Annotated in this window: 49 protein-coding genes and 1 riboswitch (1 of these 50 running past the window's edge); of the genes, 29 read left to right on the plus strand and 20 right to left on the minus strand. The window is 71.8% G+C overall.

All coding sequences use genetic code 11. The annotated features are described in order from the left end of the window. Positions 1-612 precede the first annotated feature (612 nt). From ACFC79_RS04120 to ACFC79_RS04130, 3 genes are all read right to left on the minus strand, one after another. Positions 613-1566, minus strand: a complete 954-nt coding sequence (locus ACFC79_RS04120; protein ID WP_376234943.1) for a 3-oxoacyl-ACP reductase — start codon at positions 1564-1566, stop codon at positions 613-615. 124 nt (positions 1567-1690) lie between these two features. After that, complete coding sequence (locus ACFC79_RS04125) at positions 1691-2767, minus strand: Zn-dependent alcohol dehydrogenase (RefSeq protein WP_376234945.1); 1077 nt, start codon at positions 2765-2767, stop codon at positions 1691-1693. Positions 2768-2894: 127 nt separating this feature from the next. After that, complete coding sequence (locus ACFC79_RS04130) at positions 2895-3767, minus strand: MaoC/PaaZ C-terminal domain-containing protein (RefSeq protein ID WP_376234947.1); 873 nt, start codon at positions 3765-3767, stop codon at positions 2895-2897. A gap of 560 nt (positions 3768-4327) precedes the next feature. Between ACFC79_RS04130 and ACFC79_RS04135 the strand changes: the two genes are divergently transcribed. The 7 genes from ACFC79_RS04135 (at position 4328) to ACFC79_RS04165 (ending at position 11827) form a co-directional block, all read left to right on the plus strand. Next, complete coding sequence (locus ACFC79_RS04135) at positions 4328-5248, plus strand: ABC transporter ATP-binding protein (protein WP_376235782.1); 921 nt, start codon at positions 4328-4330, stop codon at positions 5246-5248. Beyond that, positions 5248-5970, plus strand: coding sequence for an ABC transporter permease (locus ACFC79_RS04140; protein WP_376234950.1), 723 nt, complete (start codon positions 5248-5250; stop codon positions 5968-5970). Before ACFC79_RS04135 ends, ACFC79_RS04140 begins: the two co-directional genes overlap by 1 nt. Before the next feature lie 11 nt (positions 5971-5981). Further along, positions 5982-7382, plus strand: a complete 1401-nt coding sequence (locus ACFC79_RS04145; protein ID WP_376234952.1) for a sensor histidine kinase — start codon at positions 5982-5984, stop codon at positions 7380-7382. 224 nt (positions 7383-7606) lie between these two features. Further along, entirely contained in the window at positions 7607-8041 is a 435-nt protein-coding gene (locus ACFC79_RS04150) for a hypothetical protein (protein ID WP_376234954.1), read from the plus strand. 20 nt (positions 8042-8061) lie between these two features. Next, positions 8062-10404, plus strand: coding sequence for a hypothetical protein (locus tag ACFC79_RS04155; RefSeq protein ID WP_376234956.1), 2343 nt, complete (start codon positions 8062-8064; stop codon positions 10402-10404). 79 nt (positions 10405-10483) lie between these two features. After that, positions 10484-11107, plus strand: a complete 624-nt coding sequence (locus ACFC79_RS04160) for a hypothetical protein (RefSeq protein WP_376234958.1) — start codon at positions 10484-10486, stop codon at positions 11105-11107. 87 nt (positions 11108-11194) lie between these two features. Continuing rightward, positions 11195-11827: a response regulator gene (locus ACFC79_RS04165; RefSeq protein WP_376235785.1), complete on the plus strand. Its 633-nt coding sequence runs from the start codon at positions 11195-11197 to the stop codon at positions 11825-11827. A 19-nt stretch (positions 11828-11846) separates the two neighbouring features. Here ACFC79_RS04165 and ACFC79_RS04170 read toward each other — a convergent pair whose 3' ends face one another. Further along, positions 11847-13268: an MFS transporter gene (locus tag ACFC79_RS04170; protein WP_376234960.1), complete on the minus strand. Its 1422-nt coding sequence runs from the start codon at positions 13266-13268 to the stop codon at positions 11847-11849. 539 nt (positions 13269-13807) lie between these two features. Between ACFC79_RS04170 and ACFC79_RS04175 the strand changes: the two genes are divergently transcribed. The 3 genes from ACFC79_RS04175 to ACFC79_RS04185 all read left to right on the plus strand — a co-directional run bounded on the left by ACFC79_RS04175 (position 13808) and on the right by ACFC79_RS04185 (position 16149). Next, positions 13808-14434, plus strand: a complete 627-nt coding sequence (locus ACFC79_RS04175; RefSeq protein WP_376234962.1) for a sporulation delaying protein family toxin — start codon at positions 13808-13810, stop codon at positions 14432-14434. Positions 14435-14536: 102 nt separating this feature from the next. Beyond that, positions 14537-15130, plus strand: a complete 594-nt coding sequence (locus ACFC79_RS04180; RefSeq protein ID WP_376234965.1) for an SdpA family antimicrobial peptide system protein — start codon at positions 14537-14539, stop codon at positions 15128-15130. After that, the gene (locus tag ACFC79_RS04185; RefSeq protein ID WP_376234967.1) at positions 15124-16149 is read left to right on the plus strand and encodes a sporulation-delaying protein SdpB family protein; all 1026 of its coding nucleotides are present in this window, start codon (positions 15124-15126) and stop codon (positions 16147-16149) included. Before ACFC79_RS04180 ends, ACFC79_RS04185 begins: the two co-directional genes overlap by 7 nt. A gap of 143 nt (positions 16150-16292) precedes the next feature. Here ACFC79_RS04185 and ACFC79_RS04190 read toward each other — a convergent pair whose 3' ends face one another. Together ACFC79_RS04190 and ACFC79_RS04195 are read right to left on the minus strand one after the other, a co-directional pair. Then, positions 16293-17501: a lipid-transfer protein gene (locus tag ACFC79_RS04190; RefSeq protein WP_376234970.1), complete on the minus strand. Its 1209-nt coding sequence runs from the start codon at positions 17499-17501 to the stop codon at positions 16293-16295. Between the two features lie 93 nt (positions 17502-17594). Then, positions 17595-19772, minus strand: a complete 2178-nt coding sequence (locus ACFC79_RS04195; RefSeq protein ID WP_376234972.1) for an acyl-CoA dehydrogenase — start codon at positions 19770-19772, stop codon at positions 17595-17597. 766 nt (positions 19773-20538) lie between these two features. On the opposite strand from ACFC79_RS04195, the gene ACFC79_RS04200 reads away from it, so the two are divergent. Then, positions 20539-22401: an MFS transporter gene (locus tag ACFC79_RS04200; RefSeq protein ID WP_376234974.1), complete on the plus strand. Its 1863-nt coding sequence runs from the start codon at positions 20539-20541 to the stop codon at positions 22399-22401. Between the two features lie 32 nt (positions 22402-22433). Here ACFC79_RS04200 and pepE read toward each other — a convergent pair whose 3' ends face one another. Both pepE and ACFC79_RS04210 read right to left on the minus strand, forming a co-directional pair. Further along, positions 22434-23162, minus strand: coding sequence for a dipeptidase PepE (gene pepE / locus ACFC79_RS04205; RefSeq protein WP_376234976.1), 729 nt, complete (start codon positions 23160-23162; stop codon positions 22434-22436). Between the two features lie 116 nt (positions 23163-23278). Further along, entirely contained in the window at positions 23279-24115 is an 837-nt protein-coding gene (locus ACFC79_RS04210; protein WP_376234978.1) for an IclR family transcriptional regulator, read from the minus strand. A 168-nt stretch (positions 24116-24283) separates the two neighbouring features. Between ACFC79_RS04210 and ACFC79_RS04215 the strand changes: the two genes are divergently transcribed. From ACFC79_RS04215 to ACFC79_RS04225, 3 genes are read left to right on the plus strand one after another with little or no spacing between them, the layout of a single operon-like run. Beyond that, positions 24284-25237 (plus strand): DUF1177 domain-containing protein, encoded by a 954-nt coding sequence (locus tag ACFC79_RS04215; protein ID WP_376234979.1) that lies wholly within the window; start codon positions 24284-24286, stop codon positions 25235-25237. After that, on the plus strand, positions 25237-26628 hold the full coding sequence (locus ACFC79_RS04220; RefSeq protein ID WP_376234982.1) for a cytosine permease: 1392 nt from the start codon (positions 25237-25239) through the stop codon (positions 26626-26628). Before ACFC79_RS04215 ends, ACFC79_RS04220 begins: the two co-directional genes overlap by 1 nt. After that, a complete protein-coding gene (locus ACFC79_RS04225; protein WP_376234984.1) occupies positions 26625-27953 on the plus strand; it encodes a M20/M25/M40 family metallo-hydrolase in 1329 nt (442 codons plus the stop codon). The genes ACFC79_RS04220 and ACFC79_RS04225 overlap by 4 nt, the downstream gene beginning before the upstream one ends. Positions 27954-28076: 123 nt before the next feature. Here the strand turns inward: ACFC79_RS04225 and ACFC79_RS04230 are convergent, their stop codons facing one another. Further along, complete coding sequence (locus ACFC79_RS04230; protein WP_376234986.1) at positions 28077-29180, minus strand: DUF4037 domain-containing protein; 1104 nt, start codon at positions 29178-29180, stop codon at positions 28077-28079. A 404-nt stretch (positions 29181-29584) separates the two neighbouring features. Between ACFC79_RS04230 and ACFC79_RS04235 the strand changes: the two genes are divergently transcribed. The 4 genes from ACFC79_RS04235 to ACFC79_RS04250 all read left to right on the plus strand — a co-directional run bounded on the left by ACFC79_RS04235 (position 29585) and on the right by ACFC79_RS04250 (position 33422). Next, positions 29585-30172 (plus strand): class I SAM-dependent methyltransferase, encoded by a 588-nt coding sequence (locus ACFC79_RS04235; protein WP_376235787.1) that lies wholly within the window; start codon positions 29585-29587, stop codon positions 30170-30172. 158 nt (positions 30173-30330) lie between these two features. Then, the gene (locus ACFC79_RS04240) at positions 30331-31272 is read left to right on the plus strand and encodes an N-acetylmuramoyl-L-alanine amidase (RefSeq protein ID WP_376234989.1); all 942 of its coding nucleotides are present in this window, start codon (positions 30331-30333) and stop codon (positions 31270-31272) included. Positions 31273-31458: 186 nt separating this feature from the next. Further along, positions 31459-32292 carry a hypothetical protein gene (locus tag ACFC79_RS04245; RefSeq protein WP_376234991.1) on the plus strand — a complete coding sequence of 278 codons (834 nt, stop codon included), beginning with the start codon at positions 31459-31461 and terminating at the stop codon, positions 32290-32292. Between the two features lie 122 nt (positions 32293-32414). Then, entirely contained in the window at positions 32415-33422 is a 1008-nt protein-coding gene (locus ACFC79_RS04250; RefSeq protein ID WP_376234993.1) for an LLM class F420-dependent oxidoreductase, read from the plus strand. A gap of 46 nt (positions 33423-33468) precedes the next feature. Here ACFC79_RS04250 and ACFC79_RS04255 read toward each other — a convergent pair whose 3' ends face one another. The 6 genes from ACFC79_RS04255 to ACFC79_RS04280 form a co-directional block, all read right to left on the minus strand. Beyond that, on the minus strand, positions 33469-34152 hold the full coding sequence (locus ACFC79_RS04255) for a VOC family protein (RefSeq protein WP_376234995.1): 684 nt from the start codon (positions 34150-34152) through the stop codon (positions 33469-33471). 4 nt (positions 34153-34156) lie between these two features. Then, complete coding sequence (locus ACFC79_RS04260; protein ID WP_376234997.1) at positions 34157-35254, minus strand: PHP domain-containing protein; 1098 nt, start codon at positions 35252-35254, stop codon at positions 34157-34159. A 219-nt stretch (positions 35255-35473) separates the two neighbouring features. Beyond that, the gene (locus tag ACFC79_RS04265; RefSeq protein ID WP_376234999.1) at positions 35474-36250 is read right to left on the minus strand and encodes a maleylpyruvate isomerase family mycothiol-dependent enzyme; all 777 of its coding nucleotides are present in this window, start codon (positions 36248-36250) and stop codon (positions 35474-35476) included. 141 nt (positions 36251-36391) lie between these two features. Continuing rightward, positions 36392-37462: a prenyltransferase gene (locus ACFC79_RS04270; RefSeq protein WP_376235002.1), complete on the minus strand. Its 1071-nt coding sequence runs from the start codon at positions 37460-37462 to the stop codon at positions 36392-36394. Next, positions 37459-38274 carry a methyltransferase domain-containing protein gene (locus ACFC79_RS04275; protein WP_376235004.1) on the minus strand — a complete coding sequence of 272 codons (816 nt, stop codon included), beginning with the start codon at positions 38272-38274 and terminating at the stop codon, positions 37459-37461. The genes ACFC79_RS04270 and ACFC79_RS04275 overlap by 4 nt, the downstream gene beginning before the upstream one ends. Positions 38275-38358: 84 nt before the next feature. Further along, the gene (locus ACFC79_RS04280; protein ID WP_376235005.1) at positions 38359-39690 is read right to left on the minus strand and encodes a glycosyltransferase family 4 protein; all 1332 of its coding nucleotides are present in this window, start codon (positions 39688-39690) and stop codon (positions 38359-38361) included. A 240-nt stretch (positions 39691-39930) separates the two neighbouring features. On the opposite strand from ACFC79_RS04280, the gene ACFC79_RS04285 reads away from it, so the two are divergent. The 7 genes from ACFC79_RS04285 (at position 39931) to ACFC79_RS04315 (ending at position 46537) form a co-directional block, all read left to right on the plus strand. Further along, positions 39931-40536, plus strand: coding sequence for a TetR family transcriptional regulator (locus ACFC79_RS04285; RefSeq protein WP_376235007.1), 606 nt, complete (start codon positions 39931-39933; stop codon positions 40534-40536). A 296-nt stretch (positions 40537-40832) separates the two neighbouring features. After that, the gene (locus ACFC79_RS04290; protein ID WP_376235009.1) at positions 40833-42080 is read left to right on the plus strand and encodes a substrate-binding domain-containing protein; all 1248 of its coding nucleotides are present in this window, start codon (positions 40833-40835) and stop codon (positions 42078-42080) included. 3 nt (positions 42081-42083) lie between these two features. After that, positions 42084-42875, plus strand: coding sequence for an ABC transporter ATP-binding protein (locus tag ACFC79_RS04295; protein WP_376235011.1), 792 nt, complete (start codon positions 42084-42086; stop codon positions 42873-42875). Beyond that, positions 42872-43618, plus strand: coding sequence for an ABC transporter ATP-binding protein (locus ACFC79_RS04300; RefSeq protein ID WP_376235014.1), 747 nt, complete (start codon positions 42872-42874; stop codon positions 43616-43618). Before ACFC79_RS04295 ends, ACFC79_RS04300 begins: the two co-directional genes overlap by 4 nt. Then, complete coding sequence (locus ACFC79_RS04305) at positions 43618-44505, plus strand: branched-chain amino acid ABC transporter permease (protein ID WP_376235016.1); 888 nt, start codon at positions 43618-43620, stop codon at positions 44503-44505. Before ACFC79_RS04300 ends, ACFC79_RS04305 begins: the two co-directional genes overlap by 1 nt. Continuing rightward, on the plus strand, positions 44502-45653 hold the full coding sequence (locus ACFC79_RS04310) for a branched-chain amino acid ABC transporter permease (RefSeq protein WP_376235018.1): 1152 nt from the start codon (positions 44502-44504) through the stop codon (positions 45651-45653). Before ACFC79_RS04305 ends, ACFC79_RS04310 begins: the two co-directional genes overlap by 4 nt. Further along, entirely contained in the window at positions 45653-46537 is an 885-nt protein-coding gene (locus ACFC79_RS04315) for an alpha/beta hydrolase (protein WP_376235789.1), read from the plus strand. The genes ACFC79_RS04310 and ACFC79_RS04315 overlap by 1 nt, the downstream gene beginning before the upstream one ends. Positions 46538-46696: 159 nt before the next feature. Here the strand turns inward: ACFC79_RS04315 and ACFC79_RS04320 are convergent, their stop codons facing one another. Next, on the minus strand, positions 46697-48682 hold the full coding sequence (locus ACFC79_RS04320; protein WP_376235021.1) for a helix-turn-helix domain-containing protein: 1986 nt from the start codon (positions 48680-48682) through the stop codon (positions 46697-46699). Positions 48683-48711: 29 nt separating this feature from the next. Then, positions 48712-49557, minus strand: coding sequence for a 3-hydroxybutyrate dehydrogenase (locus ACFC79_RS04325; RefSeq protein ID WP_376235023.1), 846 nt, complete (start codon positions 49555-49557; stop codon positions 48712-48714). A gap of 462 nt (positions 49558-50019) precedes the next feature. Here ACFC79_RS04325 and ACFC79_RS04330 point away from each other — a divergent pair, with 462 nt between their 5' ends. Further along, entirely contained in the window at positions 50020-51537 is a 1518-nt protein-coding gene (locus ACFC79_RS04330; RefSeq protein ID WP_376235026.1) for a PHB depolymerase family esterase, read from the plus strand. A 98-nt stretch (positions 51538-51635) separates the two neighbouring features. Beyond that, on the plus strand, positions 51636-52142 hold the full coding sequence (locus ACFC79_RS04335) for a hypothetical protein (RefSeq protein WP_376235029.1): 507 nt from the start codon (positions 51636-51638) through the stop codon (positions 52140-52142). On the opposite strand, the gene ACFC79_RS04340 is transcribed toward ACFC79_RS04335, so the two are convergent. The 3 genes from ACFC79_RS04340 to ACFC79_RS04350 all read right to left on the minus strand — a co-directional run bounded on the left by ACFC79_RS04340 (position 52090) and on the right by ACFC79_RS04350 (position 55911). Continuing rightward, entirely contained in the window at positions 52090-52323 is a 234-nt protein-coding gene (locus tag ACFC79_RS04340) for a ferredoxin (protein ID WP_376235031.1), read from the minus strand. The genes ACFC79_RS04335 and ACFC79_RS04340 overlap by 53 nt on opposite strands. Beyond that, a complete protein-coding gene (locus tag ACFC79_RS04345; RefSeq protein ID WP_376235034.1) occupies positions 52323-53813 on the minus strand; it encodes an aldehyde dehydrogenase in 1491 nt (496 codons plus the stop codon). Before ACFC79_RS04345 ends, ACFC79_RS04340 begins: the two co-directional genes overlap by 1 nt. 328 nt (positions 53814-54141) lie before the next feature. Then, positions 54142-55911: a protein kinase gene (locus ACFC79_RS04350; protein WP_376235037.1), complete on the minus strand. Its 1770-nt coding sequence runs from the start codon at positions 55909-55911 to the stop codon at positions 54142-54144. Positions 55912-56209: 298 nt separating this feature from the next. Between ACFC79_RS04350 and ACFC79_RS04355 the strand changes: the two genes are divergently transcribed. Next, positions 56210-57250 (plus strand): MBL fold metallo-hydrolase, encoded by a 1041-nt coding sequence (locus tag ACFC79_RS04355; RefSeq protein ID WP_376235039.1) that lies wholly within the window; start codon positions 56210-56212, stop codon positions 57248-57250. Between the two features lie 56 nt (positions 57251-57306). Then, a riboswitch (cobalamin riboswitch) is annotated at positions 57307-57445 on the plus strand. Between the two features lie 108 nt (positions 57446-57553). Further along, positions 57554-57671, plus strand: partial view of a prenyltransferase/squalene oxidase repeat-containing protein gene (locus tag ACFC79_RS04360; RefSeq protein WP_376235041.1) — the 5' portion only. 1154 nt of this gene lie beyond the right edge of the window; the window shows 118 of its 1272 coding nt (coding positions 1-118); it begins with the start codon at positions 57554-57556; its stop codon lies beyond the right edge, outside the window.

Consider the following 57671-nt stretch of genomic DNA (forward strand, 5'->3'; position numbering starts at 1 on the left):
ACCGACGCTCCACGTCGCCTCCCTCCTCCGCCTTGGATTCGAAGCCGCATGACGCCGCTCGCTGATCCACTCCCTATTGCTCCCCAGGTCGTAAGATTTCGGCCCTGGGCCACGCAACCGCGCCGACGGTCGCCGGAGGTGACCGTGTCCTGTTGCGGTGGCGTGATCGGCCCTGGTGACACTCACACGCAAGCGATCACGACGGGGTGACTTCCCACATGTCTGAAGCCCGCACCGACACGACCCGCACGCGCCCGCTGGGGGCGGACGCGGAACGGGCCGAAGCCGGCGGCTCCGGAAAGCACCGAGGGGGTGTGTCGACGGACGACACGGCAGCACAGCCGCACGGCCGCCACCGCCGCCCCTCCGAGGGGGACAGCCGGGCGGCCTGACCGCACGGATACGACAACGAGGGACGGGTGGGCCCCGGGAGCCGATCGGCTTCCGGGGCCCACCCGTTCACCGCCCGGGTCCGATCCCGGCGGCGGTCCCGGCCGGCCCGGTCCGACCCGAGCGTTCAACCGCAACACGACGTTCACCGGCCGGTCCGTTTCACCGGGCTGCCCCGTTCACCACACGGTCGTGGCCGGCCCGCCCGCCGGAGGGTCGCAATCAGCCCCGTTTCAGGCCGAGTATCTCCGTCGCCGCGAAGGTCTCGTTCGGCGGGCGGTCCGCGTAGTACGGGGAGAGCACCTCGTCCAGCTCGTCGAACGAGAACGTCTCCTTCGCCGAGTCGAACTTCGCGGCCACCCTGGGGCGTTCGACGACCGCGACCATTCCGCCGTGCACCACGAGCAGCTGCCCGTTGACCCCGGCGGCCGCCGGGGAGGCGAGGTAGCCGACCAGCGGCGCGACGTGCTCGGGGGCGAGCGGGTCGAGCCTGCCGTCCTCCGGCTTCCGGAAGCCCGCGAAGACGTCCTCGGTCATCCGGGTGCGGGCGCGTGGGCAGATGACGTTGGCGGTGACGCCGTACTTGGCCAGGGCGAGAGCCGTGGACGTGGTGAGACCGACGATGCCGCCCTTGGCCGCCGCGTAGTTCGGCTGGCCCGCCGAACCGGCCAGGAACGCCTCGGAGGCACTGTTGACGATCCGGCCGTGAACCGGGCCGCCGGACTCCTTGGAACGCGCGCGCCAGTGGGCAGCGGCGAAGTGCATGGTGTTGAAGTGGCCCTTGAGGTGGACCCGGATGACGGAGTCCCACTCGTCCTCGGTCATCGAGAAAATCATCCGGTCACGCAGGATGCCCGCGTTGTTGACCAGGATGTCGAGTTTTCCGTAGGTGGTGACGGCGAGTTCCACCAGGGAGCGGGCCTGGTCCTGGTCGGAGACGTCGCCGAGGTGCGCGATCGCCCGGCCGCCCGCCGTACGGATCTCGTCGACGACCCCCTGGGCGGGCGCCATTGACGCCTCGCCGGAGCCGTCGCGGCCGGGCTGCCCGTAGTCGTTGACGACCACGGACGCACCGAGCCTGGCCAGTTCCAGCGCCTCGACGCGTCCGAGGCCGCGGCCCGCGCCCGTGACGATCGCGCACAGGCCGTCCAGGGGAAGTGACTGGGAAGGTGTCATCGGATTCTCGGAGCCTCTCGGGAGGGAACGGGGCGGGTGTCCGACAAGGACGGCGGGCCCGGTCCGCGGCGGGTGGCGGACGGGGACAACGGGTCCGGTCCGCGGCGGGTGGCGGGCCGGGGCATCAGATCTCGACGCAGGTGCGCAGCGACGTGCCGGTGCGCATCTGGTCGAGTGCGTCGTTGATGTCGTCCAGCCGGACCCGGTGGGTGATCATCGATTCGAGGTCGATGCGGCCGGCCCGCCAGAGCGCGATGGCCCGTTCGTAGGAGCGGAGCACGTCGCCGCCGCCGTACATGGAGGGCAGGATGCGCTTCTCGTCGAAGAACAGCTCGAACATGTTGACCTGGAAGTTGTCGTCCATCGCGCCCGCGCCGACGATGCACAGGGTGCCCCCGCGCCGGGTGTTCTCGTACGCCGTGCGGGCCGTGGCGGACTTGCCGACGACCTCGAAGACGTAGTCGAAGCCCTCGCCCGCGGTGATCCGTCGTCCGGCGTCGGCGAACTCCTCGGGCGACACGGCCTCGGTCGCGCCGAACCGGAGCGCCGCCTCGCGCCGGGAGGCGACCGGGTCCACGGCGACGATCTGGGCCGCGCCCTGCACCCGGGCGCCCTGGACGGTCGAGATGCCGACGCCACCGCAGCCGATCACGGCGACCGACGAACCGGCTTCCACCCGGGCGGTGTTGATGGCAGCGCCCAGCCCCGTGGTCACCCCGCAGCCGATCAGGGCGGCGATCTCGAACGGGACGTCGTCGGGGATCGGCACCGCGCAGCCCGCGCCGACGACGACCTCCTCGGTGAAGGTGCCGGTACCGGCGAAGCCGAAGACGTCCCCGCCGGCACGCCTGAAGTTGGGGGTGCCCGCGTTCATGAACCCGGCGAGGCAGAGCTGGGTCTGGCCGCGCTTGCAGGACGGGCACGCACCGCAGGCCGGCAGCCAGCAGACCAGCACCCGGTCGCCCGCGCTCAGCCCGGTGACGCCGTCGCCGACGTCGATGACCTCGCCCGCGCCCTCGTGGCCCGGGACGAACGGGGCGGGCTGCGGCAGCACCCCGTTCATCGCGGAGACGTCGGAGTGGCACAGCCCGGTGGCCCGGATGCGGAGCCGGACCTTTCCCGGACCGAAGCCCACGGCCTCGACGTCGTCGAGCACCTCCAGTTCGTCCTTGCCTATTTCGTGCAGTACGGCTGCGCGCATGGTGCGGGCTCCCCTCGTGGGACCGTGTCGTGGGCCCGGTGTGCTGGGCCGGTGGATCGCTCGCAATCGACGGAATCGCCGGAACGGGTCGGAGTCGCCGGTGCCGGTCACGGCACCTGGAATGGATTCAGGAGTGTTCGACGAAGGTGTCGCCGAGCACCGGTGCGTCGTCCCGCTCGACGGCGCTCACCTCGACCCGGACGTGGCCCTCGCCGGTCCACATCCGGATGCGCAGGGTCTCGCCGGGAAGGACGATCCCGGCGAACCGGGTGCGGTAGGAGCGGATACGGCTCACCTCGCCGCCGAGCACCGTGTCCGTGACGGCCTTGAGCGTCATCCCGTAGGTGCACAGCCCGTGCAGGATCGGCCGGTCGAATCCGGCCCGCGCCGCGAACTCGGGGTCGGCGTGGAGCGGGTTCCAGTCCCCGGAGAGGCGGTACAGCAACGCCTGGTCGGGGCGGATCGGGCGCTCCACGACATGGTCCGGGGCGGCGGCCGGGTACGCGGTCCGCCCGGAGGGGCCGCGCTCACCGCCGAAGCCGCCCTCGCCGCGGACGTAGATCTGGGAGTCGTTGGTCCACAGCGGGCCCTCGTCGTCCGCGGCCTCGGTGCGCAGCACCAGAACCGCCGCCTTGCCCTTGTCGTACACCGCCGCGACCTTCGAGGTCTGCACGGCGTCGCCCTTCACCGGGATCGGCCGGTGCACCGTGACCCCCTGCCCGCCGTGCAGGACGGCGGCGAGGTCGATGTCGACGCCGGGGGACGCGAGCCCGCCGGCCATCCCCGTGCCCGCGCCCGCGACCGTGGCGAAGGAGGGCAGCACCTGGAGCCTGGACTCCAGGGTGTAGCGCAGCTCGCCGGGGTCGGTGGCGGCGTCGGCCCGGCCGGGGACGGTGCCCGCGCCGATGCCCAGGTGATAGAGCTGGACGTCCTTGTGGTCCCAGGCGATCCGGGTGGAGCGGGGTTCGGCGGCGACTGCCTTTTCGGCATCAATGGGCATGAGGAAGCTGCTCCTTGATGGTGGGAGACCTCGGCGCGACCGTCCGCACCGTCGACCGCGCCGAGGTCGTGCGGGATCGGCCGCGACGCCCGTCCACCACCCCTCCCCGGCGACGTTCGCCGGTCACGACACCGGTGCCGTGACCGGCCTCGTCCGCGACGGGGCGAAGCCCGCCGGGAGGGGCACCCGTGCCGCGACGGGCCATGTCCGCCCCAGCACTAGAACGTGTTCCAGCCGATGACCCATGTATAACGCAGCCCCGGATCGTTGTGAAGACGTTCGCTGACGATCCGTCAGATTCATGCCGGGGCCGTCCCGTCGGCCATGACATTTGTCATCGCGATGTCCGTACACCTGCCTCTGCCGGGCCGGACGACGCCCTCCGTAGTGTCGTTGCCATGACAGGGACAACGGGGAACGGAACGGCGGGGCCGACGGCACCGGCGAAAGCGCCGGGGCGTCCGGCGGCGGGGCAGTCGACAACAGGAACGGGATCGGGCACGGGAACGGGCACGGAGCCGACGGCCGGGCGGGCGGGCGACGCGGGGAACACGGCCGCGGTGGTCCTCTCCTCGGTCGTCAAGTGCTTCGGCCGCGCCGGGCGGACCGTACGGGCCGCGGACGGGATCGACCTGTCCGTCGGGCGCGGCGAGACCGTGGCCCTGCTCGGCCGCAACGGCGCGGGCAAGTCCACCACCATCGGCCTGTTGCTGGGGCTGGACGAGCCGGACTCCGGGAGCGTGCGAGTGCTGGGCCGCACACCGGAGCAGGCGGTACGCGCCGGTCTGGTCGGCGCCATGCTCCAGGACGGACGGCCCATTCAGCGGGTCACCGTCCGTGAGCTGATCGCGTTCGTCGCCTCGACCTACCCGCGGCCGATGCCGGTGGCCGAGGCACTCTCGCTCGCGGGGCTCACCGACTTCGCGAACCGGCGCGTCGACAAGCTCTCCGGCGGCCAGACCCAACGCGTCCGCTTCGCCGTCGCCCTGGCCGGCAGCCCGGAACTCATCGTTCTGGACGAGCCGACCGCCGCCCTGGACGTGGAGGCGCGCCGGACGTTCTGGGACTCGATGCGGGCCTATGCCCGGCGCGGCAACACCGTCCTGTTCTCCACCCACTACCTGGAGGAGGCGGACGGGAACGCCGACCGGATCGTCGTCGTCGACCGGGGACGCGTCGTCGCGAACGGCACCGGCGCCGAGATCAGGGCCTCGGCCGGGCACTCCCTGGTCGCCTTCGACCTGGCGGGCCGGCCGGCCGAGGGATTGGAACGGCTGCCGGGGGTCGTCACCGTCGAGGTGTCCGGGGACCGGGCACGGCTGTACACGGACGACTCGGACGCCACGGTCGTGGAGCTGGCCCGGCTCGGCGCGATCCGCGGCCTCCAGGTGTCCCGGGCCACGCTGGAGGACGCGTTCCTCGCGCTCACGGCGCACGCCGACGCGGCATCCGTCACCGCTCGCGAGGAAGGGGCCGTCTGATGTTCGCCTATGTCGTACTGGAGGTGCGCAGAACCCTGCGCGACGGCTTCTTCCTGATCTTCGGGACCGGGATGCCGGTGATGATGTACCTGCTCTTCACCAACATCGGCGGGGGCGACGGTGCCGACGGCTGGAAGACGACCTCGATGGTCGGCATCGCCGCGTACGGTGCACTGAGTTCCGCCATGTCGATCGGCACCGGTGTGGCGTCCGACCGGACGCTCGGCTGGCTCCGGCAACTGCGTGTCACACCGCTCGCCCCGTCGCACGCGGTGGTGGGACGGACAATCAGCGGTTCGGTGACCGTCCTGCCGACGATCCTCACGGTGTTGCTGGCGGGTGGACTGGTCAACGGGGTGCGACTGGACGTGTGGCAGTGGGTGGCGCTGACGCTGCTGCTGTGGATCGGCGCACTGCCGTTCACCCTGCTCGGCCTCGGCAACGGCTACCGGCTCACCCCGCAGGGCACCGGAGCGGTCAACATGGCCTGCCTGATGGGCTTCGCGATCGTCGGCGGACTGTGGTTCCCGCTGGAGCTGCTGCCCGGGTGGCTGCGTTCCTTCGGCGTGTTCACCCCCGCCCACCGGTTCGCCGACCTGGGCTGGGCGGTCACCGAGGGACACGCGCCCGGCGCGGGCACGATCGCCGTGCTCTGCGCGTGGCTGCTGCTGTTCGGCGCGTACGGGGTGGTCTCGTACCGTCGGTCCGCGAGGACCATGTGACGGGAGTGAACATGCCCAGGTACCGAACGGCGGGGGCCGGGGCCGTCCCGCGGACGGACGCGGAGGCGGGCACCGGGGCCGACACGGGTGCTCGCCCCGGTGCGGACGGGGGCGAGTGCGCCGGTGCGGATGAAGGCGCGTACCCCGGTGCGGATGAAGGCGCGTACCCCGGTGCTGACGGGGGCGCGTGCCCGCCGCCGGGTCCGCGGTGGGGACGGCGCGGGCGACGCGGGGACCGACGGCCCGGCCCGCCCGGCCCGTACACCCTGCTGCCCTGGCTGCTGCTGGGCCTGGGCTCCTTCTCCAACCTCTTCCAGGGCGACGCTCCCAACCCGTGGCTCGGCGGTCTCGGGCTGTTCGCCTTCAACTCCCTCTACGTCTCCGTCGTGTTCCGGGGCTTCGACAAGCGGAAGCGCGAGAGTCCGGTGTCGTACGCGCTGCTCGCCGCGATGGCCGCCGTCACCTTCGCGCTGGCGATCGGTTACGGCGGCAGCTGGCTGCTGTTCTTCCCGCTGCTCTCGCTGGCCTGCGGCACCATCCTGCGCCACTGGTCGCTCGCCGTCGGTCTGCTCTCGCTCGCCGCGGCGGCCACCACCATCGCCGTGTGGCACGGGAACAACTCCTCCGATCCGTGGACCATCGGCTACGGCACCTTCATCTCCGGTGCGGTGACCTCCGCGATCCTCAGACTGGCGGAAACGGTGACGGAACTGCGGGCCACCCGGCAGGAACTTGCCCGCAGCGCCGTGGAGAAGGAACGGCTGCGGTTCTCCCGCGACCTGCACGACCTGCTGGGCCACACGTTGTCCGTGATCGTGGTCAAGTCGGAGGCCGCACGCCGGATCGCGCCGCGCGACATGAACGAGGCACTCGCCCAGGTCGCCGACATCGAGTCCGTCGGCCGGCAGGCGCTGACCGAGATCCGCGAGGCCGTCACCGGCTACCGCGAGGGAAGCCTGGCCACCGAGCTGGACCGGGCCCGGTCGGCACTGACCGCCGCCCGAATCGCACCGACGGTGCGCCGCTCCGGACCACCGCTCGCCCCGCAGACGGAGGCGCTGCTGGGCTGGGTGGTACGGGAGGCGGTGACCAACGTCGTCCGCCATTCCCGCGCCACCGCCTGCTCGTTCGTGGTCGACGGCGGCCCGGAGCGGGTCCGGCTGACGGTCACGGACGACGGCACCGGCCCCGCCCCCGACACCCCGGCCGTGCCCGGTATCGGCGGCACCGGACTGACCGGCCTGACCGAACGCCTCGCGGCGGCGGGCGGCACGCTGGCGGCGGGGCCCAAGCCGGACGGCGGCTTCGTGGTCCGCGCGGAACTGCCGACGGACGGAACGGAGACCGCCCACGGGACCGACGAGGACACTTCCCACGAGGGGCCGGACCGGGTTCCCGGCACGACCCGGTAAGTGGGCGAGCCGTAGAACTCGCGTCACGGACCCGGCGCCCGGCAGAAAAGCCGGGGCGGGAGCCGCGCGTGCCCGGAATCGTGTTCACACGTTCGAGACCGATGCATCAAAAGCGCGGCATCCCCGGCCTCCCAGTGGTCAAAACGCCCAGATATCTTGGGTCATTGACGAACCCGTGGTCACGACAGTGGCGACACCCAGGGGGAAGGGAACGCGGAGAACTCGTGACGTTCAACGAGGAGTGGGCAGCACTTCGGGCGGAGTCGACGCAGCAGGTCAATATGAGACTCAACGGCGTTGGCAACGGAGAACGCGGACAAAGTGGGGCCAGTGACGCCGATCTGGCGGTAAATCAGGACAACTTGGGTGCCGTTGGGCATGAAGCGTACGAGTTGCACGCCCGGCTCTCCAAGGACGGCGACCACGCCCGTCCCTCGACGTTCGAGACGTCGCTCGCGTTGAGCAACGGAAACTTTTCGAGCGGATCGGCGCTGCTGAAGGTGCACGATCGGTGGAACACGCAGCTGAGGACGCTTCTGCATTCCTGTGCACAGATCTCGAATCATCTCGATTACAGCAAGGCGGCCCACGCCAAGGACGACGCCCAGATCTCCGGTGATCTGATTTCGGTCTCCAAGCTGAACGATTATCTGAAGTAGTACGTCGGGGGAACGTATACATGCTGAAGTTCGAGGACATCGTCGACGCGCCCGTGGGCAAGCTGAAAGCAGCTGCCCAGGACTGGTCCGAGATGGTCACCAAGCTTGAGCGCCTGGCCGAGGATGCCCGTGACGGCATGAAGGCGAAGGCCGAAAAGGCCGAGTGGGAGGGCGTCAATGCCGGGGTCACCAAGGCATTCATCAGGAAGACGGCCAAGGAGTTCGAGGACGCCGCGGCCGAGGCCAAGGGCGTCAAACAGATTCTCGATGATGCCCACACGTCCATCAAGAAGGCCAAGGACGACCTGATCCGCATCCGGGACGACGAGGCACCGGCAGCCGGCGTCCATGTCGACGCCAAGGGAAAGGTCAGGGCCCGGGACCCCATTTCGGAGATCCCCGCCGCACGGCACGATCCGGACTACTCCGAGCTCCTGCGCAAGGAGCAGGCCACCATCGAGGCGTGGCAGAAGAAGATCGACCTCATCGTCCACAACTGCAACGACACGGATGTCGCCTTCAAGAACGCTCTTGAGGCCAACGTCACCGATCGCCAGGACTTCAACGCGCCGAAATACACGAAGCTGATCCAGGAGGAGGCGGACCGGGCTGTCGCGTACGCGAAGAAGGGGCGCGACATCACACACACCGAGCTTCAGTCGTTCAATGAACTGCTTCGCGAGAACGCCGGTTCCCCGGAATTCGCGAAGACCTTCTACGAGAAGCTCGGACCCGAGAAGTCCCTCGCTTTCTTCGGTCAACTGTCAAAGGACACCTACCCGTACGGAAACCTCGACAAGGAGCGGCTCAAGGACGTCCAGGAGCTTCAGAAGAACCTGGGGCTCAACCTGGCCACCGCCTCCCACGACAAGGGATTCAGTGACAAGTGGGGCCCGGAACTTCGCAAACTGGGTACGCAGCACATCCCGCTGGCCAAGTACGACTTCCAGGGGCCCTTCGGCTACCAGTTGCTCGGCGGCATCATGCGGTACGGCAACTATGACGCGAAGTTCCTCAACCCGATCGCCGAACATGTGGCCCAACTGCACCAGAAGGATCCGTACCTGTTCGCCCAGAGCAAGAAGGCGAACATCTCGGACAAGAACCCGTTCAATCCCTCCGGCGTCAACGGTTCCGGCTACGACCCGACCATTTCCATGCTGGAGGCACTCGGGCACAGCCCCGATGCGGCAAAGCACTTCTTCGCCGATGCCCCGACGGCGTACAACGAGGACGGGTCCATCAACAAGGGCGCGACGGCCAACCTCGGCAAGAACGAGAAGGGCAACCCCTTCGAAAACTACCTCGACTTCTTCGGGAACGAGAAGTGGACGACGTTCGGGGACATCGACATATTCGGAGAGGAAGAGCAGAAGAAGGCGCTCGAATACATGCCGGACTCGCTGGGGCACGCTTTGGAGGCGGCGACTCTCGGCTATCCGTACGACAGCCCGCACGAGGGCGCCACTCGGGACGCGGGCAACGCCACGGTCATGCGCGAGGTCATGGAGAAGTACGGCAAGGACGACGGCCTGCCCAAAACGCACGCAGCGATGTCCGACAGCCTCGGGAACATGGCAGCCGGATATATCAGTGACATCAACTGGGGTCTGGACAAGAGCGATCCCGACAGCCCCTTCGCACCGGGCAAGGAATCGGCGGGCCGCATCGACTTCTCCGAAACGGAAGAAGGCGACGGGAGAATCGTCACACGCAAATTTCTCACCACCCTGGGTCATCACCCGGATGCATACGCGACGGTCTCCACCGCCGAGCAAATCCTCAGCTCCAGCATGCTGGAGCACCAAGTGGGCCCGGACGACCGGATCAACCAAGGTGGCGCGCGGGCAGTAGTGGGCACGGGTGCGGAGGTTCAGGGCTTGCTCGACCGGTCCCGTGCCGATCAGGTCGTGGCCTCGAAGATGAAGGAGCAAGAGGACTACGAAAAGGCCGTTGCATCACGATCCGGCTGGATCGAGTTCGGCACCGGTGTGGGCATAGCCGCAGGTGTCGCTTTTCTGCCGCCAGTCGCAGCGGCAGGTACGGCGGCGACACTCATCGGACTGGGGACCGATGCGGGCAGCGGGCTCGTGGAACAAGTGATCGGCGGTTTCATCGGGGACCTTTCCGACAAGTCCGTGGACGACCACAAGGAAGAGGTCGAACAACTCACTCGGGAAGAGAAGACCAACGTGTTCCGTGGCGGCGAGTCCATGGCCGAGGCACCCATGGAGAATTTCCTGAAAAGACATACCACTGCCACCGACTCCGATTTCCGTCAGGACCTGAAGGAATCCATGCTGATCGGATACGAGGTCGGAAACAGCCGCGCGGAGCAGCAGGGCAGCGCCCCGCAGACATAAGACTGATTCGGTGAAGAACGCGAGAAGGGTATGGCGCGTGAAGTCCGTTCGATCGCGACGCATTTGGGGTGCTGTCGGGATGATGGTGATCCTCGGCGTCAGTACGTCCGCCTGCGGCGAGGAGCCACCGGACCACTACGAGGCAGGACAGATATGCGAAGGGCTGTTCTCGGGGCCACTGGAGAAGACGATCGAATCCGTACTGGGTGCGAAATCCTTCGATTCGAACGGAAAGGGAGGAATGCAACGAGCCGTTGACGGATTGAAGAAAGCATACGAGTCGGGACACAACTGGGCACCCGGAGGCACGTTGTGCGAAATCAGTCCGCAAGGAATTGGAACGAAAAGCGATTCGAGAATCTATTTCGATATGTATATGCCACGGGACCTGGAAGACAAATATTCGAGCAAGAAGCGCTACTACCTCATGGGGAAGCGTGCCGCGGCATCCCCCCTGGGAGCATCCATCTACTATGAGTGCGTGAGCCCTCAGTTCGAGGGATCGAAGGAGCGTCCGATGCGCATCTACGGCAGCTTCGTTCGCGCGCAAGCATCACGGGAGAACAGGCCGGACTACGTGGATGAGAACATGCAAATCGCACATGCCGCATCCCTGGCCGTGGCCAAGAAGTTGCAGTGCGAGAACAACGGAGGACTGCCGGAGAAGCCGGTCCTGACGCCCTTCGTCCCGCCGAAGTCCTGATCGGCTGCCGCTCCGGTCTCGATGTCTGCGGTGTTGCCGAGCACCTCTCATCGGCCCGTCGGCCATACCCTGTTGCGCGTGAACGAGATGCCGCAGGACCACCGGCCCGCGAAGTGTGTACGCGTCCTCCTCGCCGAGGACCAGGGCATGATGCGGGGTGCTTTGGCCCTGCTGCTGGGTCTGGAGCCCGACATCGAGGTGGTGGCGCAGGTGGCCGCCGGGGACGAGATCGTGGGCGCGGCCCTGGCCTCCCGTCCGGACGTGGCGCTGCTGGACATCGAACTCCCGGGCCGCAGCGGTCTGGACGCCGCTGCGGACCTGCGCGAGGAGGTACCGGACTGCCGGGTGCTGATCCTGACCACGTTCGGCCGTCCCGGCTATCTGCGCCGGGCCATGGAGGCCGGGGCGGCGGGCTTCCTGGTCAAGGACGGCCCGGTCGAGGAACTCGCCTCCGCGATCCGCCGGGTGCTGAGCGGCGAGACCGTCGTCGACCCGGCCCTGGCCGCCGCCGCGCTCAGCGCGGGTCCGAGCCCGCTGACCGCACGGGAACGGGACGCGCTGAACGCCTCGGTGGACGGGGCGACGGTCGCCGACATCGCGGAGAAGCTGCATCTGTCCGAGTCGACGGTACGCAATTACCTGTCGTCCGCGATCGGCAAGACGGGCACCCGCAACCGGATGGAAGCGGTCCGGGCGGCCCGGCAGCAGGGCTGGCTCTGACGGGTCCGGGAACGACCGTTCACCGTGCGGCGGACCGACGGCCCGGAAGCCAGAGGGCCATCAGCAGCAGGCCGCCGAGCAGGACGGCGGTGGCCGTGCGGAACGCGAGCGCGTACCCGGCGGTGAGTTCCTCGGGTCCGGTGCCGCCCGCGGTGCGGGCCGCGGCGACGGTGGAGAGCATGGCGAGACCGAGCGCGCCGCCCATCGTGCGGGACGTGTTGACGAGACCGGAGACGAGACCGGCCTCGCCCGGTGCCACGCCCGAGATGGCGAGTGAGGCGAGCGGGGTGGACGCCAGGCCCGCACCGGCCATCATCAGGAGGCCGGGCAGGCAGATCGCGGTGAGGTACGAGCCGTCGGCGCTCATCGTGGACTGCCAGCCGAAGCCGGCGGCGGCGACGGCCGTACCGATGAGCGCCAGGTTCTTCGCGCCGACCCGGGCCATGATCCGGGGCGCGCACTTCGAACCGAGGACCACCGCCAACGACGTGGGGAGCAGGGCGAGTCCGGCCTTCAGCGGGGTGTAGCCCAGCACCGTCTGGGCGTACACGGTCATGAAGTACCACATCGCGAACGTGCTGGAGCCGATGACGAACATCGCCGCGTTCGCCGAGGTCACCGCCCGTGCCCGGAACACCCTGAGCGGCATCAGCGGCTCGGCCGACCCGGCCTCGACCGCGACGAAGACGATGAGCACGGCAACTCCGCCGAGCAGGGGCGTCAGGGTCCGTGCCGCCGTCCAGCCCGCCTGCTCGGTCTGCACGATGCCGTACGCGACGGCGGCAAGGCCCGCCGTCACCAGCAGCGCGCCGAGGAAGTCGATCCGTCGCCGTTCGCCCGACCGGCCTTCGGTGAGCCGGAGCGCGGAGCCGATCAGGACGAGCGCCCCGATGGGCACGTTGATCAGCAGGACCCATCGCCAGGAGAGCAGGTCGGTGAGCACGCCGCCGATCAGCCCGCCGGCCGCGCCGCCGCCCGCGCCGACGGCCATCCAGGTGCCGATCGCCTTTGTTCTTGCCGGTCCTTCGGGGAACACGGCGGTGAGCAGGGTGAGGGTGGCGGGGGCGAGCACGGCGGCGCCGAGCCCCTGTGCGGCGCGGGCGGCGAGTACCTGCCAGCCCTCCTGGGCGAGTCCGCCGGCCAGGGAGGCGGCGGTGAACAGTCCGAGGCCGGTGAGGAACATCCGCTTGCGGCCGTATATGTCGGCGGTACGGCCGCCGAGCAGCATGAAACCGGCGAACGCGATGGAGTAGGCGTTGAGCACCCACTGAAGCCCCGCGGTGCTCATGTCGAGGTCGATGCGCATGGACGGCAGGGCGACGTTGACGACGGACACGTCGAGCACGACGAGGAACTGACCGACGCAGGCGGCGAGCACCGTCGCCCAGGTGTGGTTGCCGTGCTGCTGCCGGGGGGACACGGGTGTCGTCACATTGGCCATGGTGTGCATCCTCGCAGCCGCCCCTCGACCGTGCGGCGGCAGACGGACCCGGCGCGGACCGAGGGCGAACCGGGCGGCGGGTTCGTGATCACGGCGAGCCACCGGTGGGCGCACCGGAATCGACGGGTTCCACCGGCGTCTCGTCCTCGGCCCGCACGACAGGACGGCGACCGGTTCGTCGGTGCGCGGTGGCCCGTCCACCGACGGGCGTCGACCGTGTCGGGACGACGGGACGCCCTCGCCACAGCGGTGACGGAGGCGGGGTGCCGACCCCGACCGAATTCCGGCCGCAGGCTATATATAGCCCACCGCATTGATGACAAATCACCCCCCAGCAAGAGCAAATCCCTGACAACAAGCTTGAGTTGAGTGACGGGTCCGGATGTGGCGACTCGGCAGACTTTGGCTGAAACACATCGCTGCCGACTCAGAAGCACCTTGTCCTGACGTCACATCAGCCACCAGGATTGCGCCGTCTCGCACAAGACCAACACAACCTCTCCCGACAGGAATCACCCGTGAAGCACTATGGGTGAATTGTGAGCATTGTTGCGGCTGCGGCGGTGACCGGCGCTGCGGCGTTCACGACGGTCGGCAGCGCGAACGCGGCACCCGCGCACGTGAACACCAAGGCTGTGAGCGCCGGTTCGGAATCGGCGGAGCAGTCGGAACTCTCGGCGGTCGAGGACGGCCACCAGCTCTTCGCCGGACTCTTCTTCGGCCAGGGGCCGGTGGCCCAGAAGCTCGCAGCCGACGGACGTCTCAACGGCGTCGAGCCAGGTGTGAACGACACCCCCGAGGCCATCCGCGCCGTGGCGACCGTGATCAAGAAGATAGAGCTGAGATCCCCCGGTGTCTTCGCCGACTTCTCGGCCAAGGCGCGCAGCGGCGACCCCAGACTCGTGGACCAGGCCATGACCTCCGTCTCCCGGCTGCTGGTCGACGCCTCCGACTCGGACGGAACGACCCCCAGCGAGTCGGGAACCTGCGCGGTCCTGGTGGTGACCGTGGCGGTGGCGGCGGCGGCCATGGCCGTGGCGACCGTGGGCTTCTTCGTCAACGCCGCCGCCGTCATCAATGTGGTGGTGAAGAGCAGGGCACCGATGGACAGCTTGTCGAGGGATGAACTCGTGGCGGAGCTGACCGGAGTACTGAAGACCGTCTGACCGAGCGAACCACGTCCACGAGCACTGCTGGCTTCGGGTACCGGCGCGCCGTCGGCCGGACCCGGAGCCGGCGTGTACGGAACCCTTGGAGAGACGAACAGTATGTGGTGGAAGGATTACCCGCACGGGGCGAACGGCGGTATCACCGTGTCCGCCCGGCACACGGTGGAGGTACCCCGGGCGTGGATCACCGGGGCCGCCGTTCTGTGCGTCGTCGTCGCCCTGTACGTGGCTCAGACGCAGTTGCCGAAGAACGTTCTGTCCCTGCCCGGCCAGAAGGCCGTCAAGCCCGTCGCGGTCACCGTCACGCCGCAGGGCTGGGCCTTCTTCACGAAGTCGGCGCGCAGCCCGGAGTTCGAGCCCTTCCGCTGGAACGGCTCCACCTGGGCGAGCGCCTCGCTCGGCCGCCACTCCGAGCACGGCTTCGACCGGGTCTCGCGCTCCCAGGGCATCGAGACCGCGCTGCTGCTCCACGAGGCGCGCAAGGCCACCCGTACCGCCTGCGAGCTGAGCCCGGTCCAGGAGTGTCTGAAGAAGACCCGGGCGGCCACCGCGGTCACCAACAGGACACCGGAGCCGACCCTGTGCGGGCGGATAGCGGTGGTCGAGCAGAAACCCACCCCGTGGGCCTGGCGCGACCTGGTGCCCGCCACTCGCACCGCGGAGACCGCCACCCTGCTGGACGTCTCGTGCTGAGGCCGGTCCCCGTTCCCTGGACCAACGTGTACGGGCTGACCCGCACCCTTCTCGCGCTGGGCACCATGGGCACCCTGGCGTTCAGCAGTACGGGAACCCTCTTCCGTCCCGTGGCGACACAGGGCGACTACCCCATCTGCGCCGGTCCGATGCGGGCAGGTGTGTTCTGTCTGGCGCCGGAGAACGGCCTGACCGCGACCCGATGGCTGTGTGTTCTCGTCCTCCTCGTCGTGGCCTGCGGATGGCGTCCCAGATGGACCGCGCTTCCGCATGCCTGGGTGTCCTTCAGCGTCTTCTCCGAAATCGCCATCGCCGACGGCGGCGACCAGGTCACCGTGGTCCTTTCCTCGCTGCTCGCCCTCACCGCGCTCGGCGATCCCCGGCGCTGGCACTGGCGGCCGCTCCCGGAGGGGGCCGCGTCGGGCCGTCCCGGGGCCGTGCTCCTGGGGGCGACGGGACTGGTGCTCGTGCGACTCCAGATGTCGTTCCTCTACTTCCAGTCGTGTGTCGCCAAGCTGCCGCACGCGGAATGGGCCGATGGCACCGCGATGTGGTACTGGGGACACAGCCTCTCGTTCGGCGCGCCCGGCCCGCTCCAGCCCCTGGTCGACCCGGTGCTCGCATCCCCCTTGGGTGTCGCGCTGCTCACCTGGGTTCCCCTGGTGATCGAGATCGGTCTCGCCGCGAGCCTGTTGCTCGCGCAGCGCTGGCGCTGGCGCCTGTTCGCCGCAGGGTTTCTCTTCCATCTCTCCATCGCCGTGATGATGGGTCTGTGGAGTTTCGCCCTGGCCATGATCGGCGGTCTGGTGGTGCTCTGCTTCCCGCTCGGCGCGCATCTGAACGTCACCGTGCCCGGGGCCGTCCGCGGACTGCTCCGACGGGACACCGCCGTCCCGGGCCCCGTGACGGGCAGGGGCGACGGCGCGGAACCGGATGCGGCGGGTGCGCGGGGGCCCGCACGGGACGCCTCCTCCTCGCGTCCCGCGGAACTGTCGGCACCGGCCGGTTCCGACCGCTAGGGGCGAGCCCCGCGCGTGCACGGTCCCGCTGCCGGACGATCGAGGGCGGGACCGACGTCGGCGCCGGCGTCGGGTGGCGCCCGCGGAACGGCGGCGCGCACCGGCCCGGCGAGGCGTGCGCGGCCGAGGGGCGTGCGGGCGGCCTACCGCCGCAGCAGCGTCACCACCGCCGCTCCGCCGAGTCCGATGTTGTGGGCGAGACCGGTCCGGGCGTCCTTCACCTGACGCTCCCCCGCCTCCCCCCTGAGCTGCCAGGTGAGTTCGGCGGCCTGGGCGAGGCCGGTGGCGCCGAGCGGGTGGCCCTTGGAGATCAGTCCGCCGGACGGGTTGACCACCCACCGGCCGCCGTAGGTGGTGGCCCCGGACTCGACGAGCTTCCCGGACTCGCCCTCGCCGCACAGCCCGAGCGCCTCGTAGGTGAGGAGTTCGTTGATGGAGAAGCAGTCGTGCAGCTCGATGACGTCGAGGTCGGAGGCACAGAGCCCGGACGCCTCGTACACCTGCCGTGCGGCGGCCCGCGACATCGGCTGTCCGACCGCGTCGATGCAGGTGCCGGAGGCGAAGGAGTCCTCGGTGTCGGTGGTCATGGCCTGGGCGACGATCTCGACCGCCCGGTCGCCGAGACCGTGGTCCTCGACGAAGCGTTCCGAGACGACGACGACGGCGGCCGAGCCGTCGGAGGTGGGCGAGCACTGGAGCTTGGTGAGCGGGCGGTGGACGGTCCGCGCGGCGAGGATCTCGTCGACCGTGTACGGGTCCTGGAACTGGGCGTACGGGTTGTTCGCCGAGTGCCGGTGGTTCTTCGCGCCGACCGCGGCGAGCTGTGCCTCGGTCGTCCCGTACCGGTCCATGTGCTCGCGGGCCGCGTTGCCGAAGATCTGGGCGGTGGGCGGGCTCGCCTCGAAGCCGTGGGCGGCGGCCATGACCCCGTAGTGGCGGGCGACGGGCGACGTCCTGAAGTCCGACGCGCCGCCGTCGGCGCCGCCCCCGCCGAGCGAGCCGCGCGCCATCTTCTCGAAGCCGAGCGCGAGGACGCAGTCGCTCGTACCGCCCTCGACGAACTGACGGGCCATCATGAGAGCGGTGGAGCCGGTGGCGCAGTTGTTGTTGACGTTGTAGACGGGTATGCCGGTCAGGCCGAGTCCGTACACGGCCCGCTGCCCGGCGGTGGACGGCTGGAAGCAGTAGCCGACGGCGGCCTGCCGCACCCGTGCGTAGTCGATCCCGGCGTCGGCGAGGGCGGCCGTCCCGGCCTCCTTCGCCATGTCCCAGTACTGCCAGTCGCGGGTCTCGGGTTTCTCGAACCGCGTCATCCCGACACCGACGATGTACGCCCTGGTGGATGCCTTCATGGCCGGATTCCTTCCGTTGCTTCGGTCGTGCGGAGGCCGGTCACCCGGCAGGTCCTCCGTCACCCGGCAGGTCCTCAGTCGCCCGGCAGGTCCTCAGTCGCGCGGGAGGCCGAGGATGCGTTCGGCGACGACGTTGAGCTGCACCTGGGTGGTGCCGCCCGCGATGGTCAGGCAGCGGGACATCAGGAAGCCGTGCACGGCCCGCTCGGCGGCTCCCTCGGCGGTGGCTCCGGCGGGGCCGAGGAGTTCGAGGGCGAGTTCGGCGACCTTCTGCTGATGGGTGGTCTGGACGAGCTTGCGCACGGAGGCCCCCGCACCGGGTTCGAGGCCGGACACCTGGCGCAGGGTGGTCCGCAGGGAGATGCAGGCGAGTGCGTGGGCCTCGGCGGCGAGGGCGCCGATCCGGGCCCGGTGGGTGCCGTCGAGTTCACCGGCGCGGGCGATCAGCGCCTCCAGGCCGGTGCCGAAGGTCAACTGGTCGGCCATGTGGACGCGTTCGTTGCCGAGGGTGTTGCGGGCGACCCGCCAGCCTTCGTCGGCCGCGCCGACGAGCGCGTCCTCGGGCAGCAGGACGTCGTCGAGGAACACCTCGTTGAAGAGGGAGTCCCCGGTGATCTCCCGCAACGGGCGGATGTCGATGCCCTCGGTGTTCTTCATGTCGACGAGGAAGTACCCGATCCCCCGGTGCTTGGGCGCGTCCGGATCGGTCCTGGCCAGCAGGATGCCGTGGTCGGCCGTCCGGGCGGCGCTCGTCCACACCTTCTGGCCGTTGATCCGCCATCCCTTCCCGGTGCGCTCCGCCCGCGTCCGGAGCGAGGCGAGGTCGGAACCCGCGCCCGGTTCGGAGAACAGCTGGCACCAGGAGAGTTCGCCGCGCAGGGTGGGCAGCAGGTAGCGCTCCTGCTGCTCGGGCGATCCGTGGGCGATGAGCGAGGGAATCACCCAGGTGGCGATCCCGAGATCGCTCAGCCGCACGTCCTGGTCCTTCAACTCTTGCTGTACGGCGAGTTGTTGCAGGGGTCCGGCGCCCAGACCGTACGGGGCGGGGAGGTGCGGGGCGGCGTATCCGGTGGGGGCGAGGACGCGGCGGGCCTCCTTCGGGTCGAGGCCGCGGGCGGCGGCGACGGCCTCGCGCGCCGCGTCGCGGTGGGCGGCGGCCTCGGCGGGGAGTTCGAGGGCGAGTTCGCGGCGCGCCCCGGCCTCGGCGAGCCGTACGGCCCGCAGCCGGTGGGCGTCCCCGGCGCCCAGCAGTTGCCGGACGGCCACGGCACGGCGCAGATACAGGTGGGCGTCGTGCTCCCAGGTGAAGCCGATGCCGCCGAGGATCTGAATGCAGTCCTTGGCGCAGCCGTGCGCGGCGTCGAGGGCGTCCGACGCGGCGAGCGCGGCGGCCAGGGAGCGCGCGTCCGGGTCCGGTTCCCCAGCGGCTCTGGCCGCGTCCCATACCAGGGCACGGGCCCGCTCGACCCGGACGAGCATGTCGGCGCAGAGGTGTTTGACGGCCTGGAACTGTCCGATGGGGCGGCCGAACTGTTCGCGCGCCTTGGCGTGTTCGACGGCGGTGTCGAGCGCCCGGGAGGCGATGCCGCACGCCTCGGCGCACAGGAGGACTGCGGCCAGGTCGCGGACGTGCGCGCTGTCGGCCCGTACCAGGCGCCGCGCGGGGACGAGGACGCCGTCGGCGCGGATCTCGGCAGTGGGCCGGGTCGGGTCGGTGCCGCGGTGACTTCGGGCCGTCAGCCCTTCGGCGGTGGCATCGACGGCGAACCAGAGGGTGCCGGTGGCGGATTCGGCGGGGAGCAGGAGCAGGTCGGCCTGGGCGCCGGAGAGTACGGGCGGGGCCGTGCCGTCGAGCAGGTGGCCGTCGCCGTGTTCCACGGCGGTGAGGGTGCCCGTGCCGAGGGCGACGGCACCGATGCGTGCGCCGGACGCCAGCTCGCGCAGCGTCTCCTCGGCGCCCGCCGCGTGCAGTACTGCGGAGGCGAGGGCGCTCGCGAGGTACGGGCCGGGCAGCCCGGCCCGGCCGGTCTCCTCCAGGACCACGGCCAGGTCGAGGAGCCCGCCTCCCCCGCCGCCGCACTCCTCGGGCAGGTGGACGGAGAGGAGCCCCTGCTCCGCGAACCCGTCCCAGTAGCCGGGGCGCGGGGCGGGGCCTGCGGGGGCCTCTGCGTCGAGGAGCCTGCGCGCCTCCTCGGGCGGCACGGCGCGGGCCAGCCGGCCCTGTACGGCCCGCGCCAACCCCCTGTGTTCTTCGGTGATTCCGATGCCCATGCGGATCCTCGTCGGTCGCAGCCACTGGAACGGGCGCAAGAGTAGAACACGTTTCAATCTGACGGAAGGTCAGGAAGCCGTCGATGCGACAGCGATCACCCCCTGCCCGGCCGCTGCCCACCCCCTGCCCGGCCGCTGCCTGGTGACGGCACACACGTGCCCCGCCCCCGGACGGGGGACGGGGCACGGGCGGGGCCGGGGATCGGCTCCCCCGGCCCGCACGGTCACGGTGTCGGCTCAGATGTGGACCTGACCGGAGGGTGCGGTGCCCGCGGCGGGGGTGCCCCGCTCGATCCAGCCGCCCGCGTCGCCGTGGGCCCCCTGCTCCACGCGGCCCTTTCCGCGCCGAGCCCCCGGAGCACGCACCGCATCCCGGGCAGCGGTTCGCAGGGGCTCTCCCCCGATCGCGCACCGGCGGATCGGGCGAAGCCTCACGGCCTGGAGAGCGATGGGGCGCGGGCTCCCCCTTGCTCCTCGAGTCGCCACCCCGCCGGACGTCGCCCCGACCCCGCACCCGCCTCGTCCATGCGCCCAACTCCCCGCACCCACAGCTCACTTCAGGCCAATTGGGCGGGCTGTCGCCCTCGCGCGCCGTTCACCGGAATACCTCACCCCCGGGGGCGGTTTCGGCATGCACGCACCTACGACCTCGCCCACCGTCCTTGCCGGGTGGGGTCGTTGACGGTCGGTGCCGCCCACCGACGCGGACGCACGCCGCGCCCGCCCCCTCGCTCTCGTTCGACGACGCCGCCCGGAGGCCGCACGCATGCCAGAGACGACGAACGGACAGCACACCGGGGAACTCCCCGGTCCACGGACGCGCGGCGCGGGCGGCGGGGTCGTCCCCGTGCTCGCCTTCGCGGGCATCACCGTCGCGGTGATGCAGACCCTGCTCGTCCCCGTCATCAAGGATCTGCCCACCCTTCTGCGCACCGACCCGTCCGATGCCACCTGGGTGATGACCGCGACCCTGCTCGCGGGGGCCGTGGCCACACCGATCATGGGGCGGCTCGGCGACCTCCACGGCAAGCGGAAGATGCTGCTCGCCTCGCTCGCCGTCATGGTGGCCGGCTCCCTGATATGCGGCTTCACCGACGACCTTGTGATCATGATCGTGGGACGCGCGCTCCAGGGCTTCGCCATGGGCGCCATCCCGCTGGGCATCGGCATCATGCGCGACGAACTGCCCCCGGAGCGGATGGGGTCGGCGATGGCGCTGATGAGCTCCTCGATCGGGGTGGGCGGCGGTCTCGCGCTGCCCGCCGCCGCGCTGGTCGCCCAGCACTTCGACTGGCACACCCTGTTCTTCGGTGCGGCCGGTCTCGGCGTGCTGTCGATGGCGCTCACCGTCCTCGCCGTGCCGGAGACCTCGCTGCGCGCCCCGGGCCGGTTCGACCTCGCCGGAGCGCTCGGCCTCTCGATCGGCCTGGTCTGCCTGCTGCTGCCCGTCACCAAGGGCAGCGACTGGGGCTGGACCTCGCCCACCACGCTCGGCCTGGCCGCCGCCGCACTGCTGATCCTGGTGCTGTGGGGCCTCTTCGAGCTGCGCAGCCCGGCCCCGCTGGTCGATCTGCGGACCACGGTCCGGCGCGAGGTGCTGCTCACCAACCTCGCCTCGATCATGGTCGGGGTCGCCTTCTACGCCGTGTCGCTGGTCCTTCCGCAACTGCTCCAGCTGCCGACGGCCACCGGGTACGGCCTCGGGCAGTCGATGGTGGTCGCCGGGCTGTGCGTGGCGCCGCTCGGGCTGACGATGATGCTCGTGGCCCCGCTGTACGCCCGGCTCTCCGCCCGTCGGGGCCCCAAGGTGTCGCTGATGGCCGGGATGCTGGTCATCGCGGTCGGCTACGGGGCGGGGCTCGGGCTGATGAGCTCCGCCTGGCAGACGGTGGTGATCGCGGTGCTGATCGGGGCCGGTATCGGACTCGCGTACTCCTCGCTGCCCGCGCTGATCATCGGGGCCGTCGATCCGTCCGAGACGGGGGCGGCCAACGGCCTGAACGCCCTGATGCGGTCGATCGGCACCTCGGTGTCGAGTGCCGTGATCGGCATGGTGCTGGCGAACACCTCGGTGCGGACGGGCGGGGTGCCGGTGCCGTCGATGGAGGGTTTCCGGATCTCGTTCCTGATCGCGATGGGCGCGGTGGCGGGCGGGCTGGTGCTTGCCGCGTTCCTGCCGTCGCGGCGCGAGGCCGTGCGCCCGACGCTGCTGGCGAGCAGCGAGGACGAGGCCCCGGCCCCGGTGCCGTCCGCCTCCCGCCCGGTCGCGGGCTCGGGCGGCTTCCGGGGCCGGGTGCTGGCCGAGGGCGGCACCCCGGTGGCCCGCGCCAACGTCACGCTGATCGACCGTCACGGCAGGCAGGCCGGGCTCGCCGTCGCGGACGGGGAGGGCCGCTATGCGCTGTCCGCCCCGTCCGCCGGGACGTACGTACTCGCCGGGTCGGCCACCGGGTACGCACCGCGCGCCCGCTCCGTGACCTACCCGGGCGACGGGCTGCCGGTCGACACCGATCTGGTGCTGACGGCCTGGGGAGCACGAGGGAGCGGGCTCCCGACGCCCCGCGACTCCGCCCTCGCCCCCTCCTCCGCCTCCGCCTCCGATCCGAAGCCGCATGACACCGCTCGCTGATCCACCCCGCCGGTGCCCCCAGGTCGTTGCCGTCAGCGCGCCGGAGCGTCGAACCGCGGTGTCGTCGTGAGCAGATGGGAGACGTCCGACCCGGCGGGGAGCTCCTGCGGCTCGGCGCCGCGCACGAACAGCCGGGCGGGGCGGGCGCCCTCCACCCGGGCCCGGCGTCCGTCGACCCGCAGCCACGTCCCCTCACGCAGGCCGAGCACCGGCACGTCGTTCTCCTCCAGGAACTCGGTGAGCCGCTCCTCGCGGGTCTCGCCCTTGTGGGTGCTCTCCGGGTCCGGGTCGAGGTAGTGCGGGTTGATCTGGAACGGGACCAGTCCGAGCGTCTCGAAGGACGGCGGCTGGACGATGGGCATGTCGTTGGTGGTGCGCAGGGTGGGGGCCGCCATGTTCGTGCCCGCGCTGGCGCCCATGTACGGCAGTCCGTCGCGCACCGCTTCCATGACGGCGTCCCGCAGACCGGTCCGGTACAGGGCACTCAGCAGCCGGAAGGAGTTGCCGCCGCCGATGAACACGGCGTCGGACGCGGCGAGTTCGGCGACCGGATCGGCGTTCTCGTGGACTCCGCGGACGGTGATGCCGGACGGGGCGAGGGCGTCGCGGACGCGTGCGGTGTACGCGGCGTGGTCGGCGAGCGCGTACGGCACGAAGGCGAGCCGGGCGCCGGAGGGCAGGAACGCGGTGACGGTGTCGAGGGCGTGTTCCAGGTAACCACGGCCGTACTGGGTGGAGTTGGAGAGCAGGAGCAGATTCACGGGGTTCCTAATTCGTGTGTAGGCGGTTCATCGGGGCGGCGCCGTGCCCCGGGACACGAGGCGGCCTCGGGAGGTACGGGGGCGGGGCCGCGGGCGGCCCGAAGGCGCCCGGGACATCAGGTGGCGGTACGGGGGCGGCGGGTGCGCGGCTTGGGGCGCTGCGGGGGCTGGGTGAGCCGCCGCTCCAGCAACCGGGCGGCGTGGCGCAGGGGTTCGAGCCGGTCCTCGGGCGCTTCCCCGAAGAGCTCCTCGGCGCCGCCGAGGCTGAGGCTCCCGTACGGTTCGCGGCCGAGGAAGACCGGGACGGCGACGGTCGCGATCCCGGTGTCGTACTCGCCGACCGTCCAGGCGTAGCCCTGGGAGCGGATCTTGAGGAACTCCTCCTCCAGCAGGTCCGGGTCGGTGACCGTCCGGTCGGTGAAGCGGGCCATCGGGCGGCCCCGGAAGAGCCGGTGGCGCTGCTCGTCGGGCAGGTACGCGTAGTACGACTTGCTGGTGGCCCCGGCGTGCGCCGGGTAGAGCTCGCCGACCAGGGGGTAGTAGCGCAGCGGGCCGGCCACGCCCTCCTCGGCGGCGACGCACCGCATGTGGAAGCTGTCCGGAAGGCAGAACAGCACGGTGTCGCCGGTGACCCGGCGCAGTTCCTCCAGCACCGGCCCGGCCAGCAGTTCCAGTGATCCGGAACGCTCCCAGAGCCTGCCCAGGCGCAGCACGGCGGGCCCGATGCGGTAGCGGCGGGTGACCGGGTCGGAGACGAGGAAGCCGCGCCCGGCGAGAGTGGCGAGCAGCCGCTGGGCCACCGAGGTGTCCCAGCCGAACTCCTCGGCGACCTCCGTGACGCCCCAGTCGGGCCGGGTCCGTTCGAAGGCGAGCAGGACCAGGAGTGCCCGGTCGACGGTTTGCAGCGCCCCGGCGGGGGTGCGCCGGTCGAGATCGAACTCTGCCATCGTCATCTCACCATTCAGACCTGAATTGCAAATAACGGGAAACCATTGCGTTCAACGCTATCCGATCCCGAATGTTGCCTGAACACCCCGCCCCGCCCTCTCCCCCGTCGGGCGTCGGCCCGGGTGACCGGATCGCGCCGTCCCGGGTGTCCGGATGAGTGAGAAAGGCCCCCCATGTTGAAGTACGTGCTGGACATCGTCGATCTTCTTGACGATCCCCAGGTCAATGGCAAGGCCGTAGCCGGGTACCTCGACTCCGTCAGCGGCGCCGAGGGCGCGTCCGCGCAGGTCACGACGGTCGTCGGCGAGCGGGGCTCGACGGACTTCGTGATGGTCCGCATCCCGGGCTCGCGAGGACGCGCCTCGGGCGGCGACGCCCGCACGCTGGGCGTGGTGGGCCGGCTCGGCGGCATCGGTGCCCGGCCCGAGGTGACCGGCATGGTCTCCGACGCGGACGGCGCCGTCGCGGCGATCGCCACCGCCGCGAAGCTGCTCGACATGCGCCGCCGCGGCGACGTGCTGCCCGGCGATGTGATCGTCGCCACCCACATCTGCCCGAGCGCGCCGACCGAGCCGCACGACCCGGTGCCGTTCATGGGCTCGCCCGTGGACATCGCGACGATGAACCGCCACGAGGTGACCGACGAGATGGAGGCCGTGCTCTCCATCGACACCACCAAGGGCAACCGCATCATCAACCACAAGGGCCTCGCCCTGTCGCCCACCGTCAAGGAGGGCTGGGTGCTGCGGGTCAGCGAGCGGCTCGGCGAGCTGCTGGCCGTGGTGACGGGTGAGCCGTTGGTCACGTACCCCGTGACCACGCAGGACATCACCCCGTACGGTAACGGTGCACACCACATCAATTCGATCCTGCAGCCCGCCACCGCGACGGCCGCCCCGGTCGTCGGCCTGGCCATCACCTCGGCCGCCGCGGTGCCGGGCTGCGGTACGGGCGCGAGCCACGAGACGGACATCGCGTCCGCCGCCCGCTACGCCGTCGAGGTCGCCAAGACCTACGGCGGCGGCCACCTGGACTTCCACGACGCGGTGGAGTTCGACAACCTCGTCAGCCGTTACGGGTCGCTGGCTCACCTCCAGACCCTCGGCCGCACACCCCAGGAGTCCTGATGGCAGCCACCCCGCAGGCCGAGACCGCGGCCCACGAGTCCAAGGCCATCGGCAGCGACGACTACTCGCTCTCCCGCGTCCCGCGCGACAAGCGGTTCGGGTTCTGGTCCATGCTGCTCCAGTGGCTCGCCCAGTCCGGCTCGATCTCGCAGTTCACCCTCGGTGCCACCATCGGCGTCGGCATGACCTTCGGCGACGCCTTCCTCGCCTTCACCCTCGGCGCGGTGATCCTGGAGATCGTGATCTTCGCAATCGGCCTGGCCGGTATGCGCGAGGGCCTGGCGACACCCATGCTGACCCGCTGGGTCGGCTTCGGCCGCAACGGCTCGGCGCTGGTCAGCTTCGTCATCGCGGTCAGCCTGGTCGGCTGGTTCGGCGTCCAGAACACGATCTTCGGCAACAGCGTCTCGGCGCTGGTCGGCGGCCCGGCCTGGATGTGGTGCGTGCTCGCCGGCATCGCCATCACCGTGCTGGTGATCTTCGGCTTCACGTACATGGCCACCTTCGCCAAGATCGTCACGCCGCTGTTCTTCGCGATGGTCGCCTGGTCGGTCATATCGACGCTGAAGGACCACTCCCTCAGCGATCTGATCAACTCCCCGCCGCCCGGCCAGACGATCCCGCTCGCCGTCGCCGCCACCGCCATCGCGGGCGGCTACATGACCGGCGCGATCGTGTCCCCGGAGATGACCCGGTACAACCGGAAGGGCTCGCACGTCTTCCTGCAGAGCGCCTCGTCGATGATCCTCTCCGAGTACATCGTCGGCCTGACCGGTGTGCTGCTCGGCCACCTGGTGAAGAGCAGCGAGGTCTCGCACATCGTGCTCTCCACCTCCGGCGCCTTCGGCGTGATCGTCGTCCTGATGTCCACCGCCAAGATCAACGACTGGAACCTGTACGGCTCCTCGCTCGGTGTCGTCAACTTCTTCCAGGTCGTCTTCGGCAAGCGGATGCACCGCGGCGCGGTCACGGTCGTCCTCGGCATCGCGGGCACGGCCCTGTCCGCGGTCGGGATCATGACCCACTTCACGGAGTTCCTCTCCGTCCTCGGCGTCGCCATCCCGCCCATCGGCGGCATCATCGTGGCCGAGTACTGGATCGTGAAGCGGATGCGCAAGCCGCTGGACGAGACCCGCGAGTCGGAGACCCTGCCGAAGTCCTCGCCGACCTGGGTCCCGATGTCCCTCGTCATCTGGATCGCGGCGTTCTGCGTCGGCAAGTTCTACGACGGCGGCATCCCGGCCCTGAACTCGCTGGCCACCGCCTTCGTCCTGTACAGCGTCCTCGGCCTGCTGGGCTGGGTGAAGCCGTACGGCACCTCCACCCTGGACGACGACGGGGCGACCGACGCCCCCGCCGCCCGTGACACCACCCCCGTGGGAGCAGCATGAACACCCCCGACCCCACCTCCCCGCTCGCCCCGGCCTCCGACCTGGCCCAGGACGAGGTCGTCGAACTCTGCGCCGAACTGATCAGGTTCGACACGTCCAACCCCACCAGCGACGAGCGCGCCTGCGCCGACTGGGTGGTGGGCCGCCTCGCCGAGGTGGGCATCGAGTCCGAGCTGATCGAGTCGGCCCCCGGCCGGGCCAGCGTGATCGCCCGGATCGCGGGCAGCGACCCGGAGCGCGGCGCCCTGCTGGTCCACGGCCACCTGGACGTCGTCCCCGCGGACGCCGCCGAATGGCAGGTCCCGCCGTTCTCCGGCGAGATCCGCGACGGCTACCTCTGGGGTCGCGGCGCGATCGACATGAAGGACACGGTGGCCGTCATGCTGGCCACCGCCCGCCACTTCGCCCGCACCGGCACCGAGCCGTCGCGCGATCTGGTCCTCGCCTTCCTCGCCGACGAGGAGGCGGGCGGCAAGTTCGGCGCCCACTGGCTGGTCGAGCACCGCCCGGAACTGTTCGCCGGGGTCACCGAGGCGATCGGCGAGGGCGGCGGCTTCTCCTTCGCGATCGACGACACCCGTCGCCTCTACCCGATCGAGAACGCCCAGCGCGGCATGGCCTGGATGGAGCTCACCGCCACCGGCCGGGCCGGCCACGGCTCGTCCCCCAACGACGAGAACGCGGTCACCGACCTCGCCGAGTCGCTGACCCGCATCGGCCGCGAGACCTTCCCGATCCGCCTGATCGAACCGGTCCGCGCCCTGCTGGAGGAGGCGGCCCGCCTCTACGGCGTCGAGTTCGACGAGAACGACATCGAGGGCAGCCTGGCACGCCTCGGCCCGGTCTCCGACTTCATGCAGGTGGTGCTCCGCAACTCCGCGAACCCCACCATGTTCGACGCCGGCTACCAGACCAACGTCATCCCCGGGAAGGCGACCGCGCGGGTGGACGGGCGCTTCCTGCCCGGTCATGAGCAGGAGCTGATCGACACCATCGACCGGCTGATCCTGCCCTCGGTCACCCGCGAGTGGGTCAACCACGACATCGCGATGGAGACCACGTTCGACGGCCCGCTGGTCGACGCCATGTGCGCGGCCGTGCGCGCCGAGGACCCGGACGGCCACCCCGTCCCGTACTGCAACCCGGGCGGGACCGACGCCAAGGCGTTCACCCACCTCGGCATCCGCTGCTTCGGCTTCAAGGGCCTGAAGCTTCCGCACGACCTGGACTACGGCCGCCTCTTCCACGGCGTGGACGAACGCGTCCCGCTGGAGGGCCTGCGCTTCGGCGTCCGCGTCATGACCCGACTCTGGCAGAGCTGCTGACCTCCATATCGCAGCCCTGCCGGGATGCCCCGACCCGGGCTCACCCCTCGTACGCCCCCGCCGGACGGATGCCCCGCCCGGCGGGGGCGTACGGCATGACGGGCCTGCGGCCCCCGCGCCGGTTCACGGCCCCGGGGCGTCGAGCACGGCCCGGACGACGGCCCGTGCGGACTCCGGGCGGGTGAGGACCTCGGTGCTGTCGACGAACTGGTCGACGGCGCCGCCCACCGGGAGGGCCCGCACGCCCGGGTCGGTGATGCGGGCGGTGAGGGCGGCGGTGAGGCGTTCGGCGTGCAGCACCCGGAACGGGCGGCTGTGGTACGGCCGGGTGGCCGGGTCGACCGGGTCGGTGAGGGCGAGCCGGTTGTGCAGGGCCGCGACCGTCTCGTAGGCGCGGCCGAGGTGGGATTCCCGGGTGTGCCAGTCGGTGGCGGCCAGCGCGGCGGTGAGATGCGGGGTGAGGACGGCCGCTTCGGACGTGCGGGCGAAGGCGGAGCCGAGCCATTTGCCGTACGGCGGGTAGCGGCGGTCCATCAGCAGGCACAGCCGCATCAGATCGCGCACCAGCCGGGCGGCGACCACGGCCGATCCGAGTTCGTCGCCGACCTCGCCGCAGCGGCCGACGAACGCCTCCTCCTGGGAGATCCGCTGCCACTGGCAGGCCAGCACGTGGAGCCAGAGGTCGTGCGGATACCAGTCGAGAGCGGCCCGGGCCGGGCCGAGCCGCCCGAGCCCGTCGTGGAAGACGGCGCCCGCTGTCGTCTCGGCGAGGCGCTGGGTGGGGGCGGCGAGCCAGTCCTCCGTACCGACGCCCTCCCCCGGATCGAAGCCGAGCCGCGCGACGAACCAGGCCGACGGGTCGGTGATCTCGACCCGGTGCCGAACGGGTCCGTCGGTCGCCCGCATCACCCCGATGCCCGTCTCGCCGGTGGCGGCGAAATGGGTCGGGTAGCCGCAGACGCTCTTCGGCAGCCGTTCGGACAGCAGGGCATCGATCCGCTCGCCGTGGCGGTCGATGTCCTCGGGGCTCAGGAAGACCTGGACGCGCGGCCCCCAGTCGTGGTCCGCCGAGCGGGCCGTGTCGTAGCCGAGGACTTCCGAGCCGCTGCCGATCCGAGCTGCGGAATGTACAAGTCCGGGGACCGCCTCCGCCAGCAGTGGGCGCACGGCTTCGACGTAGAAGCGGCGGCAGAGCTCCAGACCGGGCAGAAAGGAGGGAGCGTTCATACCGCGCAGGGTGCCGGAGCGGTGGGCGGTACGTCGACGGTTTTTCCGCCCGGACGCCGTCCGGCACGCGTGGACCCGCACCCGTCACGTTCGCGTCGTTCCCGTGACACGGCCTCGGGTGCTCCACGACTGGTGGTCCACCGGCGAACGGCGGTCGGCGGTCCGCGTGACGTGCGGCGCCGCGGTCCGTGTGGGGTACGCGCCCCCGCCCGCGCCGCCGGATCGGGCGTACGGCACGATGAAGCGCCGTCCGACGCGCACCCGTGCGCCACATCCGGCCCTCCCGGGCCACCTAACAACTTACGGAGGAACCCGTGCCCGCCGAGTCCGTCGCCGAGCCGTCGCCGGAGATTGCCGAGCCGTCGCCGGAGATTCTCGCCGCCTTCCAGGCCGCCAAGGGCTTCATGCCGGTGGTCGAGGGGGTGGCGCTGTACCGGGCCGCCGTCGAGGGCGCCGCGCTGGGACTGCCTCTGCTCGAAGTCGGGACGTACTGCGGGCGTTCCACGATCCTTCTCGCCGATGTCGCCCGCGCGGCGGGGCTGACGGCGCTGACCGTCGACCACCACCGCGGCAGCGAGGAGCAGCAGCCGGGCTGGGAGTACCACGACCCGACCGTGGTGGATCCGGAGGTCGGCCGGATGGACACGCTGCCCACGTTCCGCCGGACCCTGCACGCGGCGGGGCTGGAGGACCACGTCGTGGCGATGGTCGGACGGTCCCCGCAGGTCGCGGCCGTCTGGGGCGGGCAGTTGGGCTTCGTCTTCATCGACGGCGGGCACACCGACGAGCATGCGAACGGCGACTACGAGGGCTGGGCGCCGCATGTCGCCGAGGGCGGGCTGCTGGTGATCCACGACGTGTTCCCGGACCCGGCGCACGGCGGCCAGGCCCCGTACCGGATCTATCTGCGTGCGCTGGCCTCCGGCGCGTTCACCGAGGTGTCGGTCACGGATTCGCTGCGGGTGCTGCGGCGTACCGGTCCGGGCATCTGACGGACGGTCGAACGGCCTGCGGGCGCCTGGCCGGGCCGGGCGAGGGGCGGGCACGGGCCGGACCACCGGGAGCCCGGCCCGCCCGGTACGGTGCCGGGCGCGGGACCCCGGCGTCCGGCGTCCGGCCCGGCCGGTACGCGCCCCGATAGCATCGCGGGGTGCCGTACGACGAGAGCGTTCCCCCCACACCGCGCCGCCGGCCCCTGTTCGCCGCCGCCGCGCTCGCCGCCGTGTGCCTGTCCGCCGCCGGCTGCGGCGCGGGCGGAGACGACGGGCCACAGGCCGCGCCCCGGCCCGGCGGCGACGGTTCCGCCGCCGCACCGCCGACGTCGCACGATGCCCCGGCGCCTGGGAGGGCGCCCGCACCGCCCGCACCGTCCCATGGGTCCTCGGCGTCCGCGAAGCCGGCGGACCCGCCGGTCTCCGGGCCGCTGTCCGGGAAGACCGTGGTCATCGACCCGGGGCACAATCCGGACAACCATCTGCACACCCGTGAGATCAACCGCCGGGTGGACATCGGCAGCACGCGCAAGGAGTGCGACACCACCGGGACATCGACCGACGCCGGTTACGCGGAGGCCCGCTTCACCCTGGACGTGTCGCACCGGGTGCGGGATCTCCTCCGGGCGCAGGGCGCGAAGGTCGTGCTCACCCAGGACGGCGACCGCCCGTACGGGCCCTGTGTGGACGAGCGTGCCCGAATCGGCAACGAGGCACGGGCCGATGCGGTGGTGTCGGTGCACGCGGACGGTTCCGCAGTCGGCAACCGCGGATTCCATGTGATCCTCCCCGGGCCGGTGCGTGCCGGGAAGGCGGACACCACGAGGATTGTCGAACCGTCGCGCGATCTCGGCACCAGGATCGCCGGCCTCTTCGTCCGCGATACCGGAAGTGCGCCTTCCAACTACATCGGCGGCGGAAGCGGGTTGGACACGCGCACGGATCTGGGCGGACTGAATTTGTCGACCGTACCCAAGGTCTTCATCGAATGCGGCAATATGCGTGACCCGAAGGACGCTGCTCTGCTCACCGCCGCGGACTGGCGCCAGAAGGCGGCGCAGGGCATCGCCGACGGCATCAGCAGCTACCTGAAGGGGTAGCAAGAAGGACGTTCCGACGTGAAACACGGGGAAGAGCGTCCGAGTTCCGGGCAGGATCACGCCCCGCCCCGGCAGACGATAGATTCATCCGTACGATAGGGAGCCACCCCCGAGCTTCGCACGCCGTGACCGCCCCCCTGGCGGTGCGGCGACCACCCGACGAGACGATCGACTAAGGACCTTCACGTGAATATGCGCTCCCTCACTCGAGGCGACGGCGTGGTGATCGGAGCAGCGGTGGTGCTGTTCATCGCCTCTTTCCTCCACCTCAACGGTTACACGTGCCCCGCGGGCCTCAACTGCTCCGGCTACTCGGCCCCGAACGCCTGGGACGCGCTCTCGGTGCTCATGAGCATCTTCCTGGGCGGCATCATCGCGGCGGCGCTCGTCGTGGTCGGCCGCACGATGCCGAGCCGCAAGGTGCTCGGCCTGGAACTCGGCCAGCTCGGCACCGCGTTCAGCGTCTTCGTCCTGTGGACGGCGTTCTGGACGATGATCGACGCGAGCAACGCGGGCGCCGGTCTGATCCTCGGTCTGATCGGTGCGATCCTGCTGGCGCTCGGCGCGGTCGGGACCCCGCTGATCCCGGCGCTGCGGGCCCCGCTGATGGGCGCCCCGCGCCCGCAGGCGGTGCAGTCGCCGTACGGCGGTCAGCCGCAGGCCGGACAGGGTTACGGCTACCCGGGCGGCCAGCAGCCGTACGGCGCGCAGGCGGGTCAGCAGACGCCCTACGGTGCGCAGCCGCAGGCCGGTCAGCCGCAGGCCGGGCAGCCCGACGCGCAGCAGAGCCAGGCGGGCAGGACGGCCGGTGCCCCGGCCGACGACTTCACCCCGTTCTGGTTCGCGGTGCCGGTGGCGCGCCCGCTGTACGGCGAGGACGGTTCGCCGTCGCCGATCGCCGAACTGGCTCCGGGTACCTGGTACCTCGCGGTCGAGCAGCGCGGGTCGGCGCTCATCGCCCAGACCCAGGACGGCCGTCGCGGGGTGCTCCAGGACACCACGAACATCCAGCGCGGCTGATCCCGCCCGCATCTCGGCACGAACAGCGGCCCCCCGCCCTTCCGGGCGGGGGGCCGCTGCCGTACTCTCCGTCTGCGTCAGCTATCTGACGAAGCATCAGAATCGAAGTGGGAGGCGGCGGCATGCGGCTCGGACTCGCGCTCGGATACTGGGGCCGCGGCCCGAATGCGGGCCATCTGGAGCTCGCCGGGGAGGCGGAACGGCTGGGCTACGCGTCGGTGTGGACGGCGGAGGCGTGGGGGTCCGACGCGTTCACCCCGCTGACCTGGATCGCCGCGCACACCTCCCGTATCCGGCTGGGCACCGGTATCGCGCAGATGGCGGCGCGCACCCCGACCGCGACCGCCATGCAGGCCCTCACCCTCGACCACCTCTCCGGCGGCCGGATGATGCTGGGCCTGGGGCTGTCCGGGCCCCAGGTGGTGGAGGGCTGGTACGGGCGGCCGTTCCCGAGCAGCCCGTTGACCGCGACCCGCGAGTACGTCGACGTGGTCCGGCAGGTCCTCGCCAGAGAGGCCCCCGTCGCACTGGACGGGCGGTTCCACCCCCTGCCGTACGACGGCCCGGACGCCACGGGCTTGGGAAAGCCGCTGAAGTCCATCACCCATCCGCTGCGGTCCGGACTCCCCGTACTGCTCGGGGCGGAGGGACCGAGGAACATCGCGCAGACCACCCGGATCGCCGACGGCTGGCTGCCGCTGTACTGGTCGCCGATGCGCACCGATGTGTACGAGGCGTCGCTCACCAACCTCCCCGACGGTTTCATGATCGCGCCGATGGTCCGCGCGTCGGTCTGCGACGACGTCGCGGAGGGGCTGCTGCCGGTGAAGGCGATGCTCGGCTTCTACATCGGCGGGATGGGGCACGCGGCGCGGAACTTCCACGCGGATCTGATGGCCCGGATGGGGTTCGAGGAGGGGGCGCGGCGCATCCAGCGGCTCTTCCTCGAAGGGCGCCGGAAGGAGGCGGTGCTGGCGGTGCCGGACGCCTTCGCCGACGAGATCTCGCTCGTCGGGCCGCGTGAACGCATCGCGGAGCGGCTGGAGTCGTGGCGCGCGGGTCCGGTGACCGATCTGCTGGTGACGGCGCCGGATCCGCATACCCTGCGGGTGCTCGCGGAACTCTGCTGAGGAGTCGCGGCCCCGCTCGTGACGGGCTCCGCGACGCCACCGGCCGTCACGGGCGGTCCGGGTCGGTGGGCCAGGGCGCTGTCCCGACGGCCGGTGCGGCGGCCCGGGCCGCCGGGCGCACGAGTCCCGGACCGGCGGCTCCCGGACGGTCGGGGTCCGTCGGCCAGATACCGGTCCCGATCCCGGCCGCCGCCGCGCCGACCGGTGCGGGCCGGGCACGGCGCCGGGCGGCGGTGCGCTCCCAGGGCTGCGGGTCGGGGTACGTCAGGAGTTCCAGGGTGCTGCCCCACGGGGTGCGCAGATAGGCGAACCGGTTGTGCTCCCCCGCCTCGGGGCCGGGCAGCGGCCGGGGTCCGGCGAGGAGCACGGCGCCCGCGGACACGCAGTCCCGCACCGCCGCGTCCAGGTCGTCCGCGTAGAGCGCCACGTGCTGCCATCCGAAGTCGCAGGGCCGCACGGGCGGTTCGCGGCGCGGCCCCTGGAACTCGAAGAGTTCGATGCCCGGCCCGTTGCCGGGCAGGGCCAGCATCCTGATCGCCAACTGCTGGGTACCGGCGGGGACACCGAGCAGCCGCTCGACGTCCGGGCCGCCGTTCGGTCCGTCCTGGCGGCGCAACGCGTCGTACAGCACCTCGGCGCCGAACGCCCTGGCGAGGAAGAGGGTGGCGGTCTCCAGGTCGGGGACCGTGACCCCGATGTGGTCGATGCCGCGCACGGTTGTGGCCGTCATGGGTTCACCGTTCCTGTCCCGGGGCGGCGCCGACCGTCCCGCGCGCCCCGTCCGCCCCGTCCGCCCCGGTGCGGGCCGACCGGGGGATCGTGCCCTCGCGCGCCCATGTCGACAGTTCGTCGGCCGACCAGGTGGTGACCACGCGTTCCGCCGGTACGTGGCACTCCTCGGCGCGGGCGCAACCGTGGATCTGCCAGTCCAGTTGTCCGGGCGCGTGCGCGTCGGTGTCGATGGCGAACAGCACACCGGCGTCGACCGCCGCGCGCAGCAGCCGACGGGGCGGGTCCAGCCGCTCCGGTCTGCTGTTGATCTCCACGGCCGTGCCCGCCTCCGCACAGGCGGCGAAGACCTCGTCGGCGTCGAACCGCGATTCGGGACGGCCGCGCCCGGTGATCAGCCGCCCGGTGCAGTGGCCGAGGACGTTCGCCCATGGATGGCGCACGGCGGCGACCAGGCGTCCGGTCATCGGTCCCGGGTCCATCCGGAGCTTCGAGTGCGCGGAGACCACGACGACGTCCAGCCGGTCCAGCAGGTCGTCGTCCTGGTCGAGGGAGCCGTCCGGGAGGATGTCGCACTCGATGCCGGTGAACAGCCGGAACGGCGCCCACCGGGTGTTGAGCTCGGCGACCTCGTCGAGTTGCCGGCGCAGGCGGTCCGGGGAGAGCCCGTTCGCCACGGTCAGCCGGGGCGAGTGGTCGGTGAGGACCGCCCAGTCGTGGCCGAGCTCGGCGGCGGTGCGGCCCATATCCTCGATCGGGCTGCCGCCGTCCGACCAGTCCGAGTGCAGGTGGCAGTCGCCGCGCTGGAGGGCGAGCAGGGCGGTGCCGTGCTCCGGGCGCGGCGCGGCGGCGGCCGACTCCTCCAGCCGGGCCAGATAGCCGGGCAGCCGCCCGTCCACCGCCTCGCGGATCACCTCCGCGGTCCGCGGCCCGATGCCCCGGACCGACTCCAGCGAGCCGTCGCCCGCACGCCGTGCCGCCTCCCCGTCCGCCATGGCCGCCACCACGTCGGCGGCCGTGCGGAACGCCTGGACGCGGTAGGTGTCGGCGCCGCCGCGTTCGAGCAGGAAGGCGATCCGTTTCAGGGCACGCACGGGCTCCATCGGCACCTCCACGGGGCCGCCGGGTGCCAGGGGGTGTCCGGCACATGCCTGCGGCGTCGCGCCCAGGCGCCGGACACCCCCCGGGGCTCTCCCCTCCAGCTTGGCCCAGCACGGCCGGACCCGCACAGCGGCAGCGGCAGCGGCAGCGGCAGCGGCAGCGGCACAACGCCGGGCGGCCCGCCGAAGGCCGCCTGCCGGAGGCCGCCCGGCGGATCCGGGTCAGCCGAACGTGGTGTGCTCCAGCCAGAAGTCCAGCAGCTCCGCGTCCCCCAGCACCTCGACCCGGTCGCTGTCCGCCGGAAGGCGCCGGTTGAAGACCAGCATCAGGTCGGTGAGCGGGCCGCGCAGCGCCACGGACGCCTTCCCGTGGGCGCGCCGCCACGCGAAGCCGTCCTCGCCGAGTTCGATCAGCCACTCGGCGTCCGGGGCGTCCGTGGCGTGCAGGTGGATCGAGCGCCCCGGTCCGGTCAGACGGGCGGCCTTCTCGTTCCCGGCGGCCTGCACGAACGAGACGATCTCCAGCCACTCGTCGATCGTGTCGGCGGCGAGCTCCGGCGCCACCTCGTAACCGGCCCGGACGGTGAGCGCCGCGTCGGCCTGGTGGACGATCGTCTCGTGCGCCATGCGGCGCGCCCAGAAGCCGGTGCTGTGCTCCCAGGCCCAGGACCACACCTTCAGGTCCTCCCCGGCCGCCCGCAGCGCCTCCACCGTCCCCGCGGCGCCCTCGGCCAGCCAGGCGTCGAGCACGGCGGGGTCGTCGCCCCCGGGCCTGACGTGCGGTACGTCCTCCGGCCGCACGGCTTCGGCGGCCCGGGTGCGGACGATCTCACCGACCCAGCGGTGGGCGCCGCCGACATGGCCGGCGAGGTCGCGCAGGGTCCAGTCGGGGCAGGTGGGCACGGTCGCGCCGAGATCGGCACCGCGCAGCACGTCCCGCAACGCGTCGGTGCGGGTGATGATCTCGTCGCAGTAGAGGTCGTGCGCAAGTGATCCCATGAATCGCACCCTAGTACGGGCGCCACGTCGAACTCTCGCATTTGCGGGTGGGCTGTGCGGTGCCGGGCGCCTTGTCGCGGACCTCCGCGTCGGCACAGCGGCGGCGCCGGTCACCGGCCGGTGCCGCCGTGCCGACGGGAATCAGCAGCAGTCCGGTTCCAGTCCGCGCGGCAGCCGTTCGCCGCCGAACACCGCGGTGGTGGCCTCGTCGCCGCCGAGCGCGGCGACCGCGAGCAGCAGCGAACCGGCCGTCCAGGTGGTGAGTTCCTGGGGCCAGAAGTCCCGGTCGCCCTCGAAGACGTACCCCGTCCAGTACATGCCGCCCTCGGCACGCAGGTGCCCGATCGACTGGAGGATCTCCAGCGCCCGGTCGGACTCGCCCATCGCCCAGAGGGCCAGGGCGAGTTCGCAGCTCTCGCCGCCGGTCACCCAGGGGTTGGGCAGCACGCAGCGGACCCCGAGGCCGGGGACGACAAAGCGGTCCCAGCCCTCGTCGATCCGCTCCCGCGCGTCCTGCGCGTCGAGCACCCCGCCGAGGACCGGGTAGTACCAGTCCATCGAATAGCGGCTCTTGTCCAGGAAGCGTTCCGGGTGACGGCGGATCGCGTGGGCCAGCGCGCCGGTCGCCAACTCCCAGTCGGGCTGCGGCTCCTCGCGTCGTTCGGCGATGGCCAGGGCGCAGCGCAGCGCCTGGTGGATGGAGGAGCAGCCGGTCAGCAGCGCGTCGGGGACGGGGGTTCCGTCGGCCTCGCGCTTCCAGCCGATCTGGCCACCGGGCTGCTGGAGCCGCAGTACGCACTCGATCGCCGCGTACACGGTGGGCCACATCCGGTCGACGAAGGCGTCGTCGCCGGTGGCCAGGTAGTGATGCCAGACGCCGACGGCCACGTAGGCGCAGAAGTTGGTCTCCAGGGCGCGGTCGGTGGGCCGGTCCGGGTCGCCGTCGTGGTAGGCGGCGTACCAGGAGCCGTCGCCGTTCTGGTGCCGGGCCAGCCACGTGTAGGCGCGTTCCGCCGCGTCGTGCTGGCCCGCGGCGTCGAGCGCCATGGCGGCCTCGGTGTGGTCCCAGGGGTCGAGGTGGTGGCCCCGGAACCAGGGCAGCGCGCCGTCGTCGCGCTGGACGGCGAGCAGCGCGGAGACGGTCTCGGCGGCCTGCTCGGCGGTGAGGACTCCGGGCAGGACGAGGTGTTCGGTCTGCTCGGGTGTGGTCACGCCTCGGCCCCGGGGGATTCCTCGGCGAGCACGTCGGCGGCGGCAGCGGCATCGGTACCGGTTGCGGCGGCATCGGTACCGGCAGCGGCGGTCGCGGGCAGGTGCGGCTTGGTGGCGTAGGCCACGAAGCTCTTGCCGACGACCGGGTTGAGCAGCTGTTCGGCGACCCGGGTCGCCATGGGCTTCTTCATGATGTCCCAGACCAGCAGCTTGTGGTACGCGCGGACCGGCAGGGCCTTGTCGTTGTCGACGCCGAAGGCGCACTTGAGCCACCAGTACGGGGCGTGCAGGGCGTGGGCGTGGTGGGTGCCGTACGGCTTGAGACCGGCCCCGCGCATCTTCGCGAGCAGTTCGTCGGCCCGGTAGATGCGGATGTGGCCGCCCTCGACCTCGTGGTAGGCGTCGGAGAGCGCCCAGCAGACCTTCTCGGGGCCGTAGCGCGGCACGGTGACGGCGATCCGGCCGCCGGGCCGCAGGACCCGGACCATCTCGGCGAGCACGCCCTTGTCGTCGGGGATGTGCTCCATCACCTCGGAGATGATCACGACGTCGAAGGACGCGTCGGGGAACGGCAGGTTGAGCGCGTCGCCCTCCATGGCGGTGGCGGTGGCGCCCTCGGGGGCCTCACCGGCCTCCTTCATCGCGGCGAACCACTTCGCGACCTCGCGGATCTCCTCGCCGTTCCGGTCGAGGGCCACGACCTGGGCGCCGCGCCGGTAGCACTCGAAGGCGTGGCGTCCGGCGCCGCAGCCCAGGTCGAGCACCCGGTCGCCTGCGGCGAGCGGGAAGCGGGTGAAGTCCACGGTCAGCACAGGTGCCTGCTTTCGCGGTCGAGAGGGGTCGGTGGGCAGGGACGACGGGAACGGGTACGGCGGGGGCGGGCGCGACCGACCGGGTCAACGGCGTCTGCCCCGGCCGGTGTCGGCGGCCCGGGCGGCGATCGCCTCGCGGTAGCGGGCGGCGGTGCCGAGGGCGGCCTGCTTCCAGGTGAACCGGGCGAGCACCCGGGCCCGGCCCGCGGCGCCGAGCCGGGTGCGCAGTTCCGGGTCGCCGAGCAGGCGGCCGAGTGCGTCGGCGAGCGCCCCGGCGTCGGCGGGCGGCACGGCGAGGCAGGTCTCGCCGTCCGGCCCGGCGACCTCGGGGATCGCGCCGCCGGTGGTGGCGACCAGGGGGGTGCCGGTGGCCATGGCCTCGGCGGCCGGCAGGGAGAAGCCCTCGTACAGGGAGGGGACGCAGGCGATCTGGGCGCTGCGCACCAGGTCGACGAGTTCGGCGTCGCTGACGCCCTTGACGAATTCGACGGCGTCCTGGAGTCCGTGCCGTTCGATGGCCTGCGCGACCGGCCCGTCCTCGGCCCGCTTGCCGACGACGACGAGGTGGACGCGTTCGTTCCCGGTGCGGAGTTTGGCGAGCGCCTCGACGAGGTGGACCAGGCCCTTGAGCGGGACGTCGGCGCTGGAGGTGGTGACGATCCTGCCGGGTATCTCGGCCACCGAGGGGTCGGGGGACCAGAGATCGGTGTCCGCGCCGATGTGGACGACGTGGATGCGGTCCGGGCGCACCCCGAGATGGTCGACGATCTCCTGCCGGGAGGAACCGGAGACGGTGAGCACGGACGGCAGCCGACGCGCGACCCGCTTCTGCATGCGGGTGAAGCCGTACCAGCGGCGGACGGAGACACGTCGGCGGCGGGTCTCGGCGGCGTCCAGGTCCAGTTGGCGGTCGACCGTGATGGGGTGGTGGATCGTGGTGACCAGCGGGGCGCCGAGATCCGCCAACAGCCCGTAGCCCAGGGTCTGGTTGTCGTGGATGACATCGAACTCCCCGCGGCGGGCGGCGAGATGGCGGCGGGCGCGCAGGCTGAAGGTGAGCGGCTCGGGAAAGCCGCCGGTCCACATGGTGGCAACCTCGGCGGCGTCGATCCAGTCCCGGAACTCGTCGCGCCTCGGGGTGCGGAACGGGTCGGGCTGGCGGTAGAGGTCCAGGCTCGGCAGTTCGGTGAGCGGGACGCCCTCGTCGAGCACGGGGTACGGCTGGGCGCCGATCACCTCGACGCTGTGACCGAGGCGGGCGAGTTCGCGGCCGAGGTGGCGCACATAGACGCCCTGGCCGCCGCAGAAAGGATTTCCCTTGTAGGTGAGGAGTGCGATGCGCAACGGGCGGTCGTCGGACGGATCCGACGCGCTGCCGCCCGTGTGGGGGCCGGTCTCTATGGCCTCAGCGGTCACACTCGGCACCCTTCTCGCTGCGTGTTCGCCGGAGCGTAACCGCTCGCGCTAATCTAGAACAAGTTTCAGACTGGATCGTTCAATGAGCTACGAATCTACCGGCAGGTAGCGTCGGTGCAACGGCGGGACCGGGTGATTCGCGCCACGACCGACGCCCTGGCATGCTGTGCGCCGCCGGGAGACCGAGCACCTCCTTCCGGCTGCTTCCGGTCGCGGACAGACGCCATGGATGGGGGACACATGACAGCGGAGGCCAGACCGGCATCGCCGCCCCTGACCGAGCGTCAGGAGGCCCGTCGTCTCCGCATCCTGCACGCGAGCGCCCAACTCGCCGTCCGCGGCGGGTTCGAGGCGGTGCAGATGCGCGAGGTGGCCGAGGCCGCCGAGGTCGCCCTCGGCACCCTGTACCGCTACTTCCCGTCCAAGATCCATCTGCTGGTCGCCACCATGCAGGACCAGCTCCAGCGGATGCACACGACCCTGCACAAACGCCCCCCGGCCGGGGACGATCCGGCGCAACGGGTGGCCGACACGCTGATGCGGGCGTTCCGCGCGCTCCAGCGCGAACCGCACCTGGCGGACGCGATGGTGCGGGCGCTGACCTTCGCCGACCGCAGCGTCAGTCCGGAGGTGGACACGGTCTCGCGGATCACGACGGCGATCATCCTGGACGCGATGGGCCTGGAGCACCCGACGCCGGAGCAGTTGTCCGCGGTCCGGGTCATCGAGCACACCTGGCACTCGGCGCTGATCACCTGGCTGTCGGGGCGGGCGTCGATCGCCCAGGTGAAGATCGACATCGAGACGGTCTGCCGGCTGATCGACCTGACCGCGCCGGAGCGCTGACGGCGGCGGGTCCGCTCCCCGGGGGGTCCGTTTCCCCACGCCCGTTTCCCCACGGCCCGCTCTCCCAGGCCCCCTTCCCCACGGCCCACTCCCGGACCCGCTCCCCCACGGCTCGCTCCCCCACGGTCCGGGCCGCAAGGTTTCGGCCACCCGGCGTGCGACGGCCCGCCCCGGCTTCCATGTGCGCGCGGCACATGGGGGCCGCGTCAGGTGGGTTGCCCGGCACCATGTCGACGGCGGCGCGGTGTTCATACGGTTCGGCGACATCCCATGAACACGCCGAGGAGCCGGTCACCATGCGTCGCTCAGCCACAGGCACCGTCCGCCGCCCCAGATCCCTGTCCGCCGTCGCCGTGCTGGCCGCGGCCGGCCTCCTGCTGACCGGGTGCACCGCCGCCGGGAAGGCCGGTGAGGACGGTGCCGGGTCCGGCGGGGACGCCGGGAACGGCACCGTGAAGGTGGGGCTCGTCTACTCCCGCACCGGGCTCCTCGCGGACTACGGCAAGCAGTATCGCGACGGGTTCATGGCGGGCCTGGACTACGCGACGAAGGGCACCGGGAAGGTCGCCGGGCACCGGATCGAGGTCACCGAGCAGGACGACGCGGGCGACCCCGGCAAGGCGGTCTCCGCGGCGAAGAACCTGATCGGCAAGGGCTACAAGGTGCTGGCCGGCACCACCGATTCCGGGGTGGCGCTCCAGATGGCGCCGCTCGCCGCCCAGAACAAGGTGCTCTACATCAGCGGCCCGGCCGCCACCGACGCCGTGACCGGGATCAACGGCTACACCTTCCGTTCGGGGCGGCAGTCCTACCAGGACATCCTGACCGCCGGGGCGATGCTCGGCGACGCCAAGGGCAAGAAGGTCACCGTGCTCGCCCAGGACTCCACCTTCGGCCAGGCCAACGTGGCCGCCGTGAAGGCGGTGCTCGGCGGCCGGGGCGCGACGGTCGGCTCCGTGCTGGCCCCGCCCAGCGCCACCGACCTGACCCCGTTCGCCCGGCAGGTGAAGGCGGGCGGGCCCGACCTGGTCTTCGTCGCCTGGGCGGGCTCCACCGCCCCCGCGCTGTGGACCGCGCTGGACCAGCAGGGCGTGCCGGCGGCGAGCAAGGTCGTGACGGGCCTCGCCGGGGCGGCCTCGTACCCGGTCTTCGGGGACGCCGGTGCCAAGGTGTCGTTCCTGGCGCACTACTTCCCCGGCGCGGGCGGCGGCAACGCCGTGGAGAAGGCCATGCTCGACGCCGTCGGCAAGGCCGGCGGCACCCCCGACCTGTTCACGCCCGACGGGTTCACCGCCGCGCAGATGGTGGTGCGGGCCGTCGAGAAGGGCGGTTCCGGCGACACCGGGGCCATGGTGAAGGCCCTGGAGGACTGGACCTTCGACGGGGTGAAGGGCAAGGTCCGGGTCCGCGCCGAGGACCACGCGCTGCTCCAGCCGATGTTCGTCGCGAAGCTCGACGGGACGGGCTCCGGCGCGAAGCCGCAGCTGGTGACCACCGAGCCGATGGACACGGTGGCGCCGCCCGCGAAGCCCGCGGCGGGCTGAGCCGTGCCCGTATCGCACACCACCGCACAACGTCCGGGCGGCACCCCGGCCGCCGCCCCGGTGCTGCGGCTCGCCGGTCTGGGCTGGGGCGTCGGCGGGGCGACCATCGTCGAGGACGTCACGCTGGACGTCCGCGAGGGCGAGTTCCTCGCCTTCATCGGCCCCAACGGGGCGGGCAAGACCTCCCTGTTCAACCTGATCAGCGGACTGACCACGGCCACCTCCGGCACCATCGTGCTGGACGGCGCGGACGTGACCGGCCACCCCGCCCACGAGCGGGCACGGCGCGGTCTAGGCCGCACCTTCCAGACGTCGAGCCTCTGGCCGGGGATGTCCGTCGCCGACCACGTCCGGCTGGCCGCCCAGGCGGCCCGCGGCGGCTCGTACCGGCTGTGGCGGCGCGCCCGTCCGTACACCACCGAAGTGGCCGACGTGCTGGAGCGCACCGGACTCGGCCACCGGGCACGGGCGTCGGCCTCCGAACTGTCGCACGGCGAGAAGCGGAAGCTGGAACTTGCGGTGCTGCTGGTCGGCGAACCGCGGCTGATGCTGCTGGACGAACCCATGGCCGGGGTGAGCGCGGAGGAGGTCCCCGCGCTCACCGAACTCATCCGCACCCTGCACCGGGACGAGGGCCGCACCGTCCTGATGGTCGAGCACCACATGGACGTGCTGCTGGGCCTCGCCGACCGGCTCGCCGTGATGCACCACGGCAGGCTGCTGGCACTGGACACGCCCGAGGCCGTGACCGCCGACCCGACCGTGCAGCAGGCATACCTCGGGGAGGGGCTGTGACCACCGAACCCCTGCTCGCCGTACGGGACCTGCGGGTCCTGATCGGCGGCCGGCACATCCTGCACGGCGTCGACCTGGACGTCGCCCCGCACGGGGTGACCGCGCTCCTCGGCCGCAACGGCGCCGGGAAGACCACCACCGTGCGCGGCATCCTCGGTCTCGTCCCGCGCGCCGGAAGCATCCGGCTGGACGGTACGGAGACCGTGACGATGCCCACCCACACCGTGGTGCGGCTGGGCATCGGCTACGCCCCCGAGGACCGGGGCATCTTCGCCGGGCTGACCGTGGCGGAGAACCTGCGGCTGGCCGAGCGGCGCGGCGCGGACGGGCCCGACTACCCGCTCGTCCACGAACTCTTCCCCGAACTGAAGCGGCGGGAGAAGCAGTTGGCGGGAACCCTGTCCGGCGGACAGCAGCAGATGGTGGCGATCGGGCGCACCCTGCTCAACGGCAACCGGCTGATCATCGCCGACGAACCCACCAAGGGCCTGGCGCCCAAGGTGGTGACCGAGGTCGCCCAGGTCCTGGAACGGGCCGCCGAGGCGGTGCCGGTGCTGCTGGTGGAGCAGAACCTCGCCGTCGTACGACGGCTTGCCGTGCACTGCGCGGTGCTCGCCGACGGCCGCACCGCCCACCGGGGCCCGGCCGCCGAACTGCTCGGCGACGCCGAGGCGGCCCGGCGCCTGCTGGGCGTGGGGCACGGCCCGGCCATCGACGCATCTTCCGTGGAGGCGGGTTCCTGATGTCCACCGTCGTTCTGCTCACCATGACCGGACTCGGTCTGGGGGCGCTCTACTTCCTCATCGCCTCGGGCCTCTCACTGATCTTCGGCCTGATGGACGTGCTGAACTTCGCGCACGGGGCACTGCTCTCGATCGGCGCGTACGGCACCTGGTGGGCGGCGTCCGGGAACCTGCCCGGTGCCGGGCCGGACGGGGCGGGCTTCGTCCTCGCGGTGCTGTTCGGCACGGCGGTGGGCACCGCCGCCGCCGTACTGCTGGAACTCGCCGTCGTCCGCCCGCTCTACACCCGGCCGCGCGAGCAGGTGCTCGCCACCGTCGGGGTGGGGCTCGCGGTCCCCGCGCTGCTGTCGGGGATCTGGGGCTCGGACGCCCGGACCTTCCCCGGCCCGAAGGCCCTGTCGGGCACCTTCGAACTGCTCGGCGCCCAGGTGCCGGTCAACCGGCTGGTGCTGGTCGCCGCGGCGGTCGTGGTCCTGGTCGCACTGCGGCTCTTCCTCGGCCGCACCCGGCACGGCCTGGTGGTGCGCGCCGGGGTCGAGGACCGGGCCATGGTCACCGCGCTCGGCATCGATGTGCGCAAGGCGTTCACCCTCGTCTTCGCGATCGGCGGCTGCGCCGCCGCGCTCGGCGGGGCGCTCGGCGGCCTGTACTTCGGCTCGGTCGACCCCCACCAGGGCACCTCGCTGCTGATCTTCGCGTTCGTCGTGGTCGTCACCGGCGGCATGGGTTCGGTGACCGGTGCCGCCGTGGCATCCGTGGTCATCGGCCTGGTCCAGCAGTTCGCCAACTACTACACCGCGGCGGGCCTCGGCGACCTGGCGGTCGTCGTCCTGCTCGCCGCGCTGCTGCTCCTCCGCCCGCGCGGACTGACCGGGAGGCTCGCGTGAGCACCGTCACCGAGACACACGACCGCACCGCCGACGGACGTCCCGCCGCACCGGCCGGGACCGGTCACGCGGCCCGGCTGCTGCGCCGCTGGTGGCCCGCCGCCGTACTGCTGGTCCTGCTCGTCGCACCGTTCAGCGCGGTGCCGCTGCCGGGTCTGCTCGACGGACCGCTCGGCAGCCCGGGGAGCCTGCAACTCCTCGCCACCTGCCTGTTGTTCGGGGCCCTGGCGACCGGCTACGACCTGCTGCTCGGCCGCACCGGGCTGCTCTCCTTCGGGCACGCCCTGTACTTCGCGACGGGCAGCTACGCCACCAATGTGTTCCTGCTGGAGGCGGGTCTGCCGTTCGCGGTGTCGGCGCTGCTCGGCCTCTGCACGGGCATCGTGCTCGCGCTGGTCCTGGGGTCGGTGAGCCTGCGGGTCACCGGCATCGGCTTCTCGATGGTCACCCTGGCCTTCGCCCAGGCCGGTTCGATCCTGGTCTCCCGCAACCCCGGCGGATTCACCGGCGGCGAGGAGGGCCGGGCCGCCCCCGCCGACCTGCTGCCCTCCTGGCTGGTGGGCATCGACCACACCGCGAACCTGTACTGGGTGGCGCTGGGCTACCTGGTCCTCACCCTCGCCGTCGTCCACTGGGCGGTCCGCTCCCCCACCGGCCGGGTCTGGGAGGGCATCAAGGAGAACGAACGCCGGGTGGAGGTGCTGGGCCTCAAGCCGTACGGGTTCAAGCTGACGGCCTTCGTCCTGGCGGGCGCGCTGGCCGCGCTGGGCGGCCTGGTGCACCTGCTGCTCACCGGCGGTTCGACTCCGCAGACGACCACCTCCGACTTCACGCTCTCGCTGCTCGTGATGGTGGTGCTCGGCGGATCCGGCACCCGCTGGGGTCCGATGATCGGCGGCATCCTGTACACCTGGGCCGATCACCGGCTCGGCGATCTCGCCGGATCGGGCGCGGTCGCGGACCTGCCCGCGGTACTGCGGGTGCCGCTGTCCCAGCCGCTGTTCCTGCTCGGCGTGCTGTTCATCGCCGTGGTACACCTGCTGCCGGGCGGCCTGGCCCGGCTGCCCGCCCGACTTGCCGCCGCGCGTCGCGGCCCGGCCGGCAACCCCGCACCGAACCGCGCCCGGAAGGAGAACGGACAGCCGTGATGCCGTACGAGGAGATACAGGTACCCGTCCCCGGGGGCGAACTGGCGGTGCTGCGCTGGCCCGCCCGGGAGCCGGACGCCCCGGTCGTCGTCGCCCTGCACGGCATCACGTCCAACGCCCTGTCCTGGGGGCCGGTGGCGAGGCTGCTGGACGGTCGCGCCACCCTGATCGCCCCGGACCTGCGCGGCCGGGCCGGGAGTTCCGGGCTGCCGGGACCGTACGGCATCGCCGCGCACGCCGACGACATCGCCGCCCTGACCGAGGTGCTGGGCCTGGACCGGGTGGTCCTGGCGGGCCATTCGATGGGCGCGTTCGTGACGGCGCTGGCCGCCGTGCGGCACCCGGAGCGGTTCGGGCCACTGCTGCTGGTCGACGGCGGGGTCGGCTTCCCGGCGCCCACGCACCTGTCGCCGGACGAGCTGATGACCGCCGTGATCGGCCCGGCCATGGACCGCTTGTCGATGACCTTCCCGGACCGGGCCGCGTACCGCGCGTTCTGGCAGGCGCACCCGGCGTTCGCGGACAACTGGTCGGACGAGGTGGACGCGTACATCCAGCGCGACCTGACCGGCGAGGAACCGGCCATGCGCTCCACCTGCCGGATCGAGGCGGTGCGCACCGACGGCATCGGCCTGTTCGACGAGGAGGTGCTGACGGCGATCCGGAAGCTGCCCGCCCCGGCGACGCTGCTGTGGGCGCGACGCGGCCTGATGGACGAGGAGCAGGGGCTGTACGACGAGAGCCGCCTGGCGGCGGCCGCCCTCGACGGCACGGGGGTGACGCCGGTGGAGGTGCCGAACGTCAACCACTACACGGTGCTGACGGGCGAGGCGGGCGGCCGGGAGGTCGTGCGGCATCTGCTGGAGCTGTGCGGCACCGCCTGACGCGGGGCGGGGAACCTCCCGGAGGGCGGGGGAACCTCTCCGGGACGGGGAACCTCCCGACGCAGGCGGTGGGGGCCTCGTGGGGACGGGGAATCCCGCGGCGCGGGGGAACCCCGTGAGGCGGTGGGGAGCCTCGCGGCACGGGGGTTCCCCACCGCCTCACCCCTTCAACTGGTGCAGTCGCAGGGCGAGTTGCAGTTCCAGGGCCCGTCCCGGGTCGTTCCAGTCGTGGCCCAGCAGCACCTGCACCCGCTCCAGCCGCTGCACCACCGTGTTGACGTGGACGTGGAGTTCGTCCTTGGCGCGGACGAGGCTGCCCCCGGACCCGAAGTAGGCGCCGAGGGTCCGCACGAGGTGGGTGCCGCGCTGGGCGTCGTACTCCAGCAGGGGGCCGAGGGTCGCGGACACGAAGCCGTCGACGTTCTGGCCGTCGCCCAGCACCACGCCCAGGAAGCCGAGTTCCTCGACGCAGGCGCCCTGTCCGGCACGTCCCAGGACCCGCATGGCACGCAGGCAGCGGCCGGCCTCCCCGTACGCGGAGGCGAGTTCACGGACCCCGCGGGCCGGACCGGCGGCTGCCACGGTGACCGGGGCCTGGACGAGCTGCCCGAGCTGGGCCGCGGCTGCCCGCGCCGCCTCACCGGGATCCGCGTCCGGGCCGTCGACGGCGGTCAGCAGCACCACACTGCCGTGGTGTTCGGCGCTCACCCCGTGGAGGTCGCCGCCGAACAGGTAGCGCATCGCGGCCGGGGCCAGCCGCCCCCTCGCCCCGCCGTCGGCCAGCAGCAACAGGTGCGGCCGGTCCAGGTCGATGCCGAGGCGCCTGCCGCGTTCGACGAGTCCGGCCGGGTCCCGGTCCGTGTCGCTCAGCAGGTCGGTGATCAGTTCGCCGCGGATCCGGTTCTCGGTCTCGGCGACCGTGCGGCGCAGCAGCAGGATCAGCCCGGTCACCACCGAGGCCCGCTCGAACAGCCTCCGGTCGGAGTCGTCGAGCGGTTCGCGCCGGTGCAGGACGAGACCGGCCATCAGTTCCCGCCCGGCGAGTACGGCGCAGATCCACCGGCCGTCGCGGTGCACGGCGCATGCCCCGGTGCGGGACTCCTCGGCGGTCTCGGCAAGCCAGCCGGCGTCCATGCTGTCGGCGGCGAAGGGCACGCCGTCGGGCCGGACCGCCGCGAGGGGCCGCCCGCCCGGGTCGTGGATGGTGAGCGGGGAGCCCAGCAGCCCCGCGACGGCCGCGGCGACGTCCTTCACGTCACGGCCGCGCAGCACCAGGTCGGTCAGTCTGTCGTGGGACTCCTCGGCCCGCCGCATCGCCGCCGAGTGGGCGCGCACGGCGGCATTGGCCTCGGCGAGCTCGACGTTGGCCGCCGCGAGTTCGTCGAGCGCGGAGCGGGTGTCGGCGAGCGCGCGTGCGGTGTCGATGGCGATCGCGGCGTGCGCGGCGAGCGAGCACAGCAGCGCGACCTCGTCGGGGCTGAACACCCGGGGCGAGCGGTCGGCCGCGAACAGGACCCCGATGACCTTGCCGGTGCCGCCGCGGCTGGAACCCAGGAGCAGGGGGACGCCGAGGATGGCGACGAGCCCTTCGTCCAACACCCCGGCGTTGATGTTGCGGGTGTGGCGGAAGCGGTCGTCGGTGCGGTAGTCGGGCGTGGCGTACGGGCTGGCGGTCTGCGCCACCAGCCCGCCCAGCCCCTCGCCCAGCTCCAGCCGCAGGCGCTGGAAGACCACCGACACCGACCCGTCCGTCACCCGCATGTAGGTGTCCCCGGCCTCCTCGTCGGGGAGCGTGAGGTACGCGGTGTCGGTGCCGAGCAGCATCCTGGCCCGGCGGACGATCGCCTTCAGCACGTCGTCCAGGTCCCGGGAGGCGGCCAGGTCGCCCGCGGTGTCGAAGAGCGCGGTGAGCTGGAGCTCGCGACGCCGGTGCTGGCGCAGGACGCCCCTGATCCGCAGCGCGGTGGCGGTGGCCCGTTCCACCTCCGCCAGGTCGGCCGCGGGCACCCCGGCGGCCCGCGCCTGCGAGGAGACGGCGCCCAGTGCCTCGGCGGGGGCGTCGTCGGCCAGCAGGTCCAAAAGGCGCCGCAGGTGGGGAGCGGCGGACGCGGAACCGGAAGGGGCGGAGAGGGACGGATCAGACATGGGCGCCGGAATTCATCGGGGTCGGTGGGTCAGTTGGCGGTCCAGCCGCCGTCCATGGAGAGCGAGGTGCCGGTGATGTGGCCGGTGCGCGGCCCGCAGAGCCACAGCACCGCCTCGGCGACGTCGTCCGGCTCGATCAGCCGCTTGATCGCGCTGCGTTCCAGCATGACCCGGCCCACCACCTCGTCCTCCGAGATGCCGTGCGTACGGGCCTGGTCGGCGATCTGGTTCTCGACCAGGGGCGTGCGCACGTATCCCGGGTTGACGCAGTTGCTCGTCACCCCGTGCTCCGCCGCTTCGAGCGCGACCACCTTGCTGAGCCCCTCCAATGCGTGCTTGGCCGTCACATAGGCCGACTTGTAGGGGCTGGCCCGCAGGCCGTGCACGGACGAGATGTTGACCACGCGCCCCCAGCCGCGTTCGTACATGCCCGGCAGGGTCCGGCGCAAGATGCGGAACGGCGCCTCCACCATGACGCGCTGGATCAGCGCGAAGAGGTCCGGCGGGAAGGCGTGCACGGGGGCGACGTGCTGGATCCCGGCGTTGTTGACCACGATGTCGGCGTCGGCGGGCAGCGCGTCCACCGCGTCCGGGTCGGAGAGGTCGGCCACCCACAGCGTCCCGCCGATCGCCCCGGCCAGGTCCCGGGCGGCATCCGCGTTCCTGTCCACCACGTGGACGTGGGCGCCCGCCGCGGCCAGGGCCTGTGCGCAGGACCGCCCGATCCCGCTCGCGGCACCGGTCACCAGCGCGGTACGGCCGGCCAGCGACCGGCCGACGGGCGACGGTGCGCTTCCGGCGGCGGACGACGGGGCGGTGTGCGGGACGGCGGTGTGCCGGGCGGGCCCGCGGACCGGGCTCTGGGGAGTCTCCATGGTCCGCCACCGTAAGGAGGCCGGGGCCCGCGTCACACGGGGCCGGTACACACACCGCGGCACGTGGCCATGGTGGCGGCGTACATGGTGCGGGTCGGGTCGCCGGGAACCTTTGACGGGTGGACCGGGGCCGTCTGCGCGCGGCGTCCGGCGCGGCCCGCACGCAGCCGGGACGTCGACGCGGGCGAGGCAGTGGCGGGCAGAGGCCGTGACGGGCAGAGGGGTGCGACGGGCAGAGGCCGTGACGGGCAAGGGGTGCGGCGGGCAACGGGAGTGGCGGGCAAGGGGCGTGGGGCACACAGCCGGGGCCGGGGAGTGTCCGCCGGGCCCATGGGCGGGGCGGGGCACGGCTCATAGCGTCCGCCCCGCACCCCCACTCACCCGCAACCGACCACTCGCACCCGCCCGTACGACCGACAGCCTTCCGGACCGTGCGGGCCGTGCGGCCCCAGGGAGGCCCCCGTGCGCCCATCGATCCTGCGGCGCCTGTTCCGGCGCGTCGCGTCCACGGCCGCTCTCGCCCTCGCCGCGGCGACGCTCAGCACGGTGGGCGCCGCCCCGCCCGCCGCAGCAGCCTCACCCGCCACCGCCACCACCGCCCCGCCCGCCGCAGCGGCGGCGGGCGGCCTGCAACAGGTCACCGGCTTCGGCACGAACCCCGGCAATCTCCAGATGTTCGCGTACGCCCCCGCCGAACTGCCGGCCGACGCCCCGCTGGTGGTGGCGCTGCACGGCTGCGCGCAGACCGCCGACGCCTACTACACCAACTCCGGCTGGCCGAAGTACGCCGACCTGTGGGGCTTCGCCGTGGTCTTCCCGCAGACCACGTCCGCCAACAACGCGCTGTCCTGCTTCAACTGGTTCGACGCGGCCGACAACAGCCGGGGCAGGGGCGAGGCCGCGTCGGTCGCGCAGATGGTGGAGTACGCGAAGCAGCAGTACGGCTCGGACGCCGACCGGGTGTACGTCACCGGCCTGTCGGCCGGCGGCGGTCTGGCCGCCGATCTGCTCGCCGCCTACCCGGACGTGTTCGCGGGCGGATCGATCGCCTCGGGCCTGCCCGCCCAGTGCGCGACGAGCCAGGTGGGCGCGTCCGCCTGCCAGATGGGCTCGCAGAAACTGACGCCCGCGCAGTGGGGCGACAAGGTCCGCGCCTCCCACCCCGGCTGGTCCGGCCCCTGGCCCCGGGTGGCGATCTGGCAGGGCACGGCCGACTACACGGTGTACCCGGCCAACGCCACCGCCCTGCGCGACCAGTGGACCGACGTCTGGGGCATCGGCCAGACCCCGTCGTCCACGGACACCCTCCCCGGCAACACGACGCGCAGCACGTACAACGACGCCTCCGGGAAACCGGCAGTCCAGACGTACTCGGTCTCCGGCATGGGCCACGGCCTGGCGGTGAGCCCCGGCGCGGGTGGGGAACAGTGCGGCTCGACGGCCGCGTACTTCCTGAACGCCGTCTGCTCCACGTACCACACGGGCGTCTTCTGGGGCCTCGACCAGGGCACCCCGGGAGGCGGCGAGGGCCGGCTCCCCGCCCCGTCGGGCCTGCGGGTCACCGCCGTCACGGCGGACAGCGCCTCGCTGGTCTGGGACGCCGTCGACGGCGCGGCCTCGTACGCGGTGTACCGCGACGGCACGAAGCTCGCCTCCCCCACCGCGACCGCCCTCACCGACACCGGTCTCACCGCCGGTACCGCGTACCGCTACACGGTCGCGGCCGTCGACGCGTCGGGCACCCCGGGCACCGCCTCGGCCGCCGTGACGGCGACCACCACCGGCAAGGCCCCCGCCCGCTGCTTCACGGCGACCAACTACGCGCATGTCGCGGCCGGAAGGGCGCACACCACGCTCGGTCTCGTCTACGCCAACGGTTCGGACCAGAACATGGGCCTGTACAACATCTTCATCGCGCACACCCTGCGGGAGTCACCGGCGGGCCACTTCGTGATCGCGGACATGGGCTGCACGGCCTGAGCGTCCGGGTGCACGTCCCGGGGCGGTCGCGCGGCGCGCGACCGCCCCACCGGAACCCCACAACGCCACCGCGTCCGGGGCCTGGAACAATCCCCCGCATGACCGGATGGACGCGCCGCACCCCGCGCCGGGCGGTGGCACTGGTCTGGGCGTACGCGGCCGGCCTGCTCCTCGTGGGCAGCGTCGCCCACATCACCGACCTGCTGCGGCACGGCCTGCGCCCCTATCCCTGGGCCCCGGACTGGCTGAACCTGTACTGGTCCTCACTGGCCCTCTTCGACACCCTGGCAGCGGCGCTGCTGCTGCGGGGAAGGCGCGCCGGAGTCGACCTCGCCTGCACGGTCATGGCGACGGACCTCGCCGCCAACGGGTACGCCGCGTACGGCGTCCAGCACAGCACGTTCCTCGACCAGCCGGGGCTGCAACGCCTGACCCTCTTCGCGGTGCTGGTGCTGGGCACCGCACCGTTCGTCCGGCGACACCTGCCTCCGGCAGGCCGCATTCCCCCGCCGGCCCCCATACCTCCGCCGGTCCCCACTCCTCCGCCGGGCTCTACTCCTCCGGCGGGAACACCGCCTCCCCCGAACCGGCCAACGCGATCATGATGGCTTCGACCGGGCAGCCCTCGGCCGCCGCGAGGACCCGCTCGTCGGCGTCGGTCTCCGGGGAGAGCGGCCGGGACTGGCGGGCGGTGTCCAGCGCGAAGCCGCCCGGGGCGTGGTTCACGCACATTCCGGAGCCGATGCAGACCCCCCGGTCGACCTCCACGCTCCAGCGGTCCCCCATCACGCGCCCCTCTCGTCACCTGCGGCTGCCGTGGCGGGCCCGTACCCCGCCGGCAGGTGGATCATCTTGTGCTCGAAGTACTCGCCGTACCCCTCGGGCCCGAACTCCCGTCCCAGCCCGGAGTTCTTGTAGCCACCGAACGGGCCGAGCATGTCGAGGCTGAAGGTGTTGACACTGTACGTGCCCGTCCTGACCCTGCGGGCGATGTCGATGCCGCGTTCGGTGTCGGCGGTCCAGACACTGCCGCTGAGGCCGTAGTCGGAGTCGTTGGCGATGCGCACCGCCTCGTCCTCGTCGCCGTACGGCAGGAGGCAGATGACGGGACCGAAGATCTCCTCGCGGGCGATGCGCATGGAGTTGTCGACGTCGCCGAAGAGGGTCGGCTCGACGTACCAGCCGCGTTCCTGGGAAGCCGGACGGCCGCCGCCGGTGAGGATCTTGGCGCCCTCGTCCTGACCGATCCGGATGTAGTCGAGCGAGCGCCGCCGCTGGCGCTCGGCGACCAGCGGGCCGAGTTCGGTGGCGGGGTCCAGCGGATCGCCGATCCTCAGCGCACTCGCGGCGGCGGCGAACGCCTCGGCGGTCTCGTCGTAGCGGGAACGCGGGACGAGGATGCGGGTCTGGGCCACGCACGCCTGGCCGTTGATCATCCAGGCGAAGGGGACGATCCCGGCGACGGCCGTGTCCAGGTCGGCGTCCGGGAGGATCACGGCGGCGGACTTACCGCCGAGCTCCAGCGTGACCCGGGTGAGGTTGCGCGAGGCGACCTCCATCACCCGGCGCCCGGCGGCCACGGACCCGGTGAACGACACCTTGTCGACGCCCGGGTGCCCGACCAGGTACTCACTGACCTCGCGGTCGGCCGGAAGGATCGACAACACACCCTCGGGCAGCCCGGCCTCGGCGGCGATCTCGGCCAACAGGTAGGCGTCCAGAGGGGATTCGGGCGACACCTTCAGAATTGCGGAGCACCCGGCCAGCAGTGCGGGCGCGAGCTTGGCGGCGGCGGTGAACTGCGGGACGTTCCACGGCACCACGGCCGCGACCACCCCCACCGGTTCCCGCCGCACCAGCAACGGCCCGAGCGCCCCGTCCCGCCGCTCCTCGTACGGGAAGTCCCTGGCGACGGTGATCGCCGCGTCCCACACCATCATCGCGGCGAGCGCCTGCACCATCACACTGGACGAGTACGGGGTGCCGTTCTCCGAGCTGATGACCCGGGCGAACTCCTCGTACCGGGCGGCGAACGCGTCCTTGATCCGCGTCACCACCGCGATCCGCTCGTCGAGGTCCGTCCGGGGCCAGGGCCCCTCGTCGAACGCCCGCCGCGCGGCGGCGACGGCCCGGTCCACGTCCGCCTCGCAGGCGTGCGGCACCCGGCCGATGACCTGTTCGGTGTGGGGCGAGACGACCTCGATGACCTCCCGGCCCAGCGGATCGACCAACTCCCCGCCGATGAACAGTTTTCCGTGTTCGACAAGCTCGGTCATGGCTGCTGCCTCCCGCGAACCGGCACGACATCCGACGACGTCATCCCACTGCGCCTCTATCTGATTGTCCGTCAGAACTGATACCAGTTCCCGTTCCAGGAGTCCACGGCACCCGGCCGACAATGTACGAGCGGTGGGGGTACCGGGTCGTCGGGCTCAAGAAACCCATTCCCTAGACGCCCCGTCACGCCGTCATGGTCGGGCAACTGGGCGGCGCCCGAGCCGGTTCCGGAGTCCATGCCGACGACGTGGGCCCACCGACGGGCCTGCGCGACTCGCACCACTGCGCGCATGGCGCGTGGCCGGTCCGAACCGGGAGCCGACGGACTCAGTCCGAAAGGAGGACCGGCGCGGGCCCGCTCACCATTTCGTCTTCGTACGAGTAGTCCGTCACCTTGATCTCGATATAGGAACCGCCGGAGAATACCCAGTAGTTGTTCGGCCTGCCCGGCACCTGAACTGCCGCGTCGATCCTGTCCTTGAAGCCGGGGTACCGTGCGAAGGTACCGCTCCAGGAGCTGAGCGACTCCCAGCCCTGGAGCTGCTCGCCCCCGTCGGGGCCGCCTTCCTCATCCAGCCTGCACAGGACGACCCCGTTCCCCGAGAACATCCAGAACTCCGGCGAGTCCTCCTCCGGCGTCGGCATCATCGCGTCGACGGTATTCAATGGGGTGGCACGTCTGAACATGTCCCCCCAGTCGCCGAGATCCTTCGAACCCCCCTCCCGGTGGTCGTTGTACCACTCATCTGCGCCATCAACATGCACCTTGATGTATTCCGACCCCGAGAAGAGCCAGTAGTCGCCGCCTGCTTCATCGCCGATTCCTTTCGGGATCGGCAGCACCGCGTCGATCTTCTTGGTGAATTTCGGCAGTTTTTCGAAGGCTTTACTCCAGTTCTCGATCTTGAGGGGCCCGACATCCAGCCGAAACGGCTTTTTCGGGTCCGACACGTCGACCCGTACGTACTGGTCGCCGTAGAACAGCCAGAGCATCTGATCACCGTCCGGGGCGGGCATCGCCGCGTCGACGTGGATGCCCCCGTCCGCCGTCGGGACCGGTTTTCCCTTGCGCCCCGAGCCGGCCTCGGACCGGTCGTCCCGCGACAGCCGGTTCGCCACAAGACCTGCGCCGATTCCTCCCGTGAGCACAAGTCCGGCCGAGAGCACCGCCCGGCGGGACGGCCGACGTCGCGGCGTCTCCGGATCGGCCGAGGGCCCCGCCCCCGACGGGGCGGGCGGGTCGTGCGGCGGCTGGACTCCGGGCGTGGGCGCGAGGCCCGGCGCGGCGGCCAGTGGGCGCAGCAGGGCGGCCGCCTGGGCGGCGGTCGGCCGCTCGGCCGGGTTCTTGCGCAGCAGGGCTTCGAGCACCGGGGTCAACGGCCCGGCACCTGCCGGGATCTCCGGCTGTTCGCTCATCACGGCGTACAGGACCGCGACGGGCTCCGGGCGGGCGAAGGGGGAATGACCGGACAGCAGCGCGCACAGGGTGGCGCCCAGTGAGAACAGGTCGCTGGGCGGTCCCGCCGGACGGCCGCTCAGGCGTTCCGGGGCGATGAAGTCCAGGGTGCCGATCACCGCGCCGGGTGTGGTGAGTGATGTGGTGTCGGCGAGTGCCACGATGCCGAAGTCGCAGAGCACGACACTGCCGTCCTCGCGCATCAGGACGTTGGCCGGCTTCATGTCCCGGTGCAGCGCGCCGATGGCGTGCACCGCGTCGAGCGCGGCGAGCAGTTCAAGGCCGATCCCGGCGATCCGGGACGGGGGCATCGGGCCGAGGGCGGCGACGTGTTCGGCCAGCGAGCGGCCCTTCACGAGTTCCATCACCAGCCACAGCCGGTCCTCGTGGCTCACGAGGTCGTAGACGTCCACCACGTTGGGGTGGGAGATCCCGGCGATGGCGCGGGCCTCGCGATGCGCGCGACGGGCGCGCTGGGCGAGTTCCTCGCCGCCCGTCTGCAGATGCACTTCCTTGACCGCGACGATTCGCCCCAGCAGGCGGTCGGTGGCGCGCCACACGGTTCCCATGCCTCCGCTGCCGAGGCGTTCGAGCAACAGGTAGCGCCCAGCGATCAGTTGTTGTCGCGTGTTGTCAGCCACGGGCTCAAGGTAGCGGATCACAACAACCCTTTTTCGCTTAACCACTGCCTAGTTATTGCCAGTTGTCGCAACAACGAGCCGCACGGAAGCCGGAACCACCGGCCCCGCCCCGCCCCGCCCCCTCATCCGGGCGCACCAGCCCGCCTTCCACCCGGACGCCGAAGGTGGTCGACCGGGGCTACTACTGAAACAAGTTCTCGTTACAGTGGTCGACGAGTGCGCACCGCACGGCCGTCGCAACGGCCGTCACGTCCGAACGTCCGGCGAACCGGCCGGGCCGCGGGGAGATGGGGAGCCCATGACGCAGGTGACCGACCACGGCGGGGGCGTGCACAGCATCAAGGTGCCCATCCCGGACAACCCGCTCGGCCACACCCTGGTGCACGTCCTGGACACGGATCGCGGGCCGGTCCTGATCGACACCGGCTGGGACGATCCGGAGGCGTGGGACACGCTCACCGCCGGGCTGGCCGCCGTCGGCACGGACGTCGCCGACATCCACGGCGTGGTCATCACCCACCACCACCCCGACCACCACGGACTGTCCGGGCAGGTCCGCGAGGCGTCCGGGGCCTGGATCGCCATGCACGCGGCGGATACCGAGATCGTGCGCCGCACCCGCGAGTCGGAGCCCGGCACCTGGTTGACATATCTGGTGGGCAAGCTCACCGCGGTCGGGGCGCCCGAGGCGCATCTCGCGCCGTTGCGGGCCGCGGCGGCGGAACGGGGACGCATGAGCACGCTGCCCGGGGCGCGGGCCGCGCTCCCGGACCGGGAGATCGTGCCCGGCGCACTGCTGGACCTGGCGGGGCGGCGGCTGCGTGCGGTCTGGACGCCGGGGCACACCCCCGGCCACGTCTGCCTCCACCTGGAGGAGCGGCATCCGGCCGAGCTGCCGGGGCGGGGGCGGCTGTTCTCCGGGGACCATCTGCTGCCGGGCATCAGCCCGCACATCGGGCTGTACGAGGACCCGGACGACGCCACCGTCACCGACCCCCTCGGGGACTACCTCGACTCGCTGGAGCGGATCGGGCGGCTCGGGGTCGCGGAGGTGCTGCCCGCCCATCAGTACGCGTTCCCGGACGCGGCGGGGCGGGTGCGGGAACTCCTCGTCCACCACGAGGAGCGGCTGACCGGGCTGCTCGGGCTGCTGACCGTGCCGCTGACCCCGTGGGAACTGGCCGAGCGGATGGAGTGGAACCGGCCCTGGGAGCAGATCCCGCCCGGTTCGCGCAACATCGCCGTCTCGGAGGCGGAGGCCCATCTGCGGCGGCTGGTGAAGCTGGGGCGCGCGGAGGCGGTGGCGGGGAGCGATCCCGTGACGTACCTCGCGGTGTGACATCGGCGACGTACCTCGTCGACCGCAGCCGTGGGGCGGGCCCCGGGGGTGCTTCCGGACCGCCCGGTAGAGTGGGACGGTCGTCATCATGCCCGTACAGGGGGAAGCCGGTGCGAATCCGGCACTGACCACGCAGCCGTGAGCCGTCCTGCGGACGGTGAGTCGGAATGCCCTGTCCGCGGTCGTGACCGGCTCGTACCACCGGAACCCCGGTGGTCGGCACCGTCGAGGTATACGGAGCCGGAGCCTGGTGCGTGAGCGTGCCCGTCCCCGGTTCCCCGTGCAGGAGAGGCCCCGCCCGCCATGACCGTACGCCGCAGCGCGGCAACGCTCGCCGCCACCGCCGTCCTGCTCAGCGCGGCCACCCCAATCGCGATCGCGGCGCCGACCCCGCCGCCCACCCGGTCCGCCCCACTGCCCG

Source organism: Streptomyces sp. NPDC056061, from assembly GCF_042266885.1.
Taxonomy (GTDB): Bacteria; Actinomycetota; Actinomycetes; order Streptomycetales; family Streptomycetaceae; genus Streptomyces.

Coding starts and splice junctions, on each gene's coding strand:
- ACFC79_RS04215 (WP_376234979.1), top strand. CDS start 24,284: ATGTTGAAGTACGTGCTGGACATCGTCGATCTTCTTGACGATCCCCAG.
- ACFC79_RS04120 (WP_376234943.1), bottom strand. CDS start 1,566: ATGACACCTTCCCAGTCACTTCCCCTGGACGGCCTGTGCGCGATCGTC.
- ACFC79_RS04160 (WP_376234958.1), top strand. CDS start 10,484: ATGATGGTGATCCTCGGCGTCAGTACGTCCGCCTGCGGCGAGGAGCCA.
- ACFC79_RS04140 (WP_376234950.1), top strand. CDS start 5,248: ATGTTCGCCTATGTCGTACTGGAGGTGCGCAGAACCCTGCGCGACGGC.
- ACFC79_RS04220 (WP_376234982.1), top strand. CDS start 25,237: ATGGCAGCCACCCCGCAGGCCGAGACCGCGGCCCACGAGTCCAAGGCC.
- ACFC79_RS04320 (WP_376235021.1), bottom strand. CDS start 48,682: ATGTCTGATCCGTCCCTCTCCGCCCCTTCCGGTTCCGCGTCCGCCGCT.
- ACFC79_RS04145 (WP_376234952.1), top strand. CDS start 5,982: ATGCCCAGGTACCGAACGGCGGGGGCCGGGGCCGTCCCGCGGACGGAC.
- ACFC79_RS04130 (WP_376234947.1), bottom strand. CDS start 3,767: ATGCCCATTGATGCCGAAAAGGCAGTCGCCGCCGAACCCCGCTCCACC.
- ACFC79_RS04355 (WP_376235039.1), top strand. CDS start 56,210: ATGACGCAGGTGACCGACCACGGCGGGGGCGTGCACAGCATCAAGGTG.
- ACFC79_RS04170 (WP_376234960.1), bottom strand. CDS start 13,268: ATGGCCAATGTGACGACACCCGTGTCCCCCCGGCAGCAGCACGGCAAC.
- ACFC79_RS04180 (WP_376234965.1), top strand. CDS start 14,537: ATGTGGTGGAAGGATTACCCGCACGGGGCGAACGGCGGTATCACCGTG.
- ACFC79_RS04165 (WP_376235785.1), top strand. CDS start 11,195: ATGCCGCAGGACCACCGGCCCGCGAAGTGTGTACGCGTCCTCCTCGCC.
- ACFC79_RS04265 (WP_376234999.1), bottom strand. CDS start 36,250: ATGGGATCACTTGCGCACGACCTCTACTGCGACGAGATCATCACCCGC.
- ACFC79_RS04155 (WP_376234956.1), top strand. CDS start 8,062: ATGCTGAAGTTCGAGGACATCGTCGACGCGCCCGTGGGCAAGCTGAAA.
- ACFC79_RS04195 (WP_376234972.1), bottom strand. CDS start 19,772: ATGGGCATCGGAATCACCGAAGAACACAGGGGGTTGGCGCGGGCCGTA.
- ACFC79_RS04225 (WP_376234984.1), top strand. CDS start 26,625: ATGAACACCCCCGACCCCACCTCCCCGCTCGCCCCGGCCTCCGACCTG.
- ACFC79_RS04290 (WP_376235009.1), top strand. CDS start 40,833: ATGCGTCGCTCAGCCACAGGCACCGTCCGCCGCCCCAGATCCCTGTCC.
- ACFC79_RS04340 (WP_376235031.1), bottom strand. CDS start 52,323: ATGGGGGACCGCTGGAGCGTGGAGGTCGACCGGGGGGTCTGCATCGGC.
- ACFC79_RS04230 (WP_376234986.1), bottom strand. CDS start 29,180: ATGAACGCTCCCTCCTTTCTGCCCGGTCTGGAGCTCTGCCGCCGCTTC.
- ACFC79_RS04325 (WP_376235023.1), bottom strand. CDS start 49,557: ATGGAGACTCCCCAGAGCCCGGTCCGCGGGCCCGCCCGGCACACCGCC.
- ACFC79_RS04345 (WP_376235034.1), bottom strand. CDS start 53,813: ATGACCGAGCTTGTCGAACACGGAAAACTGTTCATCGGCGGGGAGTTG.
- ACFC79_RS04235 (WP_376235787.1), top strand. CDS start 29,585: ATGCCGGTGGTCGAGGGGGTGGCGCTGTACCGGGCCGCCGTCGAGGGC.
- ACFC79_RS04190 (WP_376234970.1), bottom strand. CDS start 17,501: ATGAAGGCATCCACCAGGGCGTACATCGTCGGTGTCGGGATGACGCGG.
- ACFC79_RS04315 (WP_376235789.1), top strand. CDS start 45,653: ATGCCGTACGAGGAGATACAGGTACCCGTCCCCGGGGGCGAACTGGCG.
- ACFC79_RS04285 (WP_376235007.1), top strand. CDS start 39,931: ATGACAGCGGAGGCCAGACCGGCATCGCCGCCCCTGACCGAGCGTCAG.
- ACFC79_RS04335 (WP_376235029.1), top strand. CDS start 51,636: ATGACCGGATGGACGCGCCGCACCCCGCGCCGGGCGGTGGCACTGGTC.
- ACFC79_RS04305 (WP_376235016.1), top strand. CDS start 43,618: ATGTCCACCGTCGTTCTGCTCACCATGACCGGACTCGGTCTGGGGGCG.
- ACFC79_RS04260 (WP_376234997.1), bottom strand. CDS start 35,254: ATGGAGCCCGTGCGTGCCCTGAAACGGATCGCCTTCCTGCTCGAACGC.
- ACFC79_RS04255 (WP_376234995.1), bottom strand. CDS start 34,152: ATGACGGCCACAACCGTGCGCGGCATCGACCACATCGGGGTCACGGTC.
- ACFC79_RS04250 (WP_376234993.1), top strand. CDS start 32,415: ATGCGGCTCGGACTCGCGCTCGGATACTGGGGCCGCGGCCCGAATGCG.
- ACFC79_RS04210 (WP_376234978.1), bottom strand. CDS start 24,115: ATGACGATGGCAGAGTTCGATCTCGACCGGCGCACCCCCGCCGGGGCG.
- ACFC79_RS04125 (WP_376234945.1), bottom strand. CDS start 2,767: ATGCGCGCAGCCGTACTGCACGAAATAGGCAAGGACGAACTGGAGGTG.
- ACFC79_RS04200 (WP_376234974.1), top strand. CDS start 20,539: ATGCCAGAGACGACGAACGGACAGCACACCGGGGAACTCCCCGGTCCA.